The sequence below is a fragment of the Micromonospora sp. NPDC001898 genome (assembly GCF_042891255.1).
Classification (GTDB): domain Bacteria; phylum Actinomycetota; class Actinomycetes; order Mycobacteriales; family Micromonosporaceae; genus Micromonospora.
Map to the genome: position 1 here is coordinate 57,672 of NZ_JBIATC010000016.1, position 55,993 is coordinate 113,664.

Consider the following 55,993-nt stretch of genomic DNA (forward strand, 5'->3'; position numbering starts at 1 on the left):
CCCGGCCGGCGTGCCGACCACGACGCCCCGGCCCGGGTCGGTCACCCGGACGGTGAGCCCGTCCGGATCCCGCTCGACCGCCACCCGGCAGGTCGGTGCGCCGGAGTGCCGTTGGGCGTTACGGACCGCCTCGGAGACGATCCCGTACACGGCGGTGGCGACCGGCTCGGGCAGCGGCAGCGGCAGCGCCTCGACCAGCACGGTCAGCCCCGAGCCGTCGTACCGTTGGGCCAGCTCGTGCAGGGCGGGGACCAGGCCGCGCTCGCCGAGGACCGGCGGCAGCAGCCCCCGGGCCAGGTCGCGGACCTGCTCGACCCGTTGGTCCGTCTCGTCGCGCAGCCGGTCCAGCAGCCGTCCGGCCGCGCCCGGATCGACGCCCAGCAGGTTGCGGGCCGCCTGGAGGCCGAGCGCCACCCCGGCCAGGGCGGGACCGAGCCCGTCATGCAGGTCCCGGCGCAGCTTGCGGCGTTCCGAGTCGCGGGCCTCGGCCAGCCGGGCCCGGGAGGTGACCAACGCCCGGCTGGTCGCGGCGAGGCTGGCCGCCGAGGCGACCACCGGCACCAGATCGACCAGCGCCGAGCGGGTACGCCCGTCCAGCCGCTCACCGGCCCGGGCCCACGCGGTCAGCCGCCCCACCTCCCGCTCGCCCCGGCGCAGCGGCAGCACCAGCGGCTCCCCCACCGGCCCGGCGGACGCGCAGTGGGCGGTGCACGGGTCCGGGCCGTCCACCTCGATGCCGCAGGCGCCCAACCGCAGCGACTCGGTGAGACTCCGCGCCACCCCGGTCAGCACGTCGGTCGGGTCCGCGCTCGCGCTGATCCGGTCGCCGACGCCCCGGACCACACCGATCGGTTCCGCCGCCGCGCCGTGGATCAGCCGGTCCACCCGCCGCTGCACCCACCACCGGCCCGGCTGCACGGCGGCCGCGACCAGGGCGGTGACCAGCACCCCGGGGACCGCCCGGCTGGCCGGGAGCAGCGCGTCCAGCGTGGTCACCCCGACGACGTACGCGGCGACCAGCAGGAAGGTCAGCAGGAACCAGACCAGCGTACGGCGGACCGCGATCTCGATCCCCCACAGCCGCTGCCGCAGCACCACGGCCAGCACGGCGGCCGGGAAGAACGCCTGCGCGGCCAGCATGGCGGTCGGCGGCAGCCCTTCCGGCACCGCGCCCGCCCAGTCGTCGGGCAGCGCTATCGGGGCGAAGCTCACCGCCAGCAGCACCGTGCCGACCGCGAGCCAGCCCAGGCCGACCCGCTCGGCGGGCGGCGAGACCCGCCGCCGCCACAGCAGCCCGGCGGCGGCGACGAGCCCGAGCAGCGGCACCAGGGCCGTGAGCACGGGCTGCACCCGGGTGACGAACTCGGCCCAGTCCGCGCTGCGGATCGCCAACGGCGCCCCGGACGGGGCACCGCCCAGCCCGGGGAAGGTCAGCTGGAACAGCTCGGTCGCGGCGACCACCGCGACGCCGGCCGCCACCGCCAACCGGGGGCCCAGCGTGAGCCGGCTCTCCCGGACCAGCCAGGGCAGCACCACGATCAGGGACAGCATCCCCGGCACCCAGCCCCAGTGCCGGGCCGAGGTCAGCAGCGTGACCTCGGGCAGCTCGGGATACACCCGGCGCAGGTCGAGGTACTGGGCACCCAGGGCAGCGATCCCCCCACCGACCCCGGTGACCGCCAGCAGCCAGGCCACCGGGTGACTGCGGCGCAGCAGGATCAGCCATCCGGTCGTGCCGTACACCGCGCAGTCGGTGTAGTCGACGAGGAAGTAGAGCTGGGACAGCCCCCACGGGTGGCGGGCGAGCGCCCAGCAGAGCGTCGTGGCGGCGAGCAGCAGCACGCAGCCGACCAGCACCGTCCAGGCGGCGACCGGGCGGCCGGGGTCGTCACCGGCGTTCGGGACGGTCAGCGCGCGCGGCGCCGGGTCGACCAGCATGGCGTGATCCTGTCAGTCGGAGCGGCGGTTGCCGAGATCCCGGCGCTGCGCGACGGGTGTCGGTCCGGCGACAGTCGCGCGGGGCCCGGCCGGGACGGGGTACGGCCACGGGTGGGACACGGGCGCCTCCCGACGGGACGTGGTCGTCGATGGGGCCGGCGGGTCGGGGTGCGGCCGACACCGCCGGTCCACCGAGCGTGCCGGTCCCGGCGTCCCGGCCGCATGTGCGCACCGTCCCGGCCACCCGGGAGCTTTCGCCGGGCAGCGGTGCCCGGCGGGCCGGTACCACCGTCCCTTTCCGCCGGGACGCCGGGCCGTCCAACGTCTGAGCCGCGGATGCCGCAGGCCGGCGCCGCGAGTCCGACGGCGCCGGGAGGCGCCGCGACGCCCGGGGCGAGCAGGAGGCAACCATGGACGAAGAGCACCGGACCCGACTGACAGGTGCGGTACGGGAGCTGACGCCGGAGCTGAGCCGGCGGGCCGAGGAGATCGAGGCCGCCCGGGAGCTGCCCGCCGATCTGCTCGACGGACTCCGGGCCGCCGGCTGCTTCCGGATGTTCGTGCCGCGCAGCCACGGCGGGTACGAGGCGGACCCGCACACCGGGCTGGCGGTGCTGGAGGAGTTGGCCCGCGCCGACGGCTCCACCGGCTGGACGGTGATGATCGGCGCGGAGACGCCGCACCTGCTGGCGCTGCTGCCCCGGGACCGGTTCGACAAGCTCTACGCGTCGGGCCCGGACGTCGTGGTGGCCGGCGGTTTCGCCCCGCAGGGACGGGCCGAGCTGGCCGACGGCGGATTCCAGGTCACCGGGCGGTGGGGGTTCGCCAGCGGCTCCCGGCACGCCGACTGGATCTTCGGCAACTGTGTGCTCACCGGGGACGGCCAGCCGCTGCCCGGCCCGAACGGCCAGCCCGTGGAGATACGTTCGATGCTGCTGCCCGCCGGCGCGGTGACGGTGCAGGACACCTGGCACACGTTGGGGTTGCGCGGCACCGGCAGCCATGACGTGCTGATGGAGTCGGTGTTCTGCCCGGTGGAGCAGAGCTTCGACCTGTTCACCGGTACCCCGTGTGTCCCGGGGCCCGGGTTCCTCGCGCCGCTGGCGCAGTTCGTCCTGCACCTGGGCGCGGTGGCCGTCGGGATCGCCCAGGGTGCCCTGGACGACACCGTGGCGCTGCTCGGCGGCGGCCGGCAACGGCTGTACGCGCGGCAGTCGCTGGCCGACTCGCCGGCCTTCCGGGTGCAGCTCGGCCGGGCCGATCTGAACGTCCGGGCGGCCCGGGCGCTGCTGCGGTCGCTGGCCCACGACCTGTTCCGGGCGGCCGGCGCGGAGGACCCGGCCGCGGTCGAGGCGCTGCGCCCGCAGATCTCCGCCAGCCTGCCCTGGGTGACCGAGGTCGCCACCGCCGCCGTGGACACCTGCTACCGGGCGGGCGGGGGCGGCGCGGCCCGCGACTCCTCCCCGGTGCAGCGCCGCTTCCGGGACATCCACACCTTCGCCCAGCACGCGGCGGCGGCGGAGGGCTGGCTGGGCAACAACGGCGCCCACCTGCTCGGCCGGCCGGTCGAGCTGGCGTACTAGGTGGCGCTTCGTGGGATCGGCGTGCCGTGCGGTGGGCATTTCGGTGTCGGACCCGCTCGGGCGGGACCCCAACCGTACGGGTGAGGCCCCGCCGGAACCGGGCCGTGGCGGAGAGCGCCGGTGAGCTAATGGGTACGTGACAGTCCTAGCGATCATCGCCGGCGGTGGCATCGGCGCCACCCTGCGGTACCTCCTGGGGCTCGGCCTCGCCCCGTCCACGCCACCGGACTTTCCCTGGGTCACCTTTGTGATCAACATGGTGGGCGCCTTCGCCCTCGGCGCCGTGATGACGCTGCTCGCGGCGCACCGGCTGCCGGGGCCGTGGGGCAAGCCCTTCCTCTCGACCGGTGTCATCGGCGGCTTCACGACCTGGTCGCACTTCATCGTCGAGGCCGATCAACTGATCGGGGCGCGGCGCAGTGGGGTTGGCATCGCCTACCTCGTCGTGTCCATCTTCGGTGGAGTGATCGCCGCGGCGCTCGGCGCTCGCCTCGCGGAACTCCGGGTGGGGCATCCGACGGGCAGGGGTGCGTGATGTGGGTGGGCATCGGGGTGTTCCTGGCCGGCGGGCTCGGGGCGCTGAGCCGCGCCGGCGTCGACGCGCTGGTGAAACCCTGGTGGAAGGCGCGGGTGACCGGGTCCAGCAGGGCCTTCCCGGCGAGCACCTTCCTGATCAACGTCTCCGGTGCCTTTGTGCTCGGCGTCGTCACCGGCTATGCCGCGAAGAACGTCGCCGCTGGGGCGCAGGACTTCGCCGCGATCGTCGGGGTCGGCTTCCTCGGCGCCTACACCACCTTCTCCACCGAGGAGTGGCACACGCTGGGACTGCTGCGCAAGAACGCCGCCGTCGAGGCCTTCAACGTGCTCGGCAGCCTCGGCGCGAGCCTTGTGCTGGCCGCGTTCGGCCTGTGGCTCGGCGGTCTGCTCCATTAGCTGGTCGGCGCGGGTCGGCCCGCCCGGTCGATCACCTCCTCCGGCGTCAGCGGCGCCTTGGGGTGATGGGTCAGGCACAGCGGGGTGTCGACCTTGACGAACGGGAAGCCCTCGCCCGCGACGTAGAACTGGCCGCTGCTCAACAGCCCGATGTCGGGCAGCCGGCCACCCTTGGCCTCGGCGAGTTGCCGCGCCGCGTCGATCTGCGCCGGGGCGTTGAGCAGACCGAAGAACTGGGTGGTGGCGTTGCCCGAGATCCGGTTGTGCAGGCCCTTGGGGGCCTGGGTGGCGAAGACCAGCCCGAGGCCGTACTTGCGGGCCTGCGAGGCCAGCGCGATCGTGCTGGCCGTGCAGGCGGTGTTCCCGGTCGACGGGGCGAGGGTCTGCGCCTCGTCCATGACGAACAGGCCACCGAGCGGCCGGTCCCCGGCGGGATGCCGCCGCACCCAGGCGAACAGCGCCATCTGCAACTGGTTGACGAAGCTCTGCCGCTCCTGGTCGGAGGTGAGCCCGACGAAGCTGACCACCGACACCCGGGCCCGCCGGCCGGGCGTCGGGGTGAGCAGCAGCCCGGGATCGGCCGGGGCGCCCGTGCCGCCGAAGAGCGGGTCGGTGACCATCGCCGCCTTGAGCGCCTCGGCCAGTTCCAGGGCCAGCTTGTCGGCCCGGGCCAGCCGGCTCACCCCGTCGGGCAGGTCGGCGAGGAACTCGGTGAAGCCGGGCAGGCCCACCATGCCGCTCCTCGCGTACGCCAGCAGCGCCTCCGTCAGCACGGCCTTGCCCTGCTGGGCGAGCCGGGTGGGTCGGTCCACCCCGGCCCGGGGCGCGAGGGCCTCCACCGCCGAGCGGATGGCCTGGTCGAACTCGTCCGGCGAGTCCCGCACGGGGCTGAAGTCCGGCAGTGGCTGGAAGCTCAACGGCCGCCCGGCCTTGACCCGGGGAGTCCAGACGACGACCTCCGTGTGGTCGAGGTAGTCCCGGGCCCGCTCGTCGTCGCCCGGCTCCCAGCCGACCGGCGGCTGCGGCCACGCGTCCCCCAGCCGGGCCAGGTCGTTGTTCGGGTCCAGCACGATCGAGGACACGCCCTGCCGGGCGCACTCCTCGACCAGCCGCCGGATCAGCACCGTCTTGCCCGACCCGGAGCCGGCGAAGACCACGGCGTGCCGGCGCAGCGACTCCAGGCCCACCTGGAACGGTCGCCGCCCGTCCGTGGTGTGCCCCAGCCGGACCGTCGCCGGGTCCGGCCCGTCGGGGGCTGCCGGCACCAGGCCGTCGACGGCCCCGGAAGCCGGCGTCGCCGGCTCGGCCGACCCGGAGGCGGTCGGGGTGGAGGCGGCCGGCCCGGAGGCGGCCGGCCCGGAGGCGGCCGGGGTGGAGGCAGCCGGGGTGGAGGCGGCCGGGGTGGAGGCAGCCGGGGTGGAGGCGGCCGACCCGGAGATGGCCGGCCCGGGGGCGGCCGGCACAGGGGTGGCCGGGGCGGGGGCGCCGAGCACCGCACGGAACAGGGCGGTGCCGCTCGCCGGCCGGCGGGCGAGCAGCCACTCCTGGTACACCGCGTCCGGCTCGCGGGCCAGCTCGCGCAGCGCGGCGAACACCCGCAGGTCGGCCTCCGCCACGACGCACCGGACCCCGCCGGCGGCATCGAACTCCGCCAGCACTTGGGCGGTACGCGGACCGGTCGGCCAGGGGCCGTTGCGCAGGAGCACCAGTCGCCGCTGCGGGTACTGCCGGTCCAGGCCGGCCATCGTGCAGGCCGCCCGGACCCGGGCGATCGTGGCGATCGCGTTCGGGTGGGCGAGGCCGCGGAAGCACCAGTGCGCCTCGTTCTCGGTGGCCTCGTCCAGCACCTCGATGAGGCGACCGTGCAGCGCCGGCTTGCGGCCCGGCGGCGGGTCGTGCTTGTACGTGGCCCCCGTCGGGGCCTGCTCGGCGATCCACGCGGCGAGCCCGGCGGCGAGCAGCGGCGGCAGGTGCTCGTCCTCCGTGCGGTGCTCCAACGCGGGCCCGACCTCGGCCGCCGCCACCAGCCGGGCGAACCGCTCGTCCAGCGGACGCAGGTCCGCCGTCCCGGCCAGCCCGGGCGGCGGGACGACCGGGGGGTCCCCGCCGTCGACGAGCCGGTCGAGCAGGAACACCTCGTCGGCGTCGCGACACCGGGCGACGTGCCGGTCCACCCGGCGCAGCAGGGCCCGCGGGGTGAGGTTCGGGGCGTCGGCGAAGGCGTCGGGGCTGACCGGCCACGTCGGGTGGGGCGGGAAGAACCGCCGCTCGGTGAACACGGCCGCGAGCCGCTTCGCCACGATCGCCCGCCCGATCTGCGGCGTCGGGATCCGGTCGGGCAGCAGGGACACCCGGAACCGGTCCGCCACGGAGGTCGGCGCGCTACGGGTCAGCAGCTCCCAGGTGTCCGGCAGGCAGGACACCACGAGCAGCGTCCGGCGGGTGACGTCGCGCAGGGTCAGCAGGCCGTCGGCGATCGGCCCGAACGCGGTCGCGTGGGCGTCGTCCAGCTCCGCGCGCGGGTCGAACATGGACGTGCTGGTCTGGGCGAGAAGCGTGTCGAGCTGGTCGACGGCGATCACCGTCGGGTCCAGCGTCAGCGCCATCAGCCGGGAGATGTCCTGGACGACCTGCTGCGGAGGGCGTACGCCGTGGGTGAGCCCCCACTCCGCCCGGCGCGCCGGGTCGCCGGGCTCGCTGATCAGGTGGGCGTAGCCGACGTCCTGGTCGTCGAACTCGCGGGAGCCGTGCAGCACGAGGGCCCGGGCGGTGTCCTGGCATTCCCGGCCCACCTCCCGGTGCAAGGTGCGCAGGGCCCGGACGAAGGTGTCCAGGTGCTCGCGGGTGAGCGGCTCGGCGCCGGACACCGCGTCCCGGACCTCGGCGGGGAGGCCGAGCTGCGAGGTGAGCCGGCGCAGGAACTTGCGCAGCTGCGTGTCCCAGCCGCCCGACTCCCGGCCCATTCCCTCGACCATCGCCAGCGCGACGCTCGACCAGAAGGTCCGGCCGCTGACCATGTTGACCAGGAAGAAGTAGCCGCCGTCCTGCTGGATGCGTTCCCGGACCGCGCCGAGCAGGTGGGTCTTGCCGGAGCCGGCCCGCCCCTGCATGGCCACCCCGAGGGGTCGGCTGGTGTCGTCGGTGCGGGCCCGGGCCACCCCGCGCAGGATCTCGGCGACCACCCGCTCGTGCAGCTCGGGCACGTCGTACGGGGAGGGCCGCCACACGTCGTCGGGGGTGACCGCCGGGTGGAAGGTCAACGCCTCCAGCGCCGCGCGCTCGTCGTCAGGAATCATGCCGCCCCGATCGACAGGGTGTGGTTGTCCTCGTCGCCGATGCGTACCGCCGCCGCCCGGTCCCGCGCGGTCAGCGACTTGCTGTTGGCGACCGGGATGATCCGTACGCCGTCCTGCCGCACCAGTGCCCGCAGCGCGGCGTCCACCGCCGCGCGGTCGGTGCCGTCGAGGTGGTCGCGCAGGTCGGCGAGGCCGACCCAGGCGCCGGGCGTCGCGGCCAGCTCCCGGTACGCGGCCCGGACCAGCTCCGCGACGTCCCCGCCGGCGGTGGCGGCCGCCGGGGGCGCGTCCCCGGCGGTCGCCGGCGGCCCGGCCGGGTCGGCGGCGGTCTGCTTGAAGAAGTCGGCGTGGCTGATTCGCAGCCGGTCCAGCCCCCGGTGCAGGTTTCCGAGCAGGGTGAACAGGGAGCGGCTGGCCGAGCGTCCCGCCCTGGGCGGGGCACCGGTGTGCAGTTGGCGCATCACCCGCCAGCCCTCATCCGTCAGCTCGTGCGAGAGCATGCGGCGGCTGCGGTCGGTCTCGACCAGGCCCAGCTCCACCAGCTTCTTGTTGTCCTTGCCGGTGAGCGCGAACCCGGCCAGGTCCCGCAGCTCGGCATTGGTCAGCTTCCGGGCCTCCACCATCAGCACGACGAGCGCTTGGATCTGGTTGGGGGTCAGGCTCGGCAGGTCCGGGGTGCTGCTCGACATGGTGCCTCTTTTTCCTGTCAGGGGTGCGCGCCGGCCGCGCGTCGTCGGGCCAGCAGGTCCCGGATGCTCCGGATGACGGCCTGGACGTCGGTCAGCACCTGTTCGTTGGTGAACCGGAGCACGTCGAGCCCCAGAAGCTGGAGCTGTACGTCGCGCCGCCGGTCGTCGGCGAACATAATGGCTCCCCGATGCTCCGGGCCGTCCACCTCGACCGCAAGCCCTTCGACCGTCCAGAGCAGATCCAGGCGGTACGGCCGACCCAGTGGATGCCATTCGTAGGTGTGGTTCCACCGCCGGCCACGGGCCCAGTCGTGCGGGGCGAGGGCACGCTCCAGGGCCTGTTCGGCGGCGCTGTCCGGCCGGGGCGCCCCGGCCAGCGGCGGGTACGCCAGGCCCACCCCACCCGGGCCGGCGGGGCTGTCGGAAACCCGACCGATGCCCCCGGTCAGCTCGGCGAGGTGTGTCGGGAGCCGGAGCGGAACCGGTCGGACCCGGTCGCCTCCGTGCGGGAGCGGGCCGACCAGCCACACCGCGCACCGGCCGTGCTGGACGAGCCACTCGGCCGCCGCCACGAGCGCCCGCTCGTCCTCGGGACCGGCCCCCTCCGGCGGCTCGGCCACCAGCACGCAGGACTTCCGGTCGTACGCGTCGGCGAGCACCCGGGCGAGGCCGGCGGCCCGTACCTCGGCGGGAAAGCGCGACGGGCGTGTACGCCGTCGGTCCCCGCCGGGGCCCTGCGGACCGCTCCCGCCCGGCTGTCCCAGGGCCCGCTCGGCCAGGTCGGCGAGGAACGGCCCGAAGTGGTCGGAGCGGGCCGCGACCCGGGTGGCGAGTTCCCGGACGGCCGCGCGGCCGAGCGGACCGCCACCGTCGAGCCGGGCCGCGCCGGGCAGCCAGCGGGGAAACAACGCCCTGGCGGCGTCCTCCAGCTCGTCGAGGAGGACGGTGACCAGGCCGGCGAGGGAAAGGCCCCGCGCCGGCCGGTAGGCGACCACCGCCGGCGCGGACGGCGGCAGCGGGTCGAGGGCCAACCGGAGCAGCTCGGGGTCGACGCCCGCGAGGTGGCTGACGCGAAGCGGCGGGACAGCCGTCCACCACTCCGGACCGGCCCCGCTGCGCATGGCCACGCACGCTACCGAGCCGGCGGCACGGGCGCTGCCCCGTCCTCGCCGGGCACGCGGCCGTACGCCGTGGCCGGGGAGACCAGGCTGACCGACCGGCGCGCACCTACGACAGGTTCGACGCGGCGACCGGCGCGGATCAGCTTCCGCCGGCACGCCGCCGACGCAGCACGTGGGCGACCGCGCTGACCACGGTCGTGCCGGCCGCCATCCCGACCAGGATCAGGACCGCCCCGACCGCCCACAGGCCCGAGTCGTCGCTCGTCGCCGCCCGCCACGCCCAGGCGACGGTGAAGGCCACCGTCATGACCGGCGCCACCAGCCAGGGGCGGAGCGTCCAGCCGCCGACGGCGGCGACCAGCGCCAGGGACAGGACGCACCCGACGACCTGCCACCCGTCGTACGGGCCGCTGACCGAGTCGGTCACCGGGTCGACCGTGTACTCGGTGTCCCAGCCGAGCCAGGCCCACCAGACTGCGACCGTCGCCACCGCGAGGACGGACCCACCGAGCAGAGCACGCGTACGCGTCGAGGTATGCACGACAGGATCCTCCCGCTGCCGACCCGCACGACGGACAAGCCCCCGCCGCCGTCTCGCTCGCGCTGATGGAGGGCCGTGTGCAGCGGTTTGACTCGATCGGCGAGACTCGGGCGGTTACCCCGCCCCTCGCAGCGACGGACCCGACCCCTCGGCACAAGGCTGGAGCACATGTCACACACCCTCGCGATCTGGCTGGCCGGTGGCCTGCTGCTGGTGGGTGCGGGCTTCGCGACGACCCTGCTGCCCAGGTGGCGGGCCCGGGAACAGGCTCGACGTACCGTCTGGTCCACCGCCCGCGCCCAGATCGACAGCGCGGCCGTCAGCCGGGACGCGGCCGGGACCCGGGTGCCCGAGGCCGAGCAGTTGCTCGCCCGCGCCGAGCTGATCGCCGCCGGCCGGGGCGGGCCGGCGGCGGCGCGGACGGCGGCCGGGTACGCCCGGCAGGCCGACCGGCTGTGGCGGGAACACGCATGACCGGCCGCCTGGGCCAAGGCCGCCGCGAGCTGCTGCGCTGGGCGTTCCTCGGCATCGCCGTGGTCGTCCTGGTCGTCTTCCTGCTCGCCCAGCGGCAGAGCATCGACGTCAGCTACGGCAGGTCGCCGTCGTCCTCAACCGGGGTCGAGGAGGGATCGGCCGGCGAGCTGAGCGACGCGAGCGTGCCCTCGGTGGCCGAGATGACCGCGCTGGTGGCCGCCGACCCCGTGGTGCGGCTCCCCGGCTCGACCGCGCGGTGGGACGAGCGACGGGTGCGCGAGGCCACCGGGACCGAGCCGGTCCGCATCCTGGTCGCGCCGCCCGGGCTGGACGAGGACGAACGCGACCGGGTCCGGGACGTGAAGAACGCGACCGTCCGGGTGATCGGCACCGAGGTGAGCGGCGGCATCTACCAGGCCACCGCCGACGACCTGCCCACCTGGCGTGCCCAGTTCGCCACCGGCGACGTGACGGACCTACTGGTGGCGCTGATCGCCGGGCTGCGCGACGAGCCCACGCCACCCGACCGGGACGAGCTGCGGTGGCGTGAGCCGACCGGCAGCGAGTTGGCCGCCGTCGCCGCCGACCTGCGGGCGACCGGGCTGCACATCGGGGCGGGGGCCACCCTGACGGAGCTTCCCGGCGACAGCGCGCGGAACGCCTTCCCGGACGGCGCCCGGTACGTCGCGCTCCCCCCACAGCGGTACGGCGAGCCGGTGCCCCGGTACGGTCCGGCGCTGACCAGGCTGTTCCCGGGCACACCGATCGTGGTGATGTACGGCCTCTGGATCGAGCACCACGGTCCGGCGGCGGACTTCGCGGAGCTGGCCGGGGCGAGCTTCTACGGCCAGTTCGGCGGCCGGCTCAGCCGGTACGACTACCCGCAGGGCAACGTGCTGGCGGCCTACCTGAACCGGGTCACCGACCTGCGCTACTCGGGCCTGTTCGACCGGCCGCTGCCGTACCGGCCGATCGATCCGCTCCGGGTGGCGCTGCCCGCCCTGCCGTGGCTGTTCGCGGGCTGCGTGGCGGCGTTCCTGGTCCTGTCGATCCGGTCGCTGCGGCGTCCCGACGGCGGCCCGGGAGGCTGGCGCGGGTCGCGCCGGCGCGGCGAACCGGGCCGGCTGGCCGGTCTCACCGCGCTCGCCGTCGAGGTGTCGCTGCTGACCGACGCCCGCAGCGATCCGGCGCTGGCCCGGGGCATCGTGAAGCTCCAGGCGGCCCGCGCGGCGCTGGACGAGGACCTGCCGGACGCACACGTCCGGGCGTTGCTGGCCGAGGCGGCGGAGGAGTTGGACGAGGTCGCCCGCACGGTGGGCATCGCCAGTTACCGACCGGACCTCTACCTACGGGGCAGGCTGTCGTGAGACCGTCCGTACGACGCCGGCTCGGCACCCTGTTCGACACGCCCTTCGGCCTCGCCGTCCTGGCCTGCGCGGCGCTGGCCGGCTGGGCGCTGTGGACCGGCGGGGCGCTGGACGGCCCGATCGCCCGCCAGGTCCGCACCTCGTCCGTGTACGCCGCGCCCGGCGTCGACCTGGACCGGGCCGCCGCGGAGCGGATCATCGGCAACCGTCGGCTGGTGGTGGTGCTGCTGGCACCGGGCGCCGACCGCCGGGACGCCTGCCATCAGGTCGAACACGCCGCCGACGGGACCGTCGTGCTGGTGATGAGCCGCGACGGCGACGAGTACGACACCTACGGGTGCGCGCTGCTGCCCGGCCGGGACAAGGAGAACTTCGGCCGGGCCGCCGTCGCGGAGATGACCGTCGGCCGGGGGGTCGACACCTTCGCCGACCGTCCCCTGGAGGCGCTGAAGGTCGTCACCGTCAACTACGACCTGCTGGTGAAGGCCGGCACCGTGCCCGACGGCGCCCGTACGATCAGCCCGTCGCTGCCCCGTTTCCTGCTCGCGGTCGCGGCGATCGTGGGCGTCGTCGCCGGGGCGACGGCGCTCTGGCTCGGTGGCCGGCGGGCGGGCCGGCTCGCGGCCACCCGACGCAGCCGCCGCGACGGGCACGCCGACGGCCGCAGCGCGCTCAGCGCCGCCGCCGCCGTCCTGGCGCAGCAGATCATCGACCTCGACCAGCGGTACGCCCAGGCGCAACGCCGGGCCCGCGACACCGACCAGGAGTTCGCCCGGCGGTACCTGAGGCTGACGTCCGACTACGCCGCGCTGCTCGACGGCATCACGGCCGTGGACGGCGACGACGAGACGGCCGTACGCGAACTCACCGAGCGCGTCGACTCGCTGAGCCGGCGGGCCCGGTCGGTAGCCGGGGCGGGGCCCGAAACCCTTCCTGCGGCTGACCGCCCTGCCCGGCGGGTGAGCCGTGGTTGACGTGCCCGACATGTACGTCGACGCGGTCCGCGAGGAGCGGGACGCGCTGTGGCGGCTGGTCGACGAGGCCGGGGGCGTTTCGAAGGCCGGTGACCTGGCGGGGCTGCGGGATCTCGCCGACCGGGTCCGGCGGCGGCTGGCGACCGGCGACAGCATCGAACGCACCGGTGGGCATCTCGGCGGGAACGTGGCGGACATCAGCGCCGCGCTCGACGACGTGTACGACGAGGCGTTCCCGGTGCGGAACCCGGACGATCCGGCGGAGGTGCTGGACGCCCCGTGGCCCACCACCCGCCGTGCGGCGATGCTGGCGTCCGCCGTGGACCGGGTGGGCTGGCGAAAGCCGCCGCTCGAACCGTTGGCCGAGCGGGCGATCGCCGCCACCGATGTGCGCCTGCTGCGGCTGCTGGTGCTCACCCCGCTGGGCCGCGCGGGCCGGGAGACCGTGGTACGGATCCTGGACGCCCTGCACGCGGCGGGCGCGCTCGACGTCGGGGTCGTCGAGAAGGCGTTCGCCGACGACGCGTACCTGGGCAGGGCCATCGGCGGGGGCTCGCCGGCGGAGGGCGCCACAGCGCCGGCGGGCAGCGTCGCGGCTTCGGCGCCGGCCGGCTGCGCTCCGGTCGTCCGGGACTACTTCGACGCGCTGGCCTGGCGGCTGACCTCGCCGGCCGAGCCCGACTGGGACGAGCTGCCCGAGGTGCTGGTGCCGCGTGGCCTGCGGTTCGTGCTCCGGGCCCTGGACCGGCCGCACGACCGCCGGATGGCCGACCGCTTCGGCCCCGCCGAGCTGACCGACGACGAGCGGTCCGCCCTGGTGGACCACCTGCGCGACCGTCCCGCCGAACAGCGGCGGTACGCCTTCGAGCTGCGGCTGCCGGCCGGCGACGCGGAGGTGCTGCTGCCGGTGCTCGGGCTGCCGGGGGCGGAGCCGTTGCTGCGGCTGGTGCTGGCGACCTCCGCGACGGAGGCGGGACGGCAGGACCGGGCCGGCATCCTGGCCGCCGTGCGGCGGGCCGGGGACGACGGCGCCCGCCGGCTGCTGGAGCTCTGTCCGAGCGAGGTGATCGCCGCCGCGCCGGGGTGGAACCGGGCGGCCGTCGAGAAACGGGTCAAGCGCAACGCGCTGTCCGGCATCGCCGCGTTCGGCCTGCTGCCGCTCGCCGACGGCGAGACCGTGCTCGATCGTTATCTGGCCCTGCGCGAGGTGGCGAGGCGGGGCCCGAAGCTCGGCCCCAACCGCCGGCACAGCCACGCCGCCGCGGTCGCGGTCGCGCTCGACCACCTGGCCCAGGTGGCGGGCCTCCCCGACGCGGACCGCCTGGAGTGGGACTGCGAGGCCCGCGTCGTCACCGAGGCCCCGGGCGACTGGCACGTCGTCGACTACACCGTCGGGGTACGGCTCGCCGACGCCGACCCGGTTCTCACGGTCAGCAGGGCCGGCAGGGCGCTGAAGTCGGTGCCGGCCACGGTCCGCGCCGACCCGCGGTACGCCCACACGCGCGAACACCAGGAACGGCTGCGCGACCAGGCCCGCCGGATGCGCGACGGGATGATCGAGCGGCTGGTCGCCACCGGGGGCACCCTCGCCCCCGACGAGCTGCTCCGCCTGCGGCGGTTGCCGGCCGGGCAGGCGATGCTGCCCGCGTTGATCTGGCAGGACCGGGCGGGCACGGTCGGCCTGCTCGACCAGATCGACGTCGACGGCCCGGTCACCGCGGCGCACCCCTTCCTGTTGTACGAGCGACGCCTGCTCGCCCACTGGCAGGCGGAGATCGTCCGGCGGCGGATCCGGCAGCCCGTGAAGCAGGCGTTCCGCGAGCTGTACCTGTTGACGTCGGCGGAGCGCGACGCCGTCGACGTGTCGCGACGGTTCGCCGGGCACACCGTCGACGGCGGGGTCGCCGGCCGGTTGCTGTCCGGACGCGGCTGGTCGACCCACGACCGGTACGACGCGCACCAGGCGACCCGCCCCGTGACCGCCGAACTCAGCGCCGCGCTGGACTGCGAACTGCACGGCTACTTCGGCGGAGGCGACGTGGTCGTCGGCGAACTGCGCTTCCTCGCGGCCGGCTCGGCGGTCCCCCTCGCGGAGGTGCCGCCCGTGGCGTTCTCCGAGGTCATGCGCGACCTGGACCTCGTCGTGTCCGTGGCCGGCACCGAACCGCACGGGTACGCCTCGCCACGGCACGCGGCGAACCGGGCCCAGCCCGACGCACGGGGCTGAGCTGGGCCCACCTCAACGCCCGCCCGGGTGGACGGAAGTCGATGGCCCGGGTCGACCACATCGGCCCGGGCCATCGACTGTCGCGTCACAGCCGCTCGTTCGTGCCGTCGGTCAGGCGCGGGTGATGCGGACCGCGTCGGCGATCACGTACCCGGTGCCGCTGGTCCACCGGCTCACTCCCACCTTGTTGCCTGCGCCTGCGGCCAGCGTGAACACGCCGAGTGACACCCATCGCCCCCCGTTGAGCCGCTGGTTCACCTGTACGGTCTGGTTACCGGTGGTGGTGGCGACGACGTACGGGGTCGAGTCGTTGTAGCCCGGGTCGGCCGGGTACCAGACCGAGACCTCGTAGCTGCCGGTCGCCGGGAGGTCCGCTCCGAACCAGGCGGCGTCGCTGGCGGGGGTCGGGGTGGCGAACCGGTAGTCGGTGCCGAACCGTTGGCTGGAATAGGCCGAGGTGCTCCAGTTCGCGCTCGCGGTGAACCGGCCCGTGGTGGTGTTGTCGACCGTGACGGTGAACCCCTGCGGCGGCTCCGTGGTTCCGGTCGAGACGTCGAGATAGTCGCGGTCGATGTAGATCTTCACGCCGCCCCAGGTCTCACTGGTGTCACCGGTGTACTGGTGGATGCGCTGATGGTTGCTGTAGTACGCGTCCGGGCAGTAGTCGCCGGCGTCGGTGTCCGCCACGCCGTTCCACCAGCCGAGGAAGAGGTGGTCGACGCGGGTGTACCGGGTGTCGTTGTAGGCGTTGCACAGATCCCGGACCCCGGAGGAGCCGCTGGAGTACATGCCCGAGAGGTAGCCGAGCGTGTGCAGCCGCTCGGTCCAGCCGGAGAGGTACGAGAGAACGGCCGCCTTGCACGACTCACCCGCCGGGTACTGCTCGATGTCGTTGTAGATCGCGCTGCCGGCGGGGATGCCCAGCGCCTTGGCCGCGTTCACCGCACTGGTCGCCCGGGTCGCACCCTCGGACCGTGCCGTGGCGGGGTCGTACGACATCTTCGGCAGGCGGGTGCCGCACGGCGCCTGGCGGTCGAGCTCGATGGGGATGAGGTGCCAGCCCTTGGCGGCCTGGTTGGTCACCCAGGTCGCGGTCAGGTTGGCCTGGGTGCAGGATCGGCTCGCGCCGCTGATGTAGATGCCGACGGCACGGTAGGGCGAGCTGTTGCGCCACGTGTCCATCGTCGACTGCGACGGGGCGGTGCACGTGTCGAAGCCCTTGCCGGTGTAGGTGCCCGGCTGCGGGCCGGTTGCCAGCGACGGTGCCACCGTGGCGGGCGTCGAGGCCGCGCGGACGGCGTCCAGGGACACCGGCGTGGCACCCGCGCCGAGCTTGGCGGCGGCCAGGATCCGGCGGACCGCCGGCTCGGTCTGCGGCGTGTGGACCGCCGTGACGAGTACGCCCGCGTCGCGCACCGCGACCTGGGCCGTCCCGTCGCGGGACACCAGGGTGTCCACGGCCGCCCGGCCGCTGGCCGTGACGGCGGTGTCCGCCGTGAGGCGCTCGGCGGTGACGGCGTCGATCGGCTCGATGATCAGTCCTGCCGTGCGCCCGACCAGCCCCGTGGGGCACCAGGGCTCGGCGCTCGGATGGCCGAGGTAGACCGTGAGCCGGTCGAACCGGACGCATGCGTGGGGGTCGGTGGACAGGTCGACGACCTGCCAGTCCGCCGGCACCTGCACCTGGTAGCCGCGGTAGCTAACGGTCTGTTCGCCCGTGGGGGCCGCCCAGGTCGGGGTGGCCGCCACAGCCGGAGCGACGATGGCGGCCGTGAGGCAGGCCATGATCCTTCTTATCCTCATCGAAGCCTCTCTGGGTGAAATCTTTCGCAAGCAACGCCGAGTGTGGCAAATTCCTACCATGCGCGGGCCGCTCGCGCCAGAGATCGGCGTCGATGGAGACCGGGCTGTTCTCCGTCACCCGCCGGTACGGGTTGCGCTACGCCAGTTCGCCGAACGCTGGCGTCCACCGCCGGACATCGGCGTCGGGACCGCTCGCGTGCGCGATGCGCCAGGATTGTGGACCGCCGGGCGGCGGCCCCCGACGGTACGATCGGGACCGTGGAGACGACCCGCGCCGTCCTCGCGTATCTCGCGTTCATCGCCGCCGGGTACCTCCACTTCGGCGTCGCGATTGCCGCACGCCGGCGAGACCGCCGTAGGGCTCGATGGTTCACATGTTCCGCCGTCGCCCTGGCACTCGTGGGTGTCGGGCTGCTCTGCTCGAACTTCCAGTGGTGACCCGGGTCGCCGGCCGCGGTTAGGCCCGGGAAGCAGCAGGACCGCCACCGCCATGGAGAGAGTGGCGAGGTCATCGAGTACCAGCGACGGACCATTCAGACGCCGCCGGCAGATGACGACGAGACCGCCGCGTCGGATAGGGCGGCTTACCGACTCGCAGCACGTCAGCGCTCGACTCCGACGCTAAAGAAGCCTGCCGGCGTTCAGGCGCCGTCGCGTTACCCACCGCCGTCGCGTTACCCACCGCCCCGTCGGGTTGTCGCTCGCGGTCGCCGATCGCGGCTGGCGTGGCTGATGTCGTATCCGGCTCAGCTCCATAGGCGCTGGGAGGCATACCTGCCGTGGAGCGGCACCCACGCCAGGAACACGAGAGGCGGGCAGAACCGTCACGCTCCGCGAGCGTTGCACCGGGGGCAGCAGAGCAAAGGGGGCGCTGCGGTGTTGCCCGCCGATCGGCGTTCGGCGTCGGCGTTCCCGCCCCGCCCGCCCGCCCCGCCCCGCCCCGCCCCTGGGATTGGGACTTCACGATCGTCTGCTGATTTTGGCGAACTCGCCGGGCGTGTCGTCCCACAAATCAGCAGACGGTCGCGGCGGCCCTCGGCGTCGCACCGACCCTCCTGCTCGCCGGCAAGGTCCAGCGGGGACCGGCCGCCGACACCGTCGTCCTCACCAGGTAATAGACAGGGTTGTTGCGGGGGCGAAGCTCAGCACCCACCGGCGGCTGTGGCCTTGGAGTCGCGTACGTCAACCAGGGCGACCCGGTCACGCACCTCCACGCACTGCCCGTTGCTGCCTCTGGGTGGGGCCCCTCGATGACTCACCTGATGCGGGAGGTGCTTCCTGGGCCGCCGCTTCACCAACTCCTGTCGCAGGGGCCACGATTGGTGCCGATGGACTGAGCCAGACAGGCCAGGCCGAAAGCCAAGGGCAATGCATTCATTTAGCTCGAATAAATTAGGTATCCGGCCATTGCCGCAACTATCTCTGCTTTCCACAGAAAGCGGTCGCCGACGAGACGCCGAACATCGCCGCGACCTCCCGGCGGGCCGGCGGGTCGACGCCCAAAACGCTGCTCCACCACTGCGATCCGGCGGGGCCGGCCATGTATCCCATTCATGACATGTCACAGCAATAGCGACGCCACACGTCTCAACAACAGAACGATTCCCTGCCGAAAATGGCCACGGATATAGCCAGCCTCATGCTCATAGATTTAGATCAAGCTTTCTGAATTCCCCTCAGGAGGAATGATGTCCGCTCCCGCCGACCCGGCGCATTTAGCGCCCGTCCAACCCTCCGGCCCTGAACGGCTGGCGCCATCGCCGGCCGTCGGTGGGCCGAGCCACGCAAGCCCGCCCGACCGGCCGCGCTCCAGATTCCGTGGCGACATCGAGGGAATCCGCGCGGTCGCCGTGGTGATGGTGATGCTGTTCCACGCCGGCGTGCCGGCGTTCTCCGGCGGCTTCGCCGGCGTCGACGTCTTCTTCGTCATCTCGGGCTACCTCATCACCACCCAACTGCTGTCCGAACATGACCGGACCGGTGGGGTCGCGCTGATCGACTTCTACGCCCGCCGGGCCAAGAGACTGCTGCCGGCGGTCAACGTGGTGCTGCTGACGGCGGCGGTGTTCGTGCTCCTGATGGTGCCTCGTGGCCGGTGGGGTCAGATCGGCGGCGACATTGTCGCCGCGGTGGCCTACCTGCTGAACTGGCGGCTGGCCGAGCGCTTCACGCACCCCGACCCGACGATGCCGCCGTCCCCCGTCCAGCATTTCTGGTCGCTTGCCGTCGAAGAGCAGTACTACCTGATCTGGCCGTTGCTCATCCTGCTGGCGGTGGCGCTGGCCAAGGTGTCCGGCGCCCGGCTGAAGCCGGTGCTGGCGACGGCGCTGGGCCTGCTGGCCGCCGGCTCGCTGGCCTGGTCGGTAACCACCACCGTCGGTGCGCAGTCGCCCGCGTTCTTCCAGACCACCAGCCGGATCTGGGAGTTGGCCGTCGGCGCTGGCGTCGCCATGTCGGTCGGGGTCTGGGCCCGCCTGCCCAAGCCGGTCGCTGTCGTGCTGGGCTGGGCCGGGTTGGCAGCGGTGCTGGTGACGGGCCTGTTCTTCACCCCGATGATGGACTTCCCCGGCTACACTGCCGCCCTGCCGGTACTAGGCACCGCGGCGGTCATCGCGGCCGGCTGCGCCGCAACCCGGGGCGGGGTGGAGACTCTGCTCGGGATCGCGCCACTGCGCTGGATCGGCGCGCTGTCGTACTCGCTGTACCTGTGGCACTGGCCGATGCTCGCGATCGCGGCCACGTACTGGGGGCCGCTGTCGATGTCCACCGGACTGCTGGTGATCGCACTGTCGATCATCCCGGCCTGGTTGACCTTCCACTTCGTCGAAAACCCCGTCAGGTACTCCCGGCGGGTCTCGCAGTCGCCACGGCTCGCCCTGGGCATCGGGGCCGGCTTCTCCGCGCTGGGCGCGCTGGCCGGCGTCGCGCTGCTGCTGGCGGGCTGACCGGGTCCGGCACCGGCCGCGTGAGCGGTCGGTGCCGGACCGCGATCAACGCCCTCTGACGGATCGAGGCGGGAAAGTAGTACCGCCCAGGATGTCTGATCCTTGCCCGGTCGCTCGTCGGTAAGACAAGTGCCGCTCGGCAGCCTTCCGAGCGGTCCCGGCCGTGGAGGTTGTCATGACGTATCCCTTTGACGCGGAGCTGGCACCGTGCGTCCCGATGCTGCCCATCCTCGACCTTCGCGACCCGGCCGCCGCCCGCGAAGTCGGGCGGGCCATCGCGGCCCAGCTTCCCCAGCCCGACCTGACCGGCCTCACCGTGCTGGACCGCACGGTGCCCGGCCCGCCCGGCGCCCCCGCCGTCCCGGTGCGGATCTACACCCCGCAGCCGGCGGCGGCGCCGGCGCCGGCCGTCCTGCACCTGCACGGCGGCGGCTTCGTGCTCGGCGACCTAGCGCTCGAACACGCCGACGCCGCCGCGTTCGCCACCGGCATCGGGGCCGTGGTGATCGCCGTCGACTACCGCCTCGCGCCCGAGGAGCCCTTCCCGGCGGCCCTGGAGGACTGTTACGCGGTGCTGTGCTGGCTGGCCGGCAACACCGACGAACTCGGCGTGGACCCCACCCGCCTGGGCCTCTACGGCCGCAGCTCCGGTGGCGGGATCGCCGCCGGCCTCACCCTGCTGACCCGCGACCGCGGCGGCCCGCCGCTGGCCATGCAGTACCTTGACGTCCCGGTGCTCGACGACCAGCTCGACAGCGTGTCCATGCGCGCCTACGTCGACACCCCGATCTGGAATCGCCCCAGCGCCGAGCTGGGCTGGGCCTACTACCTCGGGGACGACGTCAAGCCCGGCGACCCGAGCGTGTCGCCGTACGCCGCCCCGGCCCGCGCGGAGGATCTCGCCGGGCTGCCGCCGGCGTTCATATCGAGCTGCCAGTTCGATCCGGTACGCGACGAGGGAATGCACTATGCCCAGCGGCTGGCCCAGGCCGGCGTGCCGACCGAGGCGCACCTGTACCCGGCCACCTTCCACGGCTCCGCGCTGGTGACCGAGGCGGCGGTGTCGCGGCGGATGCAGCAGGACGCGGTGGCCGCCTTCCGCCGGATGCTCTGACCGCCCGGCGGTGTGTGCTCCCGCAGGCCCCAGGTCAGCGGACGGTGACGATGACCGACTCGGCTTCGCCGACGCCGCCGCAGATGGCGACCAGGCCCCTCCCCCCACCCCGCCGGCGCAGCTCGTTGATCATCGTCATCACCAGCCGGCCGCCCGTAGCGCCGGTGGGGTGACCGACCGCGACAGCGCCGCCGTTGACGTTCGTCCGCTCGCGCAGCCGCAGCGCCTCGCCCCGGTCCCCGTCCGCCAGGGCGAGTGTCGTGACCAGGGGCACCGCCGCGAATGCCTCGTTGACCTCGATCAGGTCGATGTCGTCGAGGGTCAGGCCGGACTTGGCCAGTGCCCGCTGGGCCGCCCGCGCGGGCATCGACGCCAGGCGCTGCGGATCGCCGGAGACCTGGGTGCACGCGCTGATGGTGGCCAGGCCGGTGGTGCCGCGCCGCGTCGCCTCCGCCGTACTGGCCAGCACCAGGGCCACCGCGCCGGTGCTCATGTTGGGCGCGTTGCCCGCCGTCACCGTGGCGCTGTCGTAGACCGTCGGCAGCGCGGCCAGTCGCTGTGCTGTGGTGTCGGGCCGCGGCGCCTCGTCGGCGGCCAGCCGTACCGGGCGGCCGGTCCGGTCCGGCACGTCCACCGGCACGATCTCGTCGTCGAAGCAGCCGCGGGCCAGGGCGTCCGCGTACCGTTGCTGGCTGCGCAGCGCCCAGTCGTCCTGTTCGGCCCGGTCCACCCCGTACTCGGTGGCCTCGGCGCCGGCCTGCACGGCCCGGGGTACCCCCGTGTGCGGGCAGGCGACGACGAGTTGGTCGGTGAGCACGATGTCGCCGATCCGGTTCCCGAAGCGGGCCGCGTGCACGAAGTACGGCACCCGGCTCAGGTTCTCCACGCCCCCGGCGACGCTCAGCGCGGTGTCGTTGAGCCGCAGTCCCCGGCTGGTCAGCGTGATCGCCGCGAGCGACGAGCAGCAGGCCCGGTCGACGGTGTACGCGACCTTCTCCTCGGGGATGCCGGCCCGCAGCAGCACCTGCCGGGCCACCGAGCGCTCTGAGCCGGGGAAGTTCACCCCGAACGCCAACTCGTCGACGTCCGCGCCGGTCAGCCCGGCGCGGTGCAGCACGGCGCCCACCGGGATCACGCCGAGGTCGGGCAGGGGCAGGTCACGAAGGGCACCGCCGAAGCGGCCGAACGGGGTACGGGCCGTGGCGAGAACGACAACGTCGTCGGTCATGGGGTGTTCCTCTCGAAGACGTCGACGGTCCACGCCGCCCTGCGGTACGGGGTCAGCGCCTGGGCGCGCAGCTGCGCGATGCGCCGCCCGTACCAGGCCACGCCGCCCTCTTCGGTGAACGCCATCGCGCCGTACGCCTGGAACGTGTGGTAGGTGGCGGTTCGGGCCGCGCGGGCGGCGGAAAGGACGGCGGCGCGGGCGGCGCGGGCGGCGTCCGCGCCGCCGTCCGCCAGCCGGGACGCGGCCCGGCTGGTCAGGGCCCGCGCGGCGGCCAGTCCGATGTCGGCCTCGGCGAGTGGGAAGGCCACGCCCTGGAAGTCGCCCAGCGGCCGGCGGAACTGGTGGCGGCCGGCCACGTACTCGGCGGCGTCCCGCACCAGCCGGGCACCGGCGCCGACGAGTTGCGCGGCGAGCGCCAGGTCGCCCAGGGCGAGCGCGCCGCACTCGTCGGGAACCCGCCTGCGGGGTGCCAGCGGCACCTCGGCCCACAGTTCACCGGTGAGCATCGGTGTCGGCACCGCCTCGCCGACCGGCTCACACTCCCAGAGGCCGTCGTCGGTGAGCGCGAAGAACACGGTGGCGCGGTGTCCCCAGGGCAGCGGGCCGCCGGTACCCACCGTGGCGATGCCGTCTGCCGGCGGTTCGGCGGCGGCGCGGGTCGCCAGGACGGTTTCCCAGAGCGGGCCGGGGCAGCCGAGGCCGCCCAGCTCCTCCATGACGGCGGCGATCTCGCCGGCCACCTCGGTGCCCTCGGCTGAGAGGCCGAGGAACCCGATGTCGGCGAGGTCCTGCCAGGTCTGCTCGGGAAACCCGTCGCCGGGCAGGTGGCGCCAACCCTCCTCATGACGCCGGCACAGCGTGCGCACCGCCTCCGCGAACTCGCGCGGCTGCTGGCCGTAGTCCACCTCAAGCGTCACGGGTGACCTCCCGTAGGGCACGTTTGTCCACCTTCATCGCCGGGGTCACCGGCAGCTCGTCGAGCACGTGGAACCGGCGGGGCACCTTGTACCCGGCCAGTTCGGCGCGGCAGTGCTCACGCAGCCCGTCGGGATCGACGCCGCCACCGGGGTGTGGCACGACGGCGGCCTCCACCCGTTCGCCCCACAGCGGGTCGTCCACGCCGAACACCGCAGCCTGGTGCACCTGCGGATGCCGGGCGATCACGTTCTCCACCTCGATCGGGAAGACGTTCTCGCCCCCCGAGATGATCATGTCCTTGGCGCGCCCGGCCAGGTGGAGGAAGCCGTCCTCGTCGAGCCGGCCGAGGTCACCGGAGCGGATCGCACCGTCGACCACCGTGGCCCGGGTCTGTTCCGGCCGCGCCCAGTACCCGGACATCTGCCACGGCGCACGGACCAGTACCTCGCCGACGCCGCCCCGGGGCACGTCGTGGCCGGCGTCGTCGACGATGCGGATCGACGCGCCCGGCACCGGGCGGCCCAGCCCCCGCTCGACGCCGTCCTCCTGTTCCCAGGAGCGGACCCGGGCCACCGCGCCGAACTCGGTGGCGCCGTACCCGGTGATCAGGTGGGCCCGTGGGAACGCGGCGCGCAGCCGACCGGGGAAGGCAGGCACGCTGGCGGTGGAGCCGAACAGCACCCGGCGGATCGAGGCACCGTGCTCCGCACCGAAGCCGGGATGATCCAGCAGCCGCAACAGTGCGGTGGGTGCGCCGAACAGCCGGGTGGGCCGGCCGGTGGCGAGCGCGTCGAGGACAGCGGCCTCGTCGAAGCGCGGCAGCAGCCAAGCGGTGCCGCCCGCGAACAGGGTCGCGAACACGATCGTGGCGACCGCGATGTGGAAGAACGGGGAGAAGTACAGCTCCACGTCGGTGCGCCGGATGTCCATCTGCGCCTGACAGGACGCGGCGTACTGGTACAGCGCCGCATGGGTCCAGGTGGCGCCCTTCGGTTCGCCGGTGGTGCCGCCGGTACCGATGATCATCGCGGCCGTCTCGTCGCGGAACGCGGGCGACGACGAGGCGGGCGTCACGACGGTCAGCGCCATCCGGTCGGTCAACGGCCCGGGAGCGCCGGCCGAGAGCAGCGTGGCCAGGCCACAGCCCAGCCGGGCCGCCAGCTCGGTGTCGGGTCCGGCGGCCAGCAGCAGGGCCGGGCGGAGCGGGGCCAGGAAGGCGTACGCCTCGGGTGGGGCGAGTCGGATGTTCAGCGGCACCGCGACCGCCCCGGCGGCCATCACCCCGAACAACGCGGCCAGATGCGGGGCGCCGGGCGGCAGCGCGGTGACCACCCGGTCGCCGGGGACGACGCCGAGGGCGCGCAGCGCGGCGGCGTGCTCCTCGATCGCGGTCCACAGCTCCGCGTAGGTGTACTCGCCGATCGGGTCGATCAGCGCCGGCGCGTTCGGCGCGTGCCGCGCGTGGTCGGCGAGCACGTCCAGGTACCCGGTCATCGACGCCCTCCCAGCCCGAGCGCCTCGCGGGCCAGCACGCCCAGCATGATCTCCGAGGTGCCTCCGGCGATGGTCTCCATGAAGGTCTCGTGCCACAGGAAACTCGGCGTGCCGGTGCGGGCGGCCCCGGCATCGCCGACGTCGAACGGCAGCCGGGCGATGCGTTGCAGGGTCCTGCTGCCCAGCAGCTTCGCCCGCGCCGCCTGCGCGGCGCCGTCGTGGCCTGCCTCCAGGGCCGCGAGGGTGCTCATGGCCGCCACCTCCACCTCGGCCACGTCGAGCGCGATGTCGGCGATGTCGGCGCGGGTCCGCGCGTCGGCCGACCAGCCCCGCTCGGCCGAGAGGCGCAGCAGGTCCTCGAAGTCGCGGCGGACCCGGCCGGGCAGCACCATCAGATGCCGCTCGACGGCCAGCGCGGCCCGGATCAGCCGCCACGCCTCGCCTTCGGCGCCGATCCGGTTCTCCTGCGGCACGTACACGTCGTCGAGGCTCACCTCGTTGAGCCGGTGCCCGTCGATGGTGTGGATCGGCAGGATCTGCACCCCGGGCGCGGTGAGGTCGAGCATCAGCAGGGTGTGACCGCTTTCCGGGGTGCGGCACAGCAGCCACAGGTAGTCGGAGTTGTGCGCGTCGGAGGTCCACCGCTTCTCGCCGGTGACCCGGTACCCGTCGCCGTCGGGTACCGCCCGGGTGCGCACCCCGGCCAGGTCCGATCCGGCTTCCGGCTCCGAGTACCCCAACGCGAAGCTGATCTCGCCGAGGCCGATGCCGGGCAGGAAGCGGGCCCGTTGCGCGTCCGTGCCGTGTCCGATGATGGTCTTCGCGACGATCCCGGCGGCCAGGTCGGGGCGTACCGCTCGGGCATAGGCCATCTCGTCCCAGACGATGAACTCGGTGGAGGGCCGCGCGTCCTGCCCGCCCCACTCACGCGGCCAGGCCAGCCGTAGCCAGCCGCGCCGGCCGAGTTCGCGGTACAGCTCGCGGCTGGCGCCGCCACGGCCGTGGAAGTACTGCATCGGGTCGCGCCTGTGCGCGTGTTCGGCCAGGAAGACCCGCACCTCGTCGCGCAGGCGTTCCTGGTCGCCGGTGAAGGCCCACCTCATGCCGGCACCCCGGTGTTCCACTGCGGCGGGCGTCGCTGCACGAAGGCACGCGCGCCCTCGACGAAGTCGGGGTGGGTCCACTGCCGGCGGGCCAGTTCCCAGCCGTACTCCAGGGCCTCCTGGTGTGGCCGCTCGGCGGCACCCCAGATGGCCTGCTTCGAGCGCGACACGGCACTCGGGGAGTTGGCGGCGATGGCCGTGGCCAGTTCCCGCGCGGCGTCCATCAGGCCGGCCGCCGGCACCAGCTCATCGACCAGACCAAGCTGGTACGCGCGGGTCGCGTCGAGCCGGAAGCCCCGGCCCGCCAGCGTCATCCGCAGCACCGTGCCCAGCGGCAGGCGGCGGGCCAGCCCGATGTTCTCCACCGCACCGACCTGCCCGACGCTGACATGGGTGTCCATGAACTGGGCGTGCTCGGCGGCCACGACGACGTCTGCGTCCGCGACGAAGTGCAGCCCACCTCCGGCGACCAGCCCGTTCACGGCGCAGATGACGGGCTTCCACACCTGGTTCTGCAACGGTGACCAGACGATGTCCTCGGCCACCGTGCCGTGCCCGGACGAGGTCGTACCGGCGTCGGCCACCTCGCGGACGTCGGCACCGGTGCAGAAGTGCCGGTCCCCGGCGCCGGTGACGATGACCACCCGCACCGCCGGGTCGTCGCGTACCCTCGCCCACAACTCGCGCAGCCGGGGCCGCATCCGTCGGGACAGCGCGTTGCCCACCTCCGGCCGGTTGAGGCGGATGGTGGCGATGCCGTCGCGCTCGTCGTACTCGATGTCCTCGTTGGTCATGTCACTAACCCACGATCCGCTCGGCGCGAAGCCGTTCGATGTCTGCTACGGACAGTCCGAGGCCGGCGAGCAGCTCGTCGGTGTGCCGGCCGTACCCGACCGGCGGGCCCGGCGGCACCGCGGCGGTCCGGGAGAACCGCGGCGCGGGTGCCGGCTGGGGCGTGCCCGCGACCGGCACCAACGTGCCCCGGGCGGCCAGGTGCGGGTGAGCGGCGGCCTCGGCCATCGACAGCACCGGCGTGACGCAGGCGTCGGTACCGTCGAACACCGCGGTCCACTCGTCCCGGGTGCGGGTGGCGAAGATCCGGGCGAACGCGGCGGCCGACGCGGGCCACCGCTCCCGGTCGTGCTGCGGAAAGTCGGCGGCGGCCACCCCGAGCCCGGACAGCAGCTGGGCGTAGAACTGCGGCTCGATCGCGCCGACCGCCATGAAGCCACCGTCGCCGGTGCGGTACGTGCGGTAGAAGTGCGCCGAGCCGTCGAGCACGTTGCTCTCCCGCCGGTCCGACCAGGTGCCGGCGGCCAGCATCCCGTGGAACATCGCGGTCAGCGAGACGGCACCGTCCACCATGGCCGCGTCGATGACCTGCCCGGCCCCGGAGCGCTCCCGTTCCCGCAGCGCGCAGGCGATGCCGAAGGCCAGGTACATCGCGCCGCCGCCGAAGTCGCCGACCAGGTTCAACGGCACCGGCGGTGGCAGCTCGGCCGGCCCCATCGGGTGCAGCGCTCCGGCGATCCCGATGTAGTTGATGTCGTGCCCGGCCCGCTGGGCCAGCGGCCCGTCCTGCCCCCAGCCGGTCATCCGGGCGTAGATCAGCCCCGGATTGCGTTCCAGGCAGGGTTGCGGGCCAGCGCCCAGCCGCTCCATCACGCCGGGCCGCATCCCCTCCATCAGCACGTCGGCGCCCTCCACGAGGCGCAGCAGCAGGTCCACGCCCTCGGACCGCTTGAGGTCCAGTGCCACGGTGCGCCGGTGCCGGTGCCGTGGATCCGTCTCGACGCTCGCTCCCGCACCCGGCGCGGGGGCGCCCACCCGGTCGACCCGGATCACCTCGGCGCCCATGTCGGCCAGCAGCATCCCGGCGAACGGCACCGGGCCCAGCGCCGCCACCTCGATGACCCGTACCCCCTGTAGCGGCCCGGACATGACGTCTCCTCCGATGTGTGCGGTGTTCATCGCAGTGCCGACACCCCGAGCAGGTGCTTGCCCAGGTGCAGGATCTGGATCTGACTGGTGCCCTCGGGGATGGTCGCCTCCCGCGCGTCGCGGAAGTAGCGCTCCACCGGGGACTCCTCCATCAGCCCGGCCCCGCCGTGCACCTGCAACGCGAGCGTTGCCGCCTGACCGACCGCCTCGCCGCAGTAGTACTTGGCCATCGAGCACTCGTACCGGCCCGGCAGCCCGGCGTCGAGGGTGCGGGCCGCCTGGTAGCCCAACAGCCGGGCGGTCTCGGTGAGCGTGGCGACCTGCACCACCATCTCCTGCACCAGTTGGAATCCGGCGATCGGACGGCCGAACTGTTCCCGGGTGCGGGCGAAGTCCACGCAGGCCTCCAGGCACGCCTGGGACAGCCCGACCGCGCCCATCGCCATGTTCAGCCGGCCCAGGTTGACGCCGGACATCGCCAGGGCCAGCCCCCGGCCCAACTCGCCGAGCAGGTTGGTCGCCGGAATCCGGGTCTGGTCGAAGACCAGTTCGCAGCTGGTCGTGGCCCGCAGCGGCATGTGCGGGATGTCGTAGGCCTGGTACTCCGACTCCGTCCGGTCGACCAGGAACGCGCTGACCTCGCCGGTGTCCGGCACCCGGGCCAGCACGACCCCGAAGTCGCCGGCCAGGGCGTTGGTGATGTAGAGCTTCCGGCCGTTGATGACATAGTCGTCCCCGTCGAGCCGGGCGGTCGTGCGCAACGCACCGGCGTCGGAACCCGCGTCGGGTTCGGTGAGCGCGAACCAGCCGAACCGTTGCCCGGCCAGCAACGGCCGAAGGAACCGCTCCTTCTGCTCCGGCGTGCCGGCCGTGCTCAGTACCCGGGCCACCATGCTCTGCACGTTGAGCGTGGTGCGCAGCGAACCCCAGCAGCGACCGGCCTCCTGCATCAGCAGGGCCAGCACCATGTGGCTGGCGCCGTCGCCGCCGTCCGCCTCCGGCACCACGCCGCGCACGTACCCGAACTCGTACAGCTCGGCCAGCCGGTCCCAGGGGAAGGTGCGGGCGCGTTCGTGTTCGGTCACGATCGGCGCGATCTTCGCGTCGAGGTACGAGCGCACGCTGTCGCGCAGCAGCCGCTCGTCCTCACTCAGCAGGACATCCATCGCCGCCGCCTCAGCTGAACCGGCCGCCGGTGACGTGCAGCACGTCCCCGGTGACGAACGAGGCTGCCGGCGAGGCGAGGTACAGCGCGGCGGCGGAGATGTCCTCGGGGGTGCCGAGGCGGCGGATCGAGTTGGCGCGCTCCGCCCGTTCCGCGATGGCGTCGAACTTCGGGTGTCGGCGGACGGTCTCGGTGGCGATCAGGCCGGGGGCGATCGCGTTGACCGTGATGTTGTGCTTGCCGAGCTCCTTGGCCAGGGTACGGGTCAGGCCCACGATGCCGGCCTTGGCCGCCGCGTAGTTCGCCTGCCCCGGGTTGCCCAGGTACGCGCGGGAGCTGATGTTGAGGATCCGCCCGTAGCCGCGCTCGATCATGCCCGGCACCACGGCGCGGCTGCACGCGAAGGTGCCGTACAGGCACACGTTGAGCACCTGGTGCCAGTCCTCGTCACTCATGGACACCAGCGGCCGGTCCACCGGGAAGCCGGCGTTGTTGACCAGGATGTCGATGCGGCCGTGGCGGGAATTCACCTCGGCGGCCATCGCGTCGATGCTCTGCCGGGACGTCACGTCCAGCACGTGCGGATGCGCGTCGACGCCATCCGCGGCGAGCTGTTCGGCGCTGCGGGCGGCGGGTTCGGCGGCGATGTCGGCGACGATCACAATGGCGCCGGCCATCCCGAGTTCCCGGCTGATGGCCAGGCCCAGCCCGCCCGCCCCGCCGGTGACGACGGCCACCTGACCGCGAAGCGTCTGTGTTGAAACCGAGGCCGTAGCCGTCATGTGCGGTACTCCCTGTCTTTCGGAGGTTGGTGGTCGGCCCAGGACTCGTCCTGACCGACGAGTTCGGTACGACCGGCGAGCATTTTCGTGATCCGCTCGCAGCATTCGCGCAGCAGCCGCCCGTACAAAGCGGATTGTTGTTCGTCCATCTCACTGGTGAAAGCCACGGCGGCGGCGACCAGCCGGATCCGCCCGTCCGGCCCGAAGATCGGCGCGGCGACGGTGCTGACGCCCAGCGCGTAGCCCTCGTGGTCGACCGCGAAACCCTGCTCGCGCACCCGTTCCAGGTCGCGCAGGAAGATCTCCCTGCGGGTGACGCTCTTGCTGGTGAACAGTTGCAGCCCGGTGGCCAGCGCGGCATTGACCTGCGAGGGCTCGTCGTAGGCGAGGAAGACCCGACCGAACGAGCCGCCCTGGATCGGCACCGGCGTGCCGACCTGCAGGGTGATGCGTACCCGGTGCGGGCGCTCCAGCTTGTCGACCAGGATGATCTCCGTCAGGCTGATCCGCCGGTACAGCACGATCGTGGCGTTCATCTGGTCCAGCAGTTTCGCCAGGCTGCGCTTGGCGATGCTGACGTCGTTCATCTGGTTGGCCGCGGCGGCGCCGAGTTCGACCAGTGCGGGACCGAGTTGGTAGCCCTGCCCGGTGTCGTCGTACTGGACGAGATTCTCGGCCAGCAGGGTACGAAGGATGTAATAGGTGGTGCTCTTGTTCATGCCGGTGGCTTCCACCGTCTTCGCCAGCGACATTGAGTCCTGCGCCGCAAGCAGCCGCAGTACCCGTACGGCCCGTTCGATGGCGGGAACCCGATATTCCTCGGTCATGGCAGCGTCACCTCGACTCATCCGCTCATCTCTCCATTGGCCAGGCGCCGTGAGATGAGCCGCTTGAGTATCTCCGAGGAGCCGTCCGCGATCTGGACCGTCCGCATGCCCTGCCACGCCTTTGCGAGCCCCACCTCGGTGGTGATGCCCATTCCGCCCAGCGTCTGCATGGCCCGGTCGATGACATCGGTGGCCATCTCCGTGGCGAACAGCTTGGCCATCGCCACCTCGGTCAGGGCGGGACGCCCGGCGTCGACCAGTTCGGCGGCGTGCAGTCCCATGAGGTGCGCCGCGTGGATCCGGGTGGCGGCATCGGCCAGCGGGAACGAGATGCCCTGGTTGTCGAACAGCCGGGTGCCGAACGTCTCCCGCTCGGTGGCGAAGTCGACCGCCAGGCGCAGCGCCCAGCGGGCCAACCCGACGCCCTTCGCCGTGTTGTACAGCCGTCCGGTGGCGATGCCGTCCAGCCCGAGCGACAGCCCGCCGCCCGGCTCGCCGAACAGCTGCCAGTCCTCGACGCGCACCTCGTCCAACGACAGGATGGCATGCTCGCCGCCCATCTGGCCGTACAGGCCGATGACGCTGTCCACCTGGAATCCCGGCGCGTCGGTCGGCACCAGGAACGCCGAGATGCCGCCCGCCCGGGCCCGCACCCTCTCGGGATCGGTGACCGCGAAGACGATGGCCAGGTCGGCATGCGGCCCGTTGGAGATCCACTGCTTGACGCCGGTGAGCCGCCAGCCGCCGGCCTCGGGTACCGCCCGGGTCGACATCTGCCACACGTCCGAGCCGGCGCCGGGCTCGGACATCGCGAAACACATGGTCTGCTCGCCGGAGAGCAGCCGGTCCAGGTACGTGTCCCGCAGCCGCTGCCCGGCGCGGGCGAACACCACGCTCGGTCCGGTGGCCCAGTGCGCCACCACCTCGCTGCCCAGCCAGCCGCCGCTGCCGCAGAGCCGGTTGATGAGCTCCCACGCCGCGTACATGGTGACCGCGCCCTGCCCACCGCCGCCCAGCTCCTCGGGAACGCACATCGTGTAGTACCCGGCGCGGGCCGAGGCCGTCCGGACCGCGCGGCGGTGCTCCTCGACGGCGGCGACGTGCCGGCCGTCCGGCCCGTACCGCTGGCGCGGGTCGGACAGCAGCGCACCGGCCTCGCGGTGGCGGGCGAGGACCTCCGCGTTCAGGAAGTCGCGCAACCCGTCCAGGATCTCCCGGTTCTGCGCCGACAGCAGCTCGCTCATGCCTCACCAATCCGTTCGAAGAGCGTCGCGGTGGCCATTCCGTATCCGACGCACATGACCTGCAACCCGTACCGGCCACCCCGGCGGTGCAGCTCGTACAGCAGGGTGGTGGCCAGTCGGGCACCCGAGCACCCGGTGGGATGGCCCAGCGCGATGGCGCCACCGTTGACGTTGAGCCGGCCGGGATCGGCGCCGGTCTCCCGCAGCCAGGCCAGCGGGACGCTGGCGAACGCCTCGTTGACCTCGTACAGGTCGATGTCGGCAATGGTCAGCCCGGTGCGCTCCAGGATGCGCCGGGTCACCGGGATGACGCCGTGCAGCATCAGGTCGGTGTCCACGCCGACGACCTCGGTGGCCACGATCCGTGCCAGCGGTACGAGCCCGAGCCGTTGCGCCTCGGCGCCGTCGCAGACCAGCACGGCCGCCGCGCCGTCGGTGAGCTGGCTGGAGTTGCCGGCGTGGTGTGCGCCGTCCGCGCCGAAGGCGGGCTCCAGCGCGGCCAGGGCCGCCAGCGAGGTGTCGGGCCGGATGCCCTCGTCCCGCTCGATCAGCCAGCCGGCGTCGGGCAGCTCGGCGGCGAGCAGCGCCGCGGTGAGGTCGGCGGGCACCGGTACGCACTCGTCGGCGAACCGGCCGTCCCGCCAGGCCGCCTCGGCGTTGCGGTGGCTGGCCAGGGCGAAGGCGTCCAGCTCGGCACGGTCCAGGTGCCAGCGCGCGGCGATCCGGTCCGCCGCCACGCCCTGGTCCACCAGCTCGTACCGGCCGGTGACCGCGCCCGGTGGGGCGACGCCCGCCGCGTCGGCGCCCAGCGGTACCCGGGACATCGACTCGACGCCGGCGGCGATCACCATCCGCTGCTGGCCGCTCAGCACCGCGTGCGCCGCGAAGTGCAGCGCCTGCTGGCTGGAGCCGCACATCCGGTTGACCGTCACACCGGGCACCGTGACCGGCAGGCCGGCGGCCAGCGCGGCCACCCGGGCGATGTTGCGCCCCTGCTCACCGACCGCGTTGACGCATCCGGCGATCACGTCGTCGACCGTGTCCGGCGCGATGCCGGCCCGCTGCACGAGCCGGCGCAGGGTGTAGGCCAGCAGCTCGTCCGGGCGTACCCCGCTCAGCTTGCCCCGGCGGCGGCCCAGCGGGGTCCGCACCGCCGCCACCACCACCGCCTCCCGCGAGGGGGTGCCGGCGGCCAGCCGGGTCAGCGGGATGTCCGCGCCGTCGCCGGCCAGCGCGACGGCGGCGTGCAGGTCCTTGGCGACCATGCCGGGCGGTAGCACCTCGCGGATCTGCCGGCGGTAGTAGGCGAAGTTGCCGGTCAGCCAGGACTGCCCGGTGCCGGAGTCCAGCACCTCCAGCAGCGCCGCCTCGCCGACGCCCGCGCCGCCGCCCAGCGCCAGGGCCTCCTCCAGCACCTGGAATCCGACGTGCAGCGCCAGGTTGTTGGCCAGCTTGGCGGCCAGTCCCGCGCCGACCGGCCCCATGTGGTGGATCCGGCTGCCCAGGGCGTCGAGGACCGGGCGGATGCGGGCCAGCTCGTCCGGGTCGCCGCCGACCATCAGGGTTAGTTCGCCGCGTCGTGCCCGGGCGTCGCCGCCGGCCACCGCCACGTCCAGCAGCGCCACCCCGGCCGCGCCCGCCTGGGCTGCGACGTCCCGCACCGTGCCCGGCGAGATCGTGCTGTGCACCAGGATGGTGCCGCCTGGGCGCATCCCGGCCAGCAGCCCGGTCACCACGTCGCGGACCTGGGCATCGTCGTAGACGGCGACGCCCACCACGGAGGCGGCGGCGCCCACCTCGGCCAGCGAGGCCGCGACCCGGGCACCGGGCACGTCGGCCGCGGCCGACGCGTCCACGTCGTACACGACCACCGGGAACGCACCCGCCAGTGCGGCGGCCATCGGCCGGCCGATGTTGCCCAGCCCCACGAAACCGACCACCACGGCACCGTCTGCCACGGCTCAGCCCTCCACGATGGCGCCCATGGCGGCCTGGTAGGCGGCGTCCAGTTCGGCGACGTCATCGTGTTCGGCGACGACCCGGCCGCGCATCAGCACGACACCGCCGTCGGCGACCTGGCCGAGCACGCCGATCGTCGGCGCGGCCAGCAGTACGGCGGTGCCCGACCGGGCCAGCTCCCGCACGGTGCGCAGCAGGTCGTCCACGATCAGCGGGGCCAGCCCGGTCGCCATCTCGTCGAGCAGCAGCACGCTGGGGTCGGTCATCAGCGCCCGGGCCACCACCATCATCTGCTGCTCACCGCCGGAGAGCACGCCGGCCGGCCGGCTCGCGCGGGTGCGCAGGATCGGGAAGCGGTCCAGTGCCTGCTCCACCCGCTCCGGGTCCAGGCGGAGCAGTTCGGCGCTGACCATCAGGTTCTCCCGGACGCTCATCCGGGCGAAGAGCTGCCGGCCCTGCGGCACCAGGGCGAGCCCGGACCGGGCCCGGACCCGGGTGGGCAGCGCGGAGACGTCCCGGCCGCCGAGGTACACCTGCCCGCCCGACGGCACCGAGCCGTACAGCGCCAGGACCAGACTGCTCTTGCCGGCGCCGTTGGGGCCGACCACGAGGGTCACCCGGCCCGCCGGTACCCGAAGTTCGGTACCGGCGAGGTTCAATGCGCTCGCCCGCCCGTATCGGACGGTCAGCTCGGTGGCCCGCAGGCCTGTCTCGCTCATCGATCCACCTGCCCGGTGCCGAAGTAGACTGCCTGCATCTCGGCGCTGGCGAGGCAGTCGCGGGGTGCGCCGTCGAAGACGACCGTGCCGCCGGCCATCAGCACCATCCGGTCGGCCATCGAGGCCACGATGTCGACGTTGTGGTCGACCAGCAGCACGGCGGTGCCGTCGGCGGCGATCGTGCGGATGGATTCGGACAGGCCGGCGATGCCGTCGGAGGCCAGCCCGGCGAACGGCTCGTCGAGCAGCGCGATGCGTGGGTGCTGCAACAGCGCGCGGGCCACCTCCAGCAGCCGCAGCTCGCCGAGGGTCAGGTCGGCGGCCAGCCGGTCGATCCGGCGCAGGCCGAGGCGGGCGGCGACCTGGCCGGCCTCCTCGCGCAGTGCCCGGCCGCCCGGGGCGACCACGCCCCGCGCCGCCGCGCCCAGCAGTGCGAAGCCGGAGGACATGCCCCGGGCGAAACCGCCGACGATGATGTTGTCTCGGGCCGTGAGCGCGCCGGCGACCTGCGGGTACTGATAGGTACGGGCCAACCCGGCGCGACGGGCGCGGAGGGAGGGCGAGCCGGCCAGCGGCACGCCGCCGACGAGCACCTGGCCGCTGTCGGGCTGCTGCTCGCCGCCGATCAGGTCGACCATCGTGCTCTTGCCCGCGCCGTTGGGGCCGACCAGCCCGACGATCTCACCGGCACCGACCGTGAACGAGGCGCCGGTGACCGCCTTGACCCCGCCGTACGACTTGGTCAGCTCTTGACAGGAAAGGATGTCAGCGTTCATCGCGTCCGCCTCTGTTGACAGCGCCGACGAGCCGGCCGGTCAGGTCGCGGGCCAGTCCGATCAGGCCCTCCGGGGCGAAGATGAGCACCGCCACCACGGCGACGGCGAACAGGAGCGTCCCGGAACCCTGGAAGAAGTTGAGGTTGAAGGTGAGCTCGGTGACCAGCAGCGCGCCGATGACCACACCCCACGGGCTGGACCGCCCGCCCAGGAACGGGATGAACACCGCGAGGAACGCCACCGACACCGGGATCGACTCCGGCAGGATCGACAGGTTCGCCGTGGTGAACACGGCGCCGGCCAGCGATCCGATCGCGGCGCCGATGCTCAGCGAGATGAGGGTCAGCGCGGTCACCGGCACCCCGGCCGCCTCGACGGCGACCGCGGCCTGCGCCTTGGCCCGCAGCGTGACGCCGAACGGCGAGCGGCGCAGCCGGGACAGCAGCAACGCGATGAGCCACATCAGCACCAGCGCGATGACCACGATCTGGTCCCTGCCGAGTTCCGCTCCGAAGATGCTGATCGACCGGGTGAGGATCACGCCCTCGGCGCCGCCGGTGACGCCGTCCGCGTCGACGAGCCACGCCTGGAACGCCTCGCTGAACAGCAGCGTCACGGCAGCCAGGTAGAAGCCGTTGAGCCGACGGGTGGCCAGGCCCAGGAGCACGGAGATGAGTACGGCGGCGACGATGCCCAGTGGTAGCGACACCAGCAGCGGCCAGCCGGTCCGGGTGGCGACCAGGCCCAGCGCGTAGCCGCCGATCGCCGCGTACGCGTTGTACGCGATGGACAGCGAATCGCCCATGATGAAGTGGCAGTACAGGCCGAGCCCGATCAGCCCGTACGTGACGGTGAGCACGGCGAGGTCCTGCCGGTACCCGTCGGTGCCGACCCAGGTGATGGCGAGGATCAGCAGCACGCCGGAGATGACCGGTTCGGCGAGTGGCCGCAGGCGAGTGGCACTCATACCCGTACCCGTTTCATGAAGATGCCCTGCGGGCGGAAGGCGAAGAACAGCACGGCGGCGGCGAGCGTCGCGTAGTGCAGGGCCGCCGCGCCGAAGTAGAAGATGGCGGCCGACTGGATGGTGGCCAGGATCAGCCCGCCGGCCAGCGGCCCCCACACCGACGCGGTACCGCCGATCACCAGGGCCAGGAACGCGAAGAGGGTGTAGTCCATCGCGCTTTCGAAGATGATCCCGGAGCGCGCCGCGAAGACGCTGCCGGCGAGGCCGGCCAGCACCCCGGCGAGGGTGAACGAGGCGAGGCGTACCGCCCGCACCGGCAGGCCGAGGACGATGGCGGCCGGGGTGTTCTCCCCGATCGCGCGAAGTCCCCGACCCATTCGGGTGCGGTAGATGAACAGCAGCAGCAACCCGAACGCCAGCGCGGTCAGCCCGATCTCCAGCGCGGCCTGCGCGGTCACCGTGGCGCTGCCCACCCGTACCGCGCCGTCCCCGACCAGTTGTGGCCCGGGCAGCGCGGCACGGCCGAACAGCACCCCGGAGATCTGTTCGAGGGCGAACAGCGTGGCCACCAGCGCGATGACCATCGGCAGTTCCTCGTTGGCGCCCGGTTTCCACATCGGACGCACCACGAGCACCTCGGTCAGCAGCGCCAGCGCCACCGCGCCGATGACCCCGATGACGATTCCTGCGGCGGCGGGCAGCCCTCGTACGCTGGTGAAGTACGCCGAGGCGAGCCCGGCGAAAACGGCGTACCCGCCGATTGCGAAGTTGAAGAACCCGGAACTCTCCCGCACCACGAACATCGCCGCGGCCAGCAGACCGAAGAAGCATCCCGTCTCAATGATCGAGACGATGACCTGTAGGGGGATCATTGGATCAAGGGTGCTTCTGGTTGATTTCGACGACGTTCATCGACGGGTCGTAGCAGTAGACCTGCCGGTACCCCTTGAACGCCCACGTGCCGGCGTCGTTGTAGGGCATGCCCATCTCGCCCAGCCGTCGCATCACGCCGTCGATGTCGTCGACCTCGATGGCGATGTGTCCGTTGATGACCGGGTGCAGCCGCAGGTCGTTGTCCCACGGCAGCGTCGGGGTCGGCTTACAGATGTGGATCTGCCGTTGGTTGGTGTCCTCGAACAGGGCGACGAAGTCGTTGCCCGTCTGCAGAGCGCCCCGCCCGTCCTCGACGAACGGGAACTTCTTCTCCTGCATGCCGAACACCTTCGAGTAGAAGGCGGCCATCGCCCGGACGTCCGAGGCGGGCAGGTTGACGTGATGCAGGCTCCACGACATAGAACTCACTCCTTGGGGTGGTGGTGGTGCGGGTGGTGGTGATGCGGCTCAGACCCGAAGTGGGTGGCCGCCGCCGACGATCAGGGTCTCGCCGGTGATGAAGGCGCTGTCCGCGCCGCAGAGGAACCGCATGGCGCCCACGAGGTCGGCCATCCGGCCCTGACGCTGGATGAGCTGTTTGTTGGCGATGAAGTCGCGAAGCAACTCCTCGGGCAGGTCGGCCATGGCCGACTCGGAGTCCATCGGCCCGGGGGCCAGGCAGTTCACCCGTGTCCCGTCGGGCGCGAACTCCTTCGCCAGCGCGGCGGTCAGGCCACGCACGGCGAGCTTGGTGATGCCGTACACGTCGGTGGCGGCGAACCCGGACACCGAGGAGATGTTGAGCACCGCGCCCGCGCCGCTGCGGCTCAGGTGCGGCCGGCAGGCCCGGGCGCAGTTGACGATGCCCAGCACGTTCACGTCGAGGATCTCCCGCCAGCCGGCCGTGGAGATCTCGGTGACCGGTCGGCTCCAGGCCATCAGGTGCTTGCCGGCGTTGTTGATCAGAATGTCGAGACCGCCGAAGTGGGCCACCGTCTCGTCGACCGCGCGTTGCACCGACGTCTCGTCGGCGATGTCGCAGGCGACCCCGAGCGCCACGGCGGCCCCGAGATCGGCGGCGGCCCGCACCGCCGCCGTCTCGTCGATGTCGGCCAGGACCACCCGGGTGCCGTCGGCGACGAGCGCCGCTGCGAACGCCCGCCCGATACCCCGGGCGCCACCGGTGATGAACGCGGTACGCGGCTGAGCTGTCGTGTCGGTCATGAGCACTGCGGCTGGTAGTCGGCCCAGTTGTCGCCGGGCTGGTTCTGCTCGGTGAAGCGGCGCAGCACGATGCCGCACAGCCCGTCGCTGCCGACGTGCTTGGTGGACGTGAAGCTCATCGTGAAGCCCTGCCGTCCCCAACTCGCCGGGAACGCGCTGATCTGCTCCAGCCCGCCCCGCACCTGCGCCGGGCTGCTGTCCACGCCGGCCTTCTCGATCGCCTGCTTCAGCAGGTGCACGGTGTCGTAGCCCTGCGCGGCGAACGCGGTCAGCCCCAGGTACTTGTCCCCCAGCTTGGCCTTGAGCTTGTCGCCCAGCTCGATGGAGCGGGTGTTGTCGGCGGAGATGGCGCTGGCGTAGACGAGCTGCCGGAATGCGCCGGGCTTGGCGAGCTTCCAGGTGTCCGGCTGGTTGCCGATCGACGCCAGGGAGATCCGTGGCTGGTCCGGCATGATCTGGTTCGCGGTGTTGTGGAACAGCACCTCCAGCTGTCCGCCCAGCGAGGAGACGAACAGCGCATCGGGCTTGGCGGCGGCGATGCGGCTCAGCTGCGGCGCCACGTCGGTGCTGTTGAGCGGTGCCTTCTCGTTGGCGACGATGGTGATGCCGGACTTCTCGAAGATCGGCAGCAGCCCCTTGTTGAGCCCGGCCATGGTGGGCGAGTCGTCGGTGATGACGGCCAGCCGCTTGACGCCGATCTTCTCGAACGCCGCCGCGTACACGGTGCCGATGTCGGTGATCGGGTTGGCCAGGATGAACGAGAACGTGTTGTTCGGCGGTTCCGCGATGGCGGTGGCGATGTTCGTCGCCGAGACGGCCACGATCTTCTCCTGCTCGACGACCGGCTTGACCTGCTGGGCCGAGGCCGACGACGAGTTCATGATGATGACGCGGGCGCCGTCGTTGACGAGCTTGCGGACCACGGCCGGGGTCTGGCTGGGCTGGCTGCCGTCGTTCTGGCGGATCAGCTTCAGCGATCGCCCGCCGACGCCGCCGGCCTTGTTGATCTCGTCGATGGCCAGCGAGATCCCGGTGCTCGCTTCGGCCGATGTGGCCGCGGTACCACCCGAGGTGTCCTCGACCATGCCGATGACGATGTCTCCGGACGACGAGTCGCCGGAGTCCTTGCCGTCGCCGCAGGCGGTGATCGATACGGCGAGCGTGAGTGAGGTGGCCACGATGCTCAGGCATCGCGCCGCGTGGGTACGGGACATGGTCGCTCCTGCGGGTGGGGCATTGCGGCCGGAGAGCCCTGACGAACGACATGCGACGCCGGGCTGGGGGTGTGGAGGAGATGAGCCGAAGGCTCCGGCTCTCGGCGTCCGAGTAGCGGACGGGAACGAACGCCGACGGTCTGTCAGCAGAACCACGTTCAAAGCCTGTGTGGCGAACATCATCGAATGGGTCACCTGGGTTGTCAACCCTCTCCGGGCCTCCACCTCGGCATCAGTCGAGAATCCCGACCCTTGACGCCCACCCCCAGCGTCCCTACTGTTCTCGAAATCAAGACGATGATCGTTCTATATACAGAACGGGCCTCATGAAACTCGGACTCAGCCTCGGACACTCAACCGGCCTGCGGAACCTCGGCGCCGTGGCCCACCGCGCCGACGCCGCCGGCCTGGACTCGCTGTGGGTCTCGGAGGCGTACGGCTCCGACGCGGTCAGCGTGCTGGGCCACCTGTCGGCGGTGACCAGCCGCATCGGCCTGGGCACGGCGGTGCTCCAGATGCCGGCCCGCACCCCGGCCGCCACCGCGATGACCGCGCTCACCCTCGACCAGCTCAGCGACGGCCGGCTCCTGTTGGGCCTGGGCACCTCCGGCCCGCAGGTGGTGGAGGGCTGGCACGGCGTCGCCTTCGACTCCCCGCTGGCCCGAACCCGCGAGTACGTCGACATCGTGCGCGCGGCGGTGGCCCGGCAGGAACCGCTGACCTACCCGGGTGTCCACTACCCGCTGCCGTATCCGCGCCCCGACCGGGAACCACCGCGCCCGCTGAAGGCCACCCTGCATCCGGTACGCCCGCGGATACCGGTCCTGCTGGCGGCCAACGGCCCGCGCAACGTGGCGCTCGCCGGACAGCTCGCCGAGGGCTGGCTGCCCGCCTTCTACTGCCCGGACCGACCCGAGCTGTACCGGGACATGCTCGCCCCCGGGCTGGCCCGCCGCCCTGCGGACCTCGGCCCGCTGCGGATTGTGGCCACGGTGCACATGGCGCCCGGAGCCGACCTCGCGGCCTGCCGGGACGCGCTGCGCCCGGCGTTCGCCCTGTACCTGGGCGGCATGGGCGGACGTGGCCGCAACTTCTACGCCGACCTGGCGTCCCGGCTGGGCTACGAGGCGGCCACCCACCAGATCCAGGAGTTGTACCTGGGCGGCCACCGCGACCAGGCCGCCGGCGCGGTACCGGACGCGCTCATCGACCAGCTTGCCCTGGTGGGACCCCGCGAACGGATCCGGGACCGGCTGGCGGCCTGGGCGGATGCCGGAGTCGACGTCATGACCCTCAAGACCACCGACGTCGACCTGGTCGCGTGGCTGGCCGCCGCGCTCTAGCAGACCCGATCAGGAGAGAGACATGCCGCTCAACGAGGCATTCATCGGCCGGGTGTTCGCGCCCACCGCGCCGTACCGGGTCGGCCGGGAGAAGATCCAGGAGTTCGTCCTGGCCACCGGAGCCGCCCCTCCCCAGGACGGGCAGCCGGTGGTCCCACCCACCTTCCCCATCGTGCTGAGCCTGCCCGCCACTCGGAACGCGCTGTCCGACCCGACGCTCGGTCTGGACTACAGCCGGGTGGTGCACGGGAGCCAGCGATTCCGGCACACGCGAGGCATCCAGCCCGGCGACGAGCTGACGGCGACCGTCCACATCGAACGGATCCAGTCCGGCGGGGTACACCAGATCGTCACCACGCGCAGCGAGATCGCCACCACGGCCGGCGAGCCGGTCTGTACGGCGTACTCGACGCTGGTGGAGCGGGGCACCCGGCCCCAGGGCGCCAAGCGCAGCGCGGAACCGCGACAGCCCTGGACCGTGCCCGGCCAGCAGCTCCCGGCCCGCGAGTTCACGGTCACCCGACAGGACCTGGTGCGCTACGCGGGCGCGTCGGGTGACTTCAACCCGATCCACTTCAGCGACCACGCCGCCACCCGGTCGGGACTGCCCGGCGTCATCGGGCACGGGATGCTCACCATGGCGCTGACCGCGCGGGCGGTCACCGAGTGGACCGGGGACCCGGCCGGAGTGCTCGACCACGAGACCCGGTTCATGCTGCCGCTGCTGGTGCCCGACGACGAGGGCGCCACCCTCACCGTCACCGCGACGATCGGCGACCCCGACGATGCCGGCCACCGTCAGCTGGTGGCCGAGGCGACCGCCGGCGCCGCCGTCGTCGCGGTCTCCCGTCTCACCATCCACCCGTCCGGGCGGTAATCGCTCGTACCAGCACCGGTCGGACTGCGGCGAGCGGTACGGGCGCGGCACCGAGGGCCGGCGTGAGTAACCCGGATCCACAGAAGCCGGCCACCGCGGGGCGGCCGGCTTCGAAACGTTCAGAGCCGGTTAGGGAGTGATGCGCTTTCCCTTGTCCGTTGCCGGATCGTAGCGGCCCTCCAGCCACAGCAGGAACCGGTCGAGGTGGAACTCGCGCAGCTCTTTCGAGCGCGGCTCGTACCCGCCGACCTCATGGGCTTGCCCGTACTGTTCGGCGAGCTGACGGAGGTCACTGATCAATCCGGCGGGGAGTTTCGGGGTGGCCATGGGGGTGTCCTTCCAGCGTCGGGCTAGTCCTTGTTGAGATCGACGATCACGCCCTGGTCGGCGCAGGCGGTCTGCAACCCCGACATGTGAGTGGTCAACGGCCCCATGTATGCCAGCGCACCCATCTCCTGCCCCTTGGGAAGCTGGTTGACCTGCCAGGCGACATCCATGAGCGCGGTTCCGTGTTCGCGGATCTTCTCGTGGCGGGAGTCTTCGAACACCTCCCGCGCCTCCCGATACTGCGCTTCGGTGAGCTTCTCGTCGTCGCCGACGTCTGCGCTGCCGTCGGGGCTCTTTCCGTCGCGCATGGCTTTACAGGCGGCGACCCCGGAGTCTTCCTTGATGTAGCCGTCCCACACGACGTAGCCGATGGTGCCGATGGCGAGGACGCCGACGGTTGCCGCGGCGACGACGATGAGCGGCCTGTAGCTGGGTTTCACCGGCGGCGTGGGAAAGGCGGCGGGCTGCTGTGCGGGCGGGTACGGCTGTCCGGCGGGGTCAACCCACGGCTGCGGCTGCGGTGCCGGGATGGCGGGGGTGGGGTCGGGCTGCTGGGGAGGGTAGGTCAAGGAAGCTCCTCGTTCCAGGGTGGATTGGTCGATGGTGGTGGTTGGGGTGGCTTTGGTCTTGCCCGCTGTCAGATAGGTGACTGCGGGTGTGCCCGGATGGTTGCCGGTCAGCGACCGTTGAGTGGGGCGAAGCGACGTCCGACGCCGTGACACACCGAGCAGTACGTGCGCTGGTGGAACGTGACGGCCCCGCCTCTGATCGAGCTGGTCGTGGTGATTACCTCCTCCCCAGGAGCCCAACGACTGTGACAAGCCCACCAACCAGCAACACGAAGCCCAGAAGCATCAGATAGAGTGTCATACCACCCAAAACCGCCTGAAAGTCGCGCTGGTCGAACCATACGTAAAGTCCGACTCCTGCGGTTGCCACCAGCAGGATGGCGACACCCACCACAATGAGCGGGTTGGCTGCGAGGAAGTCACCGGCGACAGCCAGCAGGAAGATGATCGCCGCCGCGATGAGGTTCGCCAACACGTTGACCCCGACGTCCCGGGCGAGCTTTCGTCGGGCGGCTGCTGCGCGTTGCGGCTCGGTCACGCGCTCATGGTGAACCAGTGCGTCGAACTGTCGTGTTGGAAGTGTGTTTTGCCTGGTGGGGCGGGCGGGGCTCGAACCCGCGACCGAGGGATTATGAGTCCCCTGCTCTAACCCGCTGAGCTACCGCCCCGCTACCGCGCCGGATCGTAACCCGCGTGGCGGATCACTGACCACCACGAAACAGCCCCATCCATCCGCCCACCGGACGGCTCACCGGTGATCCAGCACGATGGGCTACGCGAGGATAACAGCACGAAGCCGTCGATGAAGGGCTCGGCCCGGGGGCGCGCAGTTGGGCGAGGACCGCCCCGGCGGTACGTCGGTGATGCCGCATACGCGCCGCAGCCGATCAACGCCGGGATTGGTCTGACGGTCGACGAGCCGACGCGAACCTCTCGATCACCGCGCTGAGCAGGGCGGTGGGTGGGGCAGGGAAAGAGGGACGCCCGCCGGGGGACGGCGGGCGTTGGTGTGGAGCTTGGCTCCCCCGTTTGGACTCGAACCAAAAACCTGCCGGTTAACAGCCGGCTGCTCTGCCAATTGAGCTACGGGGGACCGCTGTCGCCTGGCCCGGAACCTTCCGACGCCCGGCGACGGCACAAGAATACAGGACTGCCGGGGGGTTTGGTCCAGGGGGTTACCGACCCGGCCCGACCAGGCGGGGGCCTGCGGCGGCCACTGGCAACCAGACAATTCGTCATCCTGGCACAACCAGGTATGAGCACGGAGGAGGATGGGTAGTTAGCTGTCGACAGAGAAGATAGGCGCGAGATGATCGCCACGGGGTCCGCCCCGGGGAGACGATGGCGCGTCAGGTACGGAAGGAGCCGCCATGCGCGGAAAGATCATGTTTCTTGGCGGGCTGGCTGCGGGATTCGTCCTGGGCGCCCGTGCCGGTCGGGAAAAGTACGAGGAGCTCGTCGTCCGGGGCCGCAAGGTGCTCGACCACCCGACCGTCCAGGAGGCGGCCGGGGTCGCGCAGGCCCAGGCCAACCGGCTCTACAGTGAGGGCAAGGACAAGATCAGCCAGTCCAAGCTGGGTGAGAAGCTGAGCACCAATGGCAACGGCACGCAGGATCTGACCGCCGCCGACAAGCCGTTCGCCGGCACGCCGGCCGCGGTCGGCGCCAAGGCGGGCAACAGCTCGTCCGGCACCACCTCGACGGGGCCGACCCCGGGCACCGCCGCCCGCCCCAAGCCGTCGGGCACGGGGACCAACGGCAGCACGCTCTGACCGACCGTACGACGACGGGCCGGCCGCCTTCGGGCGACCGGCCCGTCTGCTGTCCGCCGGTCCGGGACCGCCGACCCCGGACCGCCGGCCCGGGACCGCCGACGTGGTGGGCTGGGCCCGGCTGATCAGCGACGCCGTCCACCCCGCCCCGTGACGCCCGCCCCGTCGGCCGGGCCCGCGCGGCCCGGATGACGGGTGGACGCTCAGTCCCGGCTACTGCTGAACGCCGCGTCGAACGCGGCGGCCGGGGCGTCGAAGGCCAACCGGCGGACGAACTGGAGCGCCTCGGGCGCCCCGACGAGGCGGTCCATCCCGGCGTCCTCCCACTCGATGGAGATGGGGCCGGCGTACCCGATGGCGTTCAGCGCGCGGAAGCAGTCCTCCCACGGCACGTCGCCGTGGCCGGTGGAGACGAAGTCCCAACCCCGGCGCAGGTCCGCCCAGGGCAGGTGGGAGGCGAGCCGGCCGCGCCGGCCGTCACCGGTACGCACCTTCGCGTCCTTGCAGTCGACGTGGTAGATCCGGTCGGCGAAGTCGAGGATGAAGTTCACCGGGTCCAGCTCCTGCCAGACGAAGTGCGACGGATCCCAGTTCAGCCCGAACGCGGGCCGGTGCCCGATCGCCTCCAGGGCCCGCTTCGTCGTCCAGTAGTCGTACGCGATCTCGCTGGGGTGGACCTCGTGGGCGAACCGGACCCCCATCTCGTCGAAGATGTCCAGGATCGGGTTCCACCGGTCGGCGAAGTCCTGGTAACCACGCTCGATCATGGCCGGGGGCACCGGCGGGAACATCGCCAGGGTGTGCCAGATGGACGAGCCGGTGAAGCCGACGACCGTGTCCACGCCCAGCCTCGCCGCCGCCCGCGCGGTGTCCTTGATCTCCTCGGCGGCCCGCCGGCGGACCCCCTCTGGTTCGCCGTCACCCCAGATCCGGGCGGGCAGGATGCCCTGGTGCCGCTCGTCGATCGGATGATCGCAGACGGCCTGGCCGACCAGGTGGTTGGAGATGGCGAAGACCTTCAGGTTGTGCTTCGCCAGGTCTCCCGTTTCCGGTCGACGTACGAGTCGTCGGCGAGCGCCCTGTCGACCTCGAAGTGGTCGCCCCAGCAGGCGATCTCCAGCCCGTCGTAGCCCCACTCGGAGGCGAGCCGGCAGACCTCGTCGAACGGAAGATCGGCCCACTGGCCGGTGAAGAGCGTGATGGGTCGCGCCATTGTCCTACTCCCCTGAGGTGATGGGGGATTCCGCGTGCGGGACCGGGGCGAGGGTGACCGGCCGGGCCGGTGCGCGGCGGACGTGCCGGGGTGCCGGTGGGCGCGGCGAGCGCCTGGGCCCAACGGGTTGCGCCTGGTCACCGGCCACCGCGCAGGGTCGCCGCCCTCACTCTAGGGCGGCCCGACCGCTAGGAAGGGGCCACTGCCCGTCATCCGGCCTCCTCGCCTGGGTCGCGGGCGCTGGGTCGAGGGGGTTCGCTGCGGGTCAGGCGGCGACCGCGAGCGGCAGGTCGCGGCGTCGCCGGATCGGGCTGACGAGGAGGACCACCACGGCAGCCACCAGCCCGACTGCCATGATCCACATGGTCGCGCGGAGCCCCAGGTTGGTTCCGAGCGCGCCCGCGAGCAGCGCCCCCAGGGGAATCGTCCCGTAGTTCAGCAGATGCATCGTCGCGATGACCCTGCCCAGCAGCGCCGTCGGGGTGTAGCTCTGCCGAAAGCTGCCCTTGATGACGTTGCCGCCGACGACGCCCATGCCCACGCCCACACCGCCGACAACCACCAGCGAGAGCCCGGCTCCGGGAGTGGACAACGGAATCAACAGGGCGAAGGGAGCGCCCAGGCATTCGAGGAGGAGAAGGCCGCGCGCCGTCCCGAACCTGCGGGCGACAAGCGGCGATATCGACGCGCCGAGAACCCCGCCGACACTCATCGCGGAGATCAACAGGCCGGCCGTCGCAGCACTCGTGCCGACTTCACGCACCAGGAAGACCACGAGAATCGCCTGGTAGCCGGTGAGCGCGACGTTGCTCAGCGCACCGAAGAACGTGAAGGCTCGAAGGTACGGATCTCTGCGGACGAAGCTCAGCCCGACTCTGATCTCCTTCATCATGGACGCCCGGTGACCACCGACGGCGTGCGCCTCGTCCTTGTCTTTGATCAGGAGCAGACACCACGACGAGACCAGGAACGTGATCGCGTTGACTCCGAGGCCGAAGACGGCCCCCACGGCCTGCGTGATCGCCCCGGCCAGGCCCGGCCCCGCCACCTGGGCAACCGACTCGCTGCCCTGCAACGCGGCGTTCGCTGCGGGAAGCTGGCGATTGTCGTCCACCACCGAGGGAAGGAACACCTGGTAGCTCGTCTGGAAGAACACGCTCGCCGCACCGGTGAGCAGCGCGACCACCAAGAGGTGCGCGATGGTGAGCACGCCTGCCCAGTAGGCGATCGGGGCGCTCAGGACGGTCGCGAGGGAAACGACGTTGCAGGCCAGCATCAGCGACCTGCGCGGGAGCCGATCCACCCAGGCGCCGGCCGGAAGCCCGAGCAGGAGCCAGGGCAGCCAGGCCGTCGCAGTGAGCAGGCTGACCTCGAAAGTGCTGGCGTCCAGGGTGACGACCGCGATCAGCGGTAGCGCGACACGACTGACACTGGTCCCGAAGGCACTCGTCGTCTCGCCTGTCCACAGCAGCCGGAAGCCACGGTTGCGCAGTACGGACTTCGGCGCCTCCGGCACGACCGCAGCGTCCGCGACGTTCTGGCCCGTCACGGCTCTCCCGGCTGCCCGTAGGCGAAGACGAAGACGGGCTTACGCTCGTCGTCCTCGCCCGAAGGCGGGCGACCGGACCACCGGTCCAGCACCGCGCTGAGCTCGCCGGACAGCTGGGCCAGCTCCTCCGGTGTCAGATGGAGCCAGTAGCTGGTCGAGAACGCCGAGCCCGCCCAGTCCCCCCGGCTCTCACCGCTGCGCGACAGCCACGCGCGGACGATGCGGACGTGGTGATCGAGGTTGAGCGACTCGGCCGCCTCCGCCACGGCCGCACCAGCGGGGTCCGTCGCGAAATCGAGGCTGGACCATCGCTGCCCCGTGGACGCCAGCTTCCACCACCGTTCGCGGCCGTCGCGAGCCAGCTCGGGCGCCGCCTCGACCAGTCCACTGCGGTGCAGCACGCGGAAGTGATGACTGGCGTTCGCCACCGACTGCTCGGTCAGCCCCGCCACAGCGCTGACGGTGGACGGCCCATGGACCTTCAGCACGTCGAGCATGCGCCGACGCAACGGATGCGACATGGCCGCCAGGACGCGGGAGTCGGTGATCTGACGGATGCCGGCTGTGTCCACACCTGCACGTTCTCAGGTAAGCGAATGTTGCGCAAGAGTTGTCGCACAACTTGGCCCAAGAGTCGGCAGTTGATCTGGGAAGGCCGACGGGTTCACGCAGCCGCCCCGCCTCGCGGGGCGAGACGGGGCGGCGGGCTCCGAAGCAGCGGGCGACGGCCCTGGTGGGAGGGGGAGGTCAGCGTCCGGCGGCGGAGTTGCGCTTCTTCTTCAACTTGCGGTCGTCGCGCAGCTCGACGTACGGCTCGACCTCGGCCGGGTGCCCGGCGGCGATCGCCCGGCTGCGCTCCAGCTCCGCGTCGAACTCCGCGCCCAGCAGGATCGCGACGTTGCTCAGCCACAACCAGACCAGGAAGATGATCACACCGGCCAGCGCCCCGTACGTCTTGTTGTACGAGCCGAAGTTGCCGACGTACAGGGCGAACAGCCCGGAGACCAGCAGCCAGATCAGCACGGCCAGCAGCCCACCGGGGCTGACCCAGCGGAACCCGCCGTGCCGGGCGTTCGGTGACGCCCAGTAGAGGATCGCGAACATCAGGCTGACCAGCACCAGCAGCACAGGCCACTTGGCGATGTTCCACACCGTCACCGCGGTGGAGCCGATCCCGATGGCGCTGCCCGCCTCCTCGGCGAGCCGGCCGGTGAAGACCACGATCACCGCGCTGGCCAGCAGCAGGACGCCGATCACGGCGGTCACCCCGACCCGGATCGGCAGGGTCTTCCAGATCGGCCGCCCCTCCGGAACGTCGTAGATGCTGTTGGAGGCGCGCATGAACGCGGCGACGTACCCGGAGGCGGACCAGAACGCGGCGAGCAGACCGATGATGGCGGCGACGCTGGCCAGCCCGCCGGCACTGGAAGCCTGGTCGATCGCGGCCGAGATGATCTGCCGGATGTTGCCCTCCGGCACCGCCTGATTGACGGTGTCCCTGACCCCCTCCGTGGCGCCCGGTCCGAGCAGGCCGAGGATCGAGATGAGCACCAGCACGCCGGGGAAGATCGACAGCACCCCGTAGTAGGTCAACGCCGCCGCCCAGTCGGTCAGGCTGTCGTCCTGGAACTCCCGCACGGTGCGCTTCAGCGTCGCCAGCCAGCCGGTGCCCGACAGCTCCGTCGGGCTGTCCGGCCCCTCGTCCGGACCGACCGGCCGGTCCCGGACCGAGCCACGCCGATCCCGGCCGGCGTCACGCCGATCCCGGTCCGAGCCGCTCCGGTCCCGGCCGGCGTCACGCCGATCCCGGCCGGCTTCCTGCCGGTCCCGGTCCGCGTCCTGCCGGTCTGGGTTGCGGCCGGTCCCCGCCTGATCAGCGTCGATCTGGCTGTCGGCGCCCGGCCGGGCCGCGCCCGGGGTGCGGGCGCCGTCCCGGTCGCGTCCGGCGCGGACGGAAGTCTCGTCGGAGGCCATCGCCCCTCCTCATGGTCGCGGTGTCCACTCGGACATGCCCCGGGAAGGAGGCCACTAACCGCTGACGGTGGAGCAGACGTTCCATCCGGCGGGCCGCCACCACCAGCCCCGGCACGGTCGCCCCCAACAGGTACGCCACGTCGAGCGGCCAGGACCGACCGCCGTCGGCCAGCGCGACGCCGCAGCCGCCCCACGATCCACCGCCCGGGGTGTCACCGGTTCCGGTGCTCGTCACCCGGCAGCGCGACGATTCGGGCCCGGCGTCAGCCAGCCGGCCTGGGCGCGGTGGCCAGCGTCCACACCGCGTACGCCCAGAGCAGCAGCCCGGCGCCGATGCCGACGACCAGGCCCGGCGCCACGGCCGAGGCGAGCCCGGTGACCAGGCCGGCGAGCGCGACCAGGCACATCGCGACGCCGAGCAGCCACAGCCGGGGGTCGCGCAGCAGCGGGGCGAGCGGGTAGAAGTGTGCACCGACGACGGCGCAGACCAGCACCGGGGCGTACGCCGAGCGCCCGAGCACCGCCAGCAGCGCCGCGCCGAGCCCCGCCACGGCGAACTCGGCCACCACGATGAGCAGGTACCGGCGGTCCGACGCCCGGTCCCTGACGGCGCCCGCCTCGGGGCGGCTGCGCGCGGCGACAACGGCGCCGGCCACCGCCGTGCCCAGCGCGCCGACACTCGCGACCACCAGCAGCGCCCGCAGTGGCTGGTCGGCCGCCGGCACGCTGAACCAGATCGTCGCGAAGACGCCGAGGTAGAGGGCAGTGAGTCCGGCCTGGCGCCGGGGGACGCTGAGCATGAGTGGCCCCGCCTTCCAAAAGGGTCGGTCGAAGCAGCCTACGGGCCGGCCGGCCAGCCGCTCGCGGCCACCTGACGCCCCGCCCGCACGCCCCCGCCATGATCGTCTGCTCGATACCGGCACGACACGCCGGGCCCGCTGCCGCTCAACGACTGACAATCATGAAGAGGCGCACAGCGCGGGTGGCGCAGGGCCGGCAGGCGCGGGGCTAGAGGTTGGTGGGGGTGGTGGCGGCGCGGGCGGCGGCGACCAGGTGGTCGGTCTCGGCGACCACCGGCTCGTCGTCGGCCGGGGTGCCGGGGTCGTAGCGGACCGTCCAGGTCAGGCCATCCACGCCGGGCACCCGGCGCGCGGCGATCCGGCCGGCGCCGCCGGGCACCGGGTGCTGCTCGGTGTACGCGACCGAGTTGGTCACCCGCGCGCGCACCTGGTGCGGCAGCTCCCCCGGGTCGAGCAGCAGGTACGTCTCGGCCGGGCAGTCGGCCACCACCAGGTAGCCGTCCCGCTCGGCGACCCGCTCGGCGGGCGTGACGGTCAACTCCCGGCCCGACCACCCGGCCTTGAGGATGTCGTGCCAGCCCAGCCGGTGGCCCCGCCCCGGGAGCCAGAGCCCGAGGTTGCTGGCGACCACCACGCCGTCGCCCTCGCCGACCGCGGCCCAGGCGAGCACCCGCTCGCCGTCGGCGAGCGGCGGACGGGCCGCCGGGGGCAGCTTCGGCCTGCGGTTGAACAGTCCCATCAGAGCCCTCCCGCGGCCTGCTCGCGCAGCGCCCGTGCGTGCTGCTCCAACGAGAGCAACTCCCCGAACAGCGCGAAGTACTCGTCCTTGTCGCTGACCGGGTTGATCCGCTGGATCTTGGACTTGAGATCCTTGATCCGGCCGGTCACCGAGCCCCACTGCAACCGCGCGATGGTCACCGAGACGTACCGCGGGTCGGGCTCGCCGTCGATCCGCAGCGGCTCGACGGCCAGCTCGCCGACCAGGGCCTGGGCGGCGAGGTCGCCGCACGCGTCGCGGACGGCCTCGACCCAGACGGCCCCGCCGGTGGCACCGGCGGCACCGCCGGCCGCCGCGACCGCCTCCCGCACGGCCACGTGCAGCGGGTGGCGGTACTCCGACGCCTCGACCGCGTCGAACATCGGGCCGGCCAGCACCGGCTCCTGGACGGCGAGCTTCAGCGCCTCCCGCTCGACCAGCGACAGCGGGCTGTCCACGGCGGGCACGCCCCGGGCCCCGCGGGCCTGGGAGGGCGCCGCCTGCCCGGCGGGCTGGCCCGAGGCGGCGGCGAGCACGGCCCGCTGCACCGGCTCGATCTCCATGCCGAGGTCACCGGCGAGCTTGCGCACGTACTCGGGGCGCTTCTCCCGGTCCTTGAGCTTCGCCACCAGGGGGGCGGCCCGGCGCATCGCCTCGACCCGGCCGTCGACGGTGTCCAGGTCGTACCGGTTGATCAGGTGGCGGAGCGCGAAGTCGACCAGCGGCTCGCGGCGGGCGACCAGGTCGCGGACCGCCAGGTCGCCCTTGGCCAGGCGCAGGTCGCAGGGGTCCATGTTGTCGGGGCTGACCGCGATGAAGGTACGCCCGACGAAGCGCTGGTCGTCCTCGAAAGCGCGCAGCGCGGCCTTCTGCCCGGCTGCGTCCCCGTCGAAGGTGAAGATGACCTCGCCGGCCACGTCGTCGGTGTCCAGCAGCAGCCGGCGCAGCACCCCGATGTGGTCGGAGCCGAACGCGGTGCCGCAGGTCGCCACGGCCGTCGGCACGCCGGCGAGGTGGCAGGCCATCACGTCGGTGTAGCCCTCGACGACGACCACCTTGCCCTGCTTGGCGATCTCCCGCTTGGCCTGGTCGATGCCGTAGAGCACGTGTGACTTCTTGTAGATCGGCGTCTCGGGGGTGTTCAGGTACTTCGGGCCGTCGTCGTCGTCGAACAGCTTTCGGGCACCGAAGCCGATCACGTCGCCGGTGATCTCCCGGATCGGCCACATCAGCCGACGACGGAACCGGTCGATCAGCGTGCCGGACCGCGACGGACGCGACAGCCCGGCGGTGACCAGTTCGTCGTGGCTGAAGCCCTGCTGGCGCAGGTTCTTGGTGAGCAGATCCCAGGCGTCCGGGGCGAAGCCACAGCCGTACCGCTCGGCGGCGGCCCGGTCGAAGCCGCGCTGCGCCAGGAACTCCCGGGCCGCACGGGCGCCGGCTGTGCCGAGCTGGGCCCGGTAGAACTCGACGGCGGCGGCGTGGGCGGCCACCAGCCGCTGCCGCTGCCCCTGCTGCGGGCGGGCGCGCGGGGTGGTCTGGTCGTTCTCGACGTAGCGGAGCTGGATGCCGGCGCGGGCGCCGAGCCGCTCGACGGACTCGACGAAGCTGAGGTGCTCGGCGTCCATCAGGAACTTGATCGCGTCGCCGCCGGCCCCGCAGCCGAAGCAGTACCAGACGTTGCGGGCGGGCGAGACGTTGAACGAGGGGCTCTTCTCGTCGTGGAACGGGCAGAGCCCCTTGAGGTTGCCGCCGCCGGCCGACCTGAGGGTCACCGTGTCCGAGATGACCTCCTCGATCGAGGTGCGTTCCCGGACCAGCGCGATGTCCTCGTCCCGGATCCGCCCAGCCATCCGCCACCCCCTCGGCCCCATATCCTGCCCTGCCGGGGGCGGCGATCCGGCGTCGGGGGGACGACTTGTGGCGCGTGCCGCCGCCCGTCCGGGGCCGGAATGGGTTCGGCCCTGGCCACGGGCGGCCCCGCTCAGGCGGCGGTGGCCTCCTCCGTCTCCTGCTGGCGGTTCCAGTCGGCCTTCGTCGAGCGCCAGCCCTCGTCGTCCATGCCGCGCCGCCAGTAGCCGGAGATCGACAGCCGCTCCCGGGGCACGGCGTGCTCGACGCGCAGCAGCCGGCGCAGCTCACGGACGAAGGTCGCCTCGCCGTGCACGAAGGCGTGCACGTCGCCGGGCGGGAAGTCCAGCGCCGTCACGGCCGCCACCAGCGCCTCGCCGACCGGCCGGTCGCCCCGGTGCAGCCAGGTCAGCTCCACCGCGCCCGGGCTGGGCAGCGGCTGCTCGTCGGCGGCCTCGGCCACCTCGACGAAGACCTTCGCCGGGGCGTCGAGCGGCAGCCGGGCCAGGGCGGCGGCGATCGCCGGCAGGGCGCTCTCGTCGCCCACCAGCAGGTGCCAGTCGGCGTCCGGGCTCGGCGCGTACGCCCCGCCCGGGCCGGTGAACGACACCGGGTCGCCGGGGCGCAGCCCGGCCGCCCACGGACCGCCCACCCCCACGTCGCCGTGGTGCACGATGTCGATGGTCAGCTCGCCGGCCAGCGGATCCCAGGCCCGCAGGGTGTACGCCCGCAGCCGGGGCCACTGCTGCGAAGGCAGATCCCGGCGGATGGCGGCGAGGTCGACCGGCTCCGGGTAGGTCACCCCGGGCGGCGGGAAGACCAGCTTGACGTAGTGGTCGGTGTACTCGCCCACCGGCAGGCCGGTCAGCTCCTCGCCGCCGAGCACCAGCCGGACCAGGTGCGGGGTGGGCCGCTCGGTCCGCAGGACCCGGGCGGTGGTGACCTTGTTCGGGCGATCCGTCATGGTGCTTAGGCTAGCCTAAGTAACCCCGGCTTCCTACTGGCCGCTCGATCCCGCCGGCAGACCCGGCCGGTCCTGTCGCCCCTCGGCCGCCCCGGCGGCTCAGTCGGCGAGCAGCCGCTCGTGCCAGGCCAGCGCGGCCGGGTCGGTGAGCGAGGCGACCTGGTCGATCACCACGCGCAGCCGGGCGCCGTCGTCCGGGGCGGCCCGCCACAGCGGGGCGAAGACCTCGTCGAGCGCCTCCGGCGCCCGGTGGGTCAGGGCGGAGACCAGCTCGGCGAGGATCTGCCGCTGCCGCTCGTACCGGCACCGGGATCCGGGCCGGCGCATCACATAGCGCAGGGCGATCCCCTTGAGCAGCGCGCACTGCGCCCGGACCAGGCGCGGCACCACCAGGTCGGCGGCGTACCGGCGCAGCGGGCCGGGGCCGCGGCGCTCCCCGGTGGCAGCCAGCACGGTCGAGACGAAGCGGCCCGTCAGCACGCTGGTGGTGGCCTTCAGCGCGGCCTGGGCGCGGTGGCTGCCGTCGTACCCGAGGAGCGGGGCGAGCACCGGGTCGGCGAGCAGCTCGACCAGCACCTCACCCAGATCGGCCGGGGACTCCCCCGAGTACGCGGTGGCCACGTCGGCGCAGAGCGCGGCCCGCTCGTCGGGGTCGGCCAGCAGCGAGCGCAGGGCGACGTACCCGCCGTGGATGCCGTCCTCGACGTCGTGCACCGAGTACGCCACGTCGTCGGCCCAGTCCATCACCTGCGCCTCCAGGCAGCGCCGCCCGCCGGCCGGGGCACCGGCGCGCAGCCAGTCGAAGACCGGCCGGTCGTCGGCGTACACCCCGAACTTGCGCTCGCCAGGGCGGCGCGGCCAGGGGTACTTGCCGGTGGCGTCGAGCGACGCCCTGGTCAGGTTGAGCCCGACGGAACGCCCGTCCGGGCCGAGCACCTTGGCCTCCAGCCGGGTGAGCACCCGCAGCGTCTGGGCGTTGCCCTCGAACCCGCCGCAGGCCGCGGCGAGCCGGTTCAGCTCCGCCTCGCCGTTGTGCCCGAACGGCGGGTGCCCGAGGTCGTGGGCCAGCCCGGCGGTGTCCACCACGTCGGGGTCGCAGCCGAGCCGGGCGCCCATCTCCCGGGCGATCTGCGCCACCTCCAGCGAGTGGGTCAGCCGGGTACGCAGGAAGTCGTCGGTGCCGGCGACGTGCACCTGGGTCTTCGCGGCGAGCCGGCGGAACGCCGCCGAGTGCAGCACCCGGGCCCGGTCCCGCTCGTACGGCGAGCGGCCGTGCGCGGCGTCCTTGGGCGGCTCGGCGACCCAACGCGCGGTGTCGGCCGGCTCGCCGCCGGGGACGCCCTCGTGCCGATCGCTCACTCCACTACCCGCGCTGCCGCAGCACGCAGAACTCGTTGCCCTCCGGGTCGGCCAGCACCGTCCAGCCGACCTCGCCCTGGCCGACGTCGACGTGCCGGGCGCCCATGTCGACCAGCCGCTCGACCTCGGCCTCCTGGTCGGCCGGGCGCAGGTCGAGGTGCAGCCGGTTCTTGACCTGCCGGTCGTCGGGGACCGGCAGGAAGACGATGCCGGGGAGCTGGTCGGCGGACTGCCGGATCTCCACCTCGTCGGGCTGCTCGTTGACCAGCTGGTAGCCCAGGACCTCGGCCCACCAGCGGGCGAGCCGGGCCGGATCCCGCGCGTCGACGGTCAGACTTTCCCAGACGCTGGCCATGCGGTCCACCCTCCACCGGCGATACGACACACTCGCGCGCTCAGGTTACGCCGGAGCGGCCCGCTCGGCTCGGCGGGCAAGGTGAGGGTTTTGCAACAGCCGATCAGTCGAGAGTTGTCGACCGATCGCCGACCGTCGCGGGGGTCGCGGGCCGCCATGGCGGCGGGTAGCGTTTCCGGAGCAGAACGTTACCGAAGATCCGCACATCTGAATGCACGACGGGAAGTGACGCTCGTGGACGCTGACGCGGTGCTGGGAACGGAGTTGTGGGGGCTGCGCCGACGCCGGCCGGAGGTCGCCGGCACGGTGCTCGCCGGCACCGACGGCCTGCTCATCTCCAGCGACCTGCCGACAACCGACGCAACCCACCTGGCAGCCCTGGCCGCGGCCAGCTTCGGCCTCGGCAATCGGGTCGCCGACACGGTGCGGCACGGCGAGTTCCAGGAATCGGTGGTACGCACCGCCCGGGGTTGCGTGGTGACCTATCCGGCCGGCCGGCACGCCCTGCTCACCCTGGTCACCGCAGCGGGCACCGACCTGGAGACGCTGCACACGGAGGCCCGGGAGGTGGCCGACCGGGCGGGCTCCGTCTTCGACCGGCAGCGCACGGCGGTCGTCCCCGGCCCGGTGCCGGACCCGCACGCGCCACTGGCCGTGCGGACCCCCATGGCGACGCTGCCCGGCCGGGCCCCCAACGCGTCCCGCGTCACCGGCTGGCGGCGTCCACCGATCTGAGCCCGTCGGTCCCGGTGGGGGTGCGTGCGGCTCACCCACCGGGGCCGGCGCCGATCGGCCGACGCCGCAGGTCGGCGGCGCGGGTCGGTCGACGCCGGCCGGTCAACGG

50 protein-coding genes, 2 tRNA genes and 3 pseudogenes (1 of these 55 running past the window's edge) are annotated in these 55,993 nt (G+C 72.8%); 15 read left to right on the top strand and 40 right to left on the bottom strand.

The window, feature by feature from the left end:
• A protein-coding gene (locus ACFYZF_RS25155) for a sensor histidine kinase (protein WP_387024712.1) crosses the window boundary here: on the bottom strand, positions 1-1,938 show its 5' portion. The gene continues 315 nt to the left of window position 1, outside the view; 1,938 of the gene's 2,253 nt are visible here — the first part of the coding sequence; it begins with the start codon at positions 1,936-1,938; its stop codon lies off the left edge, out of view.
• 410 nt (positions 1,939-2,348) lie between these two features.
• On the opposite strand from ACFYZF_RS25155, the gene ACFYZF_RS25160 reads away from it, so the two are divergent.
• The 3 genes from ACFYZF_RS25160 (at position 2,349) to ACFYZF_RS25170 (ending at position 4,454) form a co-directional block, all read left to right on the top strand.
• Positions 2,349-3,521 (top strand): acyl-CoA dehydrogenase family protein, encoded by a 1,173-nt coding sequence (locus ACFYZF_RS25160; protein WP_387024714.1) that lies wholly within the window; start codon positions 2,349-2,351, stop codon positions 3,519-3,521.
• A 136-nt stretch (positions 3,522-3,657) separates the two neighbouring features.
• On the top strand, positions 3,658-4,056 hold the full coding sequence (locus ACFYZF_RS25165) for a fluoride efflux transporter FluC (protein WP_387024716.1): 399 nt from the start codon (positions 3,658-3,660) through the stop codon (positions 4,054-4,056).
• Positions 4,056-4,454, top strand: a complete 399-nt coding sequence (locus ACFYZF_RS25170) for a fluoride efflux transporter FluC (RefSeq protein WP_387024718.1) — start codon at positions 4,056-4,058, stop codon at positions 4,452-4,454. The genes ACFYZF_RS25165 and ACFYZF_RS25170 overlap by 1 nt, the downstream gene beginning before the upstream one ends.
• On the opposite strand, the gene ACFYZF_RS25175 is transcribed toward ACFYZF_RS25170, so the two are convergent.
• From ACFYZF_RS25175 to ACFYZF_RS25190, 4 genes are all read right to left on the bottom strand, one after another.
• Positions 4,451-7,750 carry a helicase HerA domain-containing protein gene (locus ACFYZF_RS25175; RefSeq protein ID WP_387024720.1) on the bottom strand — a complete coding sequence of 1,100 codons (3,300 nt, stop codon included), beginning with the start codon at positions 7,748-7,750 and terminating at the stop codon, positions 4,451-4,453. The two genes, ACFYZF_RS25170 and ACFYZF_RS25175, sit on opposite strands and share 4 nt — an antisense overlap.
• Positions 7,747-8,439 (bottom strand): hypothetical protein, encoded by a 693-nt coding sequence (locus ACFYZF_RS25180; RefSeq protein ID WP_387024722.1) that lies wholly within the window; start codon positions 8,437-8,439, stop codon positions 7,747-7,749. Before ACFYZF_RS25180 ends, ACFYZF_RS25175 begins: the two co-directional genes overlap by 4 nt.
• Before the next feature lie 17 nt (positions 8,440-8,456).
• Positions 8,457-9,560 (bottom strand): endonuclease domain-containing protein, encoded by a 1,104-nt coding sequence (locus ACFYZF_RS25185; protein ID WP_387024724.1) that lies wholly within the window; start codon positions 9,558-9,560, stop codon positions 8,457-8,459.
• A gap of 139 nt (positions 9,561-9,699) precedes the next feature.
• On the bottom strand, positions 9,700-10,101 hold the full coding sequence (locus ACFYZF_RS25190; protein WP_387024726.1) for a hypothetical protein: 402 nt from the start codon (positions 10,099-10,101) through the stop codon (positions 9,700-9,702).
• A 168-nt stretch (positions 10,102-10,269) separates the two neighbouring features.
• Between ACFYZF_RS25190 and ACFYZF_RS25195 the strand changes: the two genes are divergently transcribed.
• Genes ACFYZF_RS25195 through ACFYZF_RS25210 form a run of 4 tightly spaced genes read left to right on the top strand, consistent with a single transcriptional unit; the run spans position 10,270 to position 15,143 of the window.
• A complete protein-coding gene (locus ACFYZF_RS25195; protein ID WP_387024728.1) occupies positions 10,270-10,575 on the top strand; it encodes a DUF6403 family protein in 306 nt (101 codons plus the stop codon).
• The gene (locus ACFYZF_RS25200; protein WP_387024730.1) at positions 10,572-11,942 is read left to right on the top strand and encodes a hypothetical protein; all 1,371 of its coding nucleotides are present in this window, start codon (positions 10,572-10,574) and stop codon (positions 11,940-11,942) included. The genes ACFYZF_RS25195 and ACFYZF_RS25200 overlap by 4 nt, the downstream gene beginning before the upstream one ends.
• Positions 11,939-12,916 (top strand): hypothetical protein, encoded by a 978-nt coding sequence (locus ACFYZF_RS25205; RefSeq protein WP_387024732.1) that lies wholly within the window; start codon positions 11,939-11,941, stop codon positions 12,914-12,916. The genes ACFYZF_RS25200 and ACFYZF_RS25205 overlap by 4 nt, the downstream gene beginning before the upstream one ends.
• Positions 12,909-15,143 (top strand): DUF4132 domain-containing protein, encoded by a 2,235-nt coding sequence (locus ACFYZF_RS25210; RefSeq protein ID WP_387024734.1) that lies wholly within the window; start codon positions 12,909-12,911, stop codon positions 15,141-15,143. The genes ACFYZF_RS25205 and ACFYZF_RS25210 overlap by 8 nt, the downstream gene beginning before the upstream one ends.
• A 111-nt stretch (positions 15,144-15,254) precedes the next feature.
• Here ACFYZF_RS25210 and ACFYZF_RS25215 read toward each other — a convergent pair whose 3' ends face one another.
• The gene (locus ACFYZF_RS25215; protein WP_387024736.1) at positions 15,255-16,928 is read right to left on the bottom strand and encodes a glycoside hydrolase domain-containing protein; all 1,674 of its coding nucleotides are present in this window, start codon (positions 16,926-16,928) and stop codon (positions 15,255-15,257) included.
• A 276-nt stretch (positions 16,929-17,204) separates the two neighbouring features.
• On the opposite strand from ACFYZF_RS25215, the gene ACFYZF_RS25220 reads away from it, so the two are divergent.
• From ACFYZF_RS25220 to ACFYZF_RS25230, 3 genes are all read left to right on the top strand, one after another.
• Positions 17,205-17,384: a hypothetical protein gene (locus ACFYZF_RS25220; RefSeq protein WP_387024738.1), complete on the top strand. Its 180-nt coding sequence runs from the start codon at positions 17,205-17,207 to the stop codon at positions 17,382-17,384.
• A gap of 1,250 nt (positions 17,385-18,634) precedes the next feature.
• A complete protein-coding gene (locus ACFYZF_RS25225; RefSeq protein WP_387024740.1) occupies positions 18,635-19,891 on the top strand; it encodes an acyltransferase family protein in 1,257 nt (418 codons plus the stop codon).
• A gap of 175 nt (positions 19,892-20,066) precedes the next feature.
• Positions 20,067-21,005 carry an alpha/beta hydrolase gene (locus tag ACFYZF_RS25230; protein ID WP_387024742.1) on the top strand — a complete coding sequence of 313 codons (939 nt, stop codon included), beginning with the start codon at positions 20,067-20,069 and terminating at the stop codon, positions 21,003-21,005.
• 34 nt (positions 21,006-21,039) lie between these two features.
• Here ACFYZF_RS25230 and ACFYZF_RS25235 read toward each other — a convergent pair whose 3' ends face one another.
• From ACFYZF_RS25235 to ACFYZF_RS25325, 19 genes and pseudogenes are all read right to left on the bottom strand, one after another.
• Positions 21,040-22,233: a thiolase family protein gene (locus ACFYZF_RS25235; protein WP_387024744.1), complete on the bottom strand. Its 1,194-nt coding sequence runs from the start codon at positions 22,231-22,233 to the stop codon at positions 21,040-21,042.
• Positions 22,230-23,150: an acyl-CoA dehydrogenase family protein gene (locus ACFYZF_RS25240; protein ID WP_387024746.1), complete on the bottom strand. Its 921-nt coding sequence runs from the start codon at positions 23,148-23,150 to the stop codon at positions 22,230-22,232. Before ACFYZF_RS25240 ends, ACFYZF_RS25235 begins: the two co-directional genes overlap by 4 nt.
• Positions 23,140-24,645 (bottom strand): class I adenylate-forming enzyme family protein, encoded by a 1,506-nt coding sequence (locus ACFYZF_RS25245; protein WP_387024748.1) that lies wholly within the window; start codon positions 24,643-24,645, stop codon positions 23,140-23,142. Before ACFYZF_RS25245 ends, ACFYZF_RS25240 begins: the two co-directional genes overlap by 11 nt.
• Positions 24,642-25,748 carry an acyl-CoA dehydrogenase family protein gene (locus ACFYZF_RS25250; RefSeq protein ID WP_387024750.1) on the bottom strand — a complete coding sequence of 369 codons (1,107 nt, stop codon included), beginning with the start codon at positions 25,746-25,748 and terminating at the stop codon, positions 24,642-24,644. The genes ACFYZF_RS25245 and ACFYZF_RS25250 overlap by 4 nt, the downstream gene beginning before the upstream one ends.
• Positions 25,745-26,542 (bottom strand): enoyl-CoA hydratase/isomerase family protein, encoded by a 798-nt coding sequence (locus ACFYZF_RS25255; RefSeq protein ID WP_387024752.1) that lies wholly within the window; start codon positions 26,540-26,542, stop codon positions 25,745-25,747. The genes ACFYZF_RS25250 and ACFYZF_RS25255 overlap by 4 nt, the downstream gene beginning before the upstream one ends.
• A gap of 4 nt (positions 26,543-26,546) precedes the next feature.
• A complete protein-coding gene (locus ACFYZF_RS25260) occupies positions 26,547-27,704 on the bottom strand; it encodes a CaiB/BaiF CoA transferase family protein (RefSeq protein ID WP_387024816.1) in 1,158 nt (385 codons plus the stop codon).
• A gap of 11 nt (positions 27,705-27,715) precedes the next feature.
• Positions 27,716-28,855 carry an acyl-CoA dehydrogenase family protein gene (locus ACFYZF_RS25265; RefSeq protein WP_387024754.1) on the bottom strand — a complete coding sequence of 380 codons (1,140 nt, stop codon included), beginning with the start codon at positions 28,853-28,855 and terminating at the stop codon, positions 27,716-27,718.
• Positions 28,856-28,865: 10 nt separating this feature from the next.
• Positions 28,866-29,591 carry an SDR family NAD(P)-dependent oxidoreductase gene (locus tag ACFYZF_RS25270; protein ID WP_387024756.1) on the bottom strand — a complete coding sequence of 242 codons (726 nt, stop codon included), beginning with the start codon at positions 29,589-29,591 and terminating at the stop codon, positions 28,866-28,868.
• A gap of 41 nt (positions 29,592-29,632) precedes the next feature.
• Positions 29,633-30,484 (bottom strand): IclR family transcriptional regulator, encoded by an 852-nt coding sequence (locus ACFYZF_RS25275; protein ID WP_387024758.1) that lies wholly within the window; start codon positions 30,482-30,484, stop codon positions 29,633-29,635.
• On the bottom strand, positions 30,481-31,707 hold the full coding sequence (locus ACFYZF_RS25280) for an acyl-CoA dehydrogenase family protein (RefSeq protein ID WP_387024760.1): 1,227 nt from the start codon (positions 31,705-31,707) through the stop codon (positions 30,481-30,483). Before ACFYZF_RS25280 ends, ACFYZF_RS25275 begins: the two co-directional genes overlap by 4 nt.
• A complete protein-coding gene (locus ACFYZF_RS25285; RefSeq protein WP_387024818.1) occupies positions 31,704-32,903 on the bottom strand; it encodes a thiolase family protein in 1,200 nt (399 codons plus the stop codon). The genes ACFYZF_RS25280 and ACFYZF_RS25285 overlap by 4 nt, the downstream gene beginning before the upstream one ends.
• 51 nt (positions 32,904-32,954) lie before the next feature.
• Positions 32,955-33,608, bottom strand: a pseudogene (locus ACFYZF_RS25290) (NAD(P)-dependent oxidoreductase); the annotation flags it as partial.
• Between the two features lie 60 nt (positions 33,609-33,668).
• Positions 33,669-34,385, bottom strand: coding sequence for an ABC transporter ATP-binding protein (locus tag ACFYZF_RS25295; protein WP_387024762.1), 717 nt, complete (start codon positions 34,383-34,385; stop codon positions 33,669-33,671).
• Positions 34,382-35,161, bottom strand: a complete 780-nt coding sequence (locus ACFYZF_RS25300) for an ABC transporter ATP-binding protein (RefSeq protein ID WP_387024764.1) — start codon at positions 35,159-35,161, stop codon at positions 34,382-34,384. Before ACFYZF_RS25300 ends, ACFYZF_RS25295 begins: the two co-directional genes overlap by 4 nt.
• A complete protein-coding gene (locus tag ACFYZF_RS25305) occupies positions 35,151-36,128 on the bottom strand; it encodes a branched-chain amino acid ABC transporter permease (RefSeq protein WP_387024766.1) in 978 nt (325 codons plus the stop codon). Before ACFYZF_RS25305 ends, ACFYZF_RS25300 begins: the two co-directional genes overlap by 11 nt.
• The gene (locus tag ACFYZF_RS25310) at positions 36,125-37,000 is read right to left on the bottom strand and encodes a branched-chain amino acid ABC transporter permease (protein ID WP_387024768.1); all 876 of its coding nucleotides are present in this window, start codon (positions 36,998-37,000) and stop codon (positions 36,125-36,127) included. The genes ACFYZF_RS25305 and ACFYZF_RS25310 overlap by 4 nt, the downstream gene beginning before the upstream one ends.
• A gap of 4 nt (positions 37,001-37,004) precedes the next feature.
• Positions 37,005-37,421: a VOC family protein gene (locus ACFYZF_RS25315; RefSeq protein WP_387024770.1), complete on the bottom strand. Its 417-nt coding sequence runs from the start codon at positions 37,419-37,421 to the stop codon at positions 37,005-37,007.
• A gap of 48 nt (positions 37,422-37,469) precedes the next feature.
• Positions 37,470-38,225: an SDR family NAD(P)-dependent oxidoreductase gene (locus tag ACFYZF_RS25320; RefSeq protein ID WP_387024772.1), complete on the bottom strand. Its 756-nt coding sequence runs from the start codon at positions 38,223-38,225 to the stop codon at positions 37,470-37,472.
• Positions 38,222-39,439, bottom strand: a complete 1,218-nt coding sequence (locus tag ACFYZF_RS25325) for an ABC transporter substrate-binding protein (RefSeq protein WP_387024774.1) — start codon at positions 39,437-39,439, stop codon at positions 38,222-38,224. The genes ACFYZF_RS25320 and ACFYZF_RS25325 overlap by 4 nt, the downstream gene beginning before the upstream one ends.
• A gap of 326 nt (positions 39,440-39,765) precedes the next feature.
• Here ACFYZF_RS25325 and ACFYZF_RS25330 point away from each other — a divergent pair, with 326 nt between their 5' ends.
• The 3 genes and pseudogenes from ACFYZF_RS25330 (at position 39,766) to ACFYZF_RS25340 (ending at position 41,659) form a co-directional block, all read left to right on the top strand.
• A complete protein-coding gene (locus tag ACFYZF_RS25330; protein ID WP_387024776.1) occupies positions 39,766-40,782 on the top strand; it encodes an LLM class F420-dependent oxidoreductase in 1,017 nt (338 codons plus the stop codon).
• A gap of 22 nt (positions 40,783-40,804) precedes the next feature.
• Positions 40,805-41,170, top strand: a pseudogene (locus ACFYZF_RS25335) (MaoC family dehydratase N-terminal domain-containing protein); the annotation flags it as partial.
• A 90-nt stretch (positions 41,171-41,260) separates the two neighbouring features.
• Positions 41,261-41,659: a MaoC/PaaZ C-terminal domain-containing protein gene (locus ACFYZF_RS25340; RefSeq protein ID WP_387024820.1), complete on the top strand. Its 399-nt coding sequence runs from the start codon at positions 41,261-41,263 to the stop codon at positions 41,657-41,659.
• A gap of 129 nt (positions 41,660-41,788) precedes the next feature.
• Here ACFYZF_RS25340 and ACFYZF_RS25345 read toward each other — a convergent pair whose 3' ends face one another.
• The 5 genes from ACFYZF_RS25345 to ACFYZF_RS25365 form a co-directional block, all read right to left on the bottom strand.
• On the bottom strand, positions 41,789-41,986 hold the full coding sequence (locus ACFYZF_RS25345) for a hypothetical protein (protein WP_387024778.1): 198 nt from the start codon (positions 41,984-41,986) through the stop codon (positions 41,789-41,791).
• A gap of 23 nt (positions 41,987-42,009) precedes the next feature.
• Positions 42,010-42,555 (bottom strand): hypothetical protein, encoded by a 546-nt coding sequence (locus ACFYZF_RS25350; protein WP_387024780.1) that lies wholly within the window; start codon positions 42,553-42,555, stop codon positions 42,010-42,012.
• Between the two features lie 217 nt (positions 42,556-42,772).
• Positions 42,773-43,093, bottom strand: a complete 321-nt coding sequence (locus ACFYZF_RS25355) for a hypothetical protein (protein ID WP_387024782.1) — start codon at positions 43,091-43,093, stop codon at positions 42,773-42,775.
• Positions 43,094-43,146: 53 nt separating this feature from the next.
• Positions 43,147-43,223, bottom strand: a tRNA-Ile gene (locus ACFYZF_RS25360).
• A 349-nt stretch (positions 43,224-43,572) separates the two neighbouring features.
• Positions 43,573-43,648 (bottom strand) — tRNA-Asn (locus tag ACFYZF_RS25365).
• A 277-nt stretch (positions 43,649-43,925) separates the two neighbouring features.
• On the opposite strand from ACFYZF_RS25365, the gene ACFYZF_RS25370 reads away from it, so the two are divergent.
• Entirely contained in the window at positions 43,926-44,327 is a 402-nt protein-coding gene (locus ACFYZF_RS25370) for a hypothetical protein (protein WP_387024784.1), read from the top strand.
• Between the two features lie 203 nt (positions 44,328-44,530).
• Here the strand turns inward: ACFYZF_RS25370 and ACFYZF_RS25375 are convergent.
• From ACFYZF_RS25375 to ACFYZF_RS25420, 10 genes and pseudogenes are all read right to left on the bottom strand, one after another.
• Positions 44,531-45,540 (bottom strand): annotated as a pseudogene (locus ACFYZF_RS25375) (sugar phosphate isomerase/epimerase family protein).
• A gap of 265 nt (positions 45,541-45,805) precedes the next feature.
• Entirely contained in the window at positions 45,806-47,089 is a 1,284-nt protein-coding gene (locus ACFYZF_RS25380) for an MFS transporter (protein ID WP_387024786.1), read from the bottom strand.
• Entirely contained in the window at positions 47,086-47,661 is a 576-nt protein-coding gene (locus tag ACFYZF_RS25385) for an ArsR/SmtB family transcription factor (protein WP_387024788.1), read from the bottom strand. The genes ACFYZF_RS25380 and ACFYZF_RS25385 overlap by 4 nt, the downstream gene beginning before the upstream one ends.
• Before the next feature lie 175 nt (positions 47,662-47,836).
• A complete protein-coding gene (locus ACFYZF_RS25390) occupies positions 47,837-49,063 on the bottom strand; it encodes a YihY/virulence factor BrkB family protein (protein WP_387024790.1) in 1,227 nt (408 codons plus the stop codon).
• Between the two features lie 263 nt (positions 49,064-49,326).
• Positions 49,327-49,863: a hypothetical protein gene (locus ACFYZF_RS25395; RefSeq protein WP_387024792.1), complete on the bottom strand. Its 537-nt coding sequence runs from the start codon at positions 49,861-49,863 to the stop codon at positions 49,327-49,329.
• 208 nt (positions 49,864-50,071) lie between these two features.
• Positions 50,072-50,602 carry a hypothetical protein gene (locus ACFYZF_RS25400; protein WP_387024794.1) on the bottom strand — a complete coding sequence of 177 codons (531 nt, stop codon included), beginning with the start codon at positions 50,600-50,602 and terminating at the stop codon, positions 50,072-50,074.
• Entirely contained in the window at positions 50,602-52,473 is a 1,872-nt protein-coding gene (gene dnaG, locus ACFYZF_RS25405) for a DNA primase (protein ID WP_387024796.1), read from the bottom strand. Before dnaG ends, ACFYZF_RS25400 begins: the two co-directional genes overlap by 1 nt.
• Positions 52,474-52,604: 131 nt before the next feature.
• Entirely contained in the window at positions 52,605-53,435 is an 831-nt protein-coding gene (locus ACFYZF_RS25410) for a siderophore-interacting protein (protein WP_387024798.1), read from the bottom strand.
• A gap of 99 nt (positions 53,436-53,534) precedes the next feature.
• Complete coding sequence (locus tag ACFYZF_RS25415) at positions 53,535-54,794, bottom strand: deoxyguanosinetriphosphate triphosphohydrolase (protein ID WP_387024800.1); 1,260 nt, start codon at positions 54,792-54,794, stop codon at positions 53,535-53,537.
• Between the two features lie 4 nt (positions 54,795-54,798).
• Positions 54,799-55,149 carry a VOC family protein gene (locus ACFYZF_RS25420; RefSeq protein ID WP_387024802.1) on the bottom strand — a complete coding sequence of 117 codons (351 nt, stop codon included), beginning with the start codon at positions 55,147-55,149 and terminating at the stop codon, positions 54,799-54,801.
• A 234-nt stretch (positions 55,150-55,383) separates the two neighbouring features.
• On the opposite strand from ACFYZF_RS25420, the gene ACFYZF_RS25425 reads away from it, so the two are divergent.
• Positions 55,384-55,884, top strand: coding sequence for a roadblock/LC7 domain-containing protein (locus tag ACFYZF_RS25425; RefSeq protein ID WP_387024804.1), 501 nt, complete (start codon positions 55,384-55,386; stop codon positions 55,882-55,884).
• Positions 55,885-55,993 lie beyond the last annotated feature (109 nt).

Excerpts from the sequence above, each read along its gene's own strand:
- ACFYZF_RS25390 (WP_387024790.1), bottom strand. The coding sequence starts at position 49,063 with ATGGCCTCCGACGAGACTTCCGTCCGCGCCGGACGCGACCGGGACGGC.
- ACFYZF_RS25255 (WP_387024752.1), bottom strand. The coding sequence starts at position 26,542 with ATGACCAACGAGGACATCGAGTACGACGAGCGCGACGGCATCGCCACC.
- ACFYZF_RS25160 (WP_387024714.1), top strand. The coding sequence starts at position 2,349 with ATGGACGAAGAGCACCGGACCCGACTGACAGGTGCGGTACGGGAGCTG.
- ACFYZF_RS25310 (WP_387024768.1), bottom strand. The coding sequence starts at position 37,000 with ATGATCCCCCTACAGGTCATCGTCTCGATCATTGAGACGGGATGCTTC.
- ACFYZF_RS25280 (WP_387024760.1), bottom strand. The coding sequence starts at position 31,707 with ATGAGCGAGCTGCTGTCGGCGCAGAACCGGGAGATCCTGGACGGGTTG.
- ACFYZF_RS25305 (WP_387024766.1), bottom strand. The coding sequence starts at position 36,128 with ATGAGTGCCACTCGCCTGCGGCCACTCGCCGAACCGGTCATCTCCGGC.
- ACFYZF_RS25185 (WP_387024724.1), bottom strand. The coding sequence starts at position 9,560 with ATGCGCAGCGGGGCCGGTCCGGAGTGGTGGACGGCTGTCCCGCCGCTT.
- ACFYZF_RS25175 (WP_387024720.1), bottom strand. The coding sequence starts at position 7,750 with ATGATTCCTGACGACGAGCGCGCGGCGCTGGAGGCGTTGACCTTCCAC.
- dnaG (WP_387024796.1), bottom strand. The coding sequence starts at position 52,473 with ATGGCTGGGCGGATCCGGGACGAGGACATCGCGCTGGTCCGGGAACGC.
- ACFYZF_RS25315 (WP_387024770.1), bottom strand. The coding sequence starts at position 37,421 with ATGTCGTGGAGCCTGCATCACGTCAACCTGCCCGCCTCGGACGTCCGG.
- ACFYZF_RS25395 (WP_387024792.1), bottom strand. The coding sequence starts at position 49,863 with ATGCTCAGCGTCCCCCGGCGCCAGGCCGGACTCACTGCCCTCTACCTC.
- ACFYZF_RS25275 (WP_387024758.1), bottom strand. The coding sequence starts at position 30,484 with ATGAGTCGAGGTGACGCTGCCATGACCGAGGAATATCGGGTTCCCGCC.
- ACFYZF_RS25225 (WP_387024740.1), top strand. The coding sequence starts at position 18,635 with ATGTCCGCTCCCGCCGACCCGGCGCATTTAGCGCCCGTCCAACCCTCC.
- ACFYZF_RS25325 (WP_387024774.1), bottom strand. The coding sequence starts at position 39,439 with ATGTCCCGTACCCACGCGGCGCGATGCCTGAGCATCGTGGCCACCTCA.
- ACFYZF_RS25170 (WP_387024718.1), top strand. The coding sequence starts at position 4,056 with ATGTGGGTGGGCATCGGGGTGTTCCTGGCCGGCGGGCTCGGGGCGCTG.
- ACFYZF_RS25265 (WP_387024754.1), bottom strand. The coding sequence starts at position 28,855 with ATGGATGTCCTGCTGAGTGAGGACGAGCGGCTGCTGCGCGACAGCGTG.
- ACFYZF_RS25245 (WP_387024748.1), bottom strand. The coding sequence starts at position 24,645 with ATGACCGGGTACCTGGACGTGCTCGCCGACCACGCGCGGCACGCGCCG.
- ACFYZF_RS25180 (WP_387024722.1), bottom strand. The coding sequence starts at position 8,439 with ATGTCGAGCAGCACCCCGGACCTGCCGAGCCTGACCCCCAACCAGATC.
- ACFYZF_RS25195 (WP_387024728.1), top strand. The coding sequence starts at position 10,270 with ATGTCACACACCCTCGCGATCTGGCTGGCCGGTGGCCTGCTGCTGGTG.
- ACFYZF_RS25345 (WP_387024778.1), bottom strand. The coding sequence starts at position 41,986 with ATGGCCACCCCGAAACTCCCCGCCGGATTGATCAGTGACCTCCGTCAG.
- ACFYZF_RS25215 (WP_387024736.1), bottom strand. The coding sequence starts at position 16,928 with ATGGCCTGCCTCACGGCCGCCATCGTCGCTCCGGCTGTGGCGGCCACC.
- ACFYZF_RS25320 (WP_387024772.1), bottom strand. The coding sequence starts at position 38,225 with ATGACCGACACGACAGCTCAGCCGCGTACCGCGTTCATCACCGGTGGC.
- ACFYZF_RS25295 (WP_387024762.1), bottom strand. The coding sequence starts at position 34,385 with ATGAGCGAGACAGGCCTGCGGGCCACCGAGCTGACCGTCCGATACGGG.
- ACFYZF_RS25230 (WP_387024742.1), top strand. The coding sequence starts at position 20,067 with ATGACGTATCCCTTTGACGCGGAGCTGGCACCGTGCGTCCCGATGCTG.
- ACFYZF_RS25370 (WP_387024784.1), top strand. The coding sequence starts at position 43,926 with ATGCGCGGAAAGATCATGTTTCTTGGCGGGCTGGCTGCGGGATTCGTC.
- ACFYZF_RS25200 (WP_387024730.1), top strand. The coding sequence starts at position 10,572 with ATGACCGGCCGCCTGGGCCAAGGCCGCCGCGAGCTGCTGCGCTGGGCG.
- ACFYZF_RS25410 (WP_387024798.1), bottom strand. The coding sequence starts at position 53,435 with ATGACGGATCGCCCGAACAAGGTCACCACCGCCCGGGTCCTGCGGACC.
- ACFYZF_RS25420 (WP_387024802.1), bottom strand. The coding sequence starts at position 55,149 with ATGGCCAGCGTCTGGGAAAGTCTGACCGTCGACGCGCGGGATCCGGCC.
- ACFYZF_RS25330 (WP_387024776.1), top strand. The coding sequence starts at position 39,766 with ATGAAACTCGGACTCAGCCTCGGACACTCAACCGGCCTGCGGAACCTC.
- ACFYZF_RS25250 (WP_387024750.1), bottom strand. The coding sequence starts at position 25,748 with ATGAGGTGGGCCTTCACCGGCGACCAGGAACGCCTGCGCGACGAGGTG.
- ACFYZF_RS25235 (WP_387024744.1), bottom strand. The coding sequence starts at position 22,233 with ATGACCGACGACGTTGTCGTTCTCGCCACGGCCCGTACCCCGTTCGGC.
- ACFYZF_RS25400 (WP_387024794.1), bottom strand. The coding sequence starts at position 50,602 with ATGGGACTGTTCAACCGCAGGCCGAAGCTGCCCCCGGCGGCCCGTCCG.
- ACFYZF_RS25300 (WP_387024764.1), bottom strand. The coding sequence starts at position 35,161 with ATGAACGCTGACATCCTTTCCTGTCAAGAGCTGACCAAGTCGTACGGC.